The sequence below is a fragment of the Ruegeria sp. L11 genome (assembly GCF_056531755.1).
In genome coordinates this window covers 571928-628538 of the sequence record NZ_JBQFMI010000001.1, presented here as the reverse complement: position 1 = coordinate 628538, position 56611 = coordinate 571928, and the positions used below count along the sequence as shown (strand labels likewise).

Sequence of the window (56611 nt, the reverse complement as noted above, 5' to 3'; positions counted from 1 at the left end):
GGGCTTGTAAAGATATGTGGTCTTACCGGCATTTGGGGGGACGCCAATTACCTAGGGTACGCCACCGATGCAATCAAAACTATTTGGGAAGTCTCCCAACCTCGGGTGGGCGGAAACGTCAATTACCTAAACATTCGCGGATACATCGCCGTTCTTGCGTTCCAAGCTTTGAATTTAGCGCTAGTGCATTCCGGCAGATGGAAAGAGCTTCGTGCACTTCTCAATGTAAATATATGGGCAGAACGAAATGAAGACGTCACCATTCTACATTATATGATTCCTTTGCACTGGGAGGGAAACGAAAGGTCGCTTTGGCAAAAACTTCCAGACTGCGACCGTCGATATGCCCCCCTGTCTGATCACCTATATGAGTACTTTGTCGAGCATTCTAAGTCTTTCATAGGTGCCAGAAGGGACATCCTTCAAACTTACCTTTTAAGTGAGGTTCTTCCAGCGATAGCTCACCTTGATCAGCACAGCCTTCAGGAGTCGGAGGCGAAACTTGCTGAAAACAACGGTGCCGGACATGCATACTTCTGGGCACCCGTGGCGGGGATGATCGGATGGAGTTACAGCCCCATGAGGCGTCTAAGCGAGCGTTTGGAAAATGGCCCGCTAGCTAGTGAACTGGCATCAGGAGGATTTGGAAACGGCGACACTAGAGCGGTTATTGCTTCGATAAAGCACATAAGGCGGGCAATCGCGGGTCTGCATTGGCACTGACATCTCAAATCCCACGAAAACGGTCCAAATACGGTCGGGAAATACGGTCGGAAAGTGACGCGAATTCAGGTGTTTAACTCGAATAACCGTATTTGGCGCGACATTCAAAGCCGAGACGCCCCTATGGAATTGCATGTTTGATTAGGAAAGACGAATTTGTATGCAGTTCGGTATGGAAAACAAATACGGTAAAAACGGTATTCCACCTAATTCGCTGTAAATATTGAATTATTTACACCGTATTTGAACCGTTTAAGCGCCGTTTTTGAACCGTTTTAGGGGGCTGACGCCCCCCTCGCTAACAATATGCGACACCGCCAGTAACGAAAAAGGCCGCTGACGCGGCCTTCGACGAATTGGAAAGTTGGTTTCTGCTATGCCGCCTTGTCGGCCCTCGCTCGAATTTCCAAGGTTCGTTCGCGCCTTTCATCTGAGGTCAGGCTGGTCCAATCTGCGCGCTCCTGTTGGGTCATTCGCCTCCACTCAGATCGTGAAAGAGGAGGCACATTGGTTCTCTCTTCCACTGGCCGCGTCAGCGGCTTTGCGTCTTCCACCTGCGCGGGTTCATCCGCCTTCGTTGCTCCGCGCGTTTCGACTGGCTTGAGATACCAAGGATAACCACCATTGCCACGCTTGTCTGACTGCAAGAGTGCAACGTTACCGAATTCGCCCAGATCAAAAATACGCTCCAGCATTCCCGGCAGGGCCTTGCCTAGCGAGCGGGGGTTATATTCGAACTGTCCACCATCGCGAATGCGGGCTACATCCAACGGAATTTCGTACTCCTGTGCAATATCTGCAAGATCCCGGGCTTCGATCTTGCCGCCAAGCCCGGTTCCACGATCCATGGCCCATTTCTCGAAAAGCAGTGACCAGCCATCCTCTTCGCCGTCCTTCGCCACCTTTTCCAACTTGGCGCGATTGCTCTGCCAACTTGTCCAATTCGATGATGCCGCTTCGAGAATGCCGCCGATCACATGGCGGTAGCGTTCAAATCTCCCGATCACCGGCGGGTGCTTTGGTACCGGCTGGCCTCTATCCAGCCAATGCTTAACCAAAACCAACAACGCGCCAAGGATGCGCCCACGGTTGCGCTGAACGTAGGACGGAAGGTCGCCGTGCTTCCAACCTGAGCGTGTTTCCGGTGACGCAGTCTGCGGCACCAGTTCCAACAGCGTCAGCCGCTGCACCAATTCGTCGCTAAACGGGGGACGGTTGCCAATCATCACAAAGGACGCTCGAACTGGAATACTTCGTTCAATGCTGTTTCCCAATTCCCGGTCCACATAGACACCCTCAGTAAAGAGCGTCGCCAGAGTTGGTGAATCAATGGTCCGACCAGTGGGCAAGTTATCCCAAGCAATAACACTCGAACCTGACTTGAGGGCCGCCAGAATGGCCTTGCGCCTTTCATCCTCATTCCGAGCGAGCGGTCGAACTCCAGCAGAACCACGAATTACTGTCTGCATCACCATTGCCAATAAGCCACCACCGGCCCGTCTGGCAGTCTTGGAGATGAGCAACGGCATGACCGGACCATCGATCATCGGACGCACGATCTGTTCCAGCATGAAGCCAACGGCAGACAGGAAGGACGGCGGGACTGCGGTCACACCTTCACCGCTTCCCCACTTTATTTCTCCGCTCATACGCAAGACAGCATCTTCGAGTTCCGCACGGCTAACGCCGTCCATCTCAAAATCGCAAAGAATGTCCACGAGAGTTTCTCGTGCGTCCGCAAGATGTTCTTCAGATATCCGACTCGGCGGACGATCAACACTCAATCCGGCAGGAGGAGCGTAATAATACCCCGACTTGTGATAGCCAGGCGTAATTACCAACTCGTCATCTGCGGTAAACATAGGTGCGCTGATAACTGCGCGCAGTTCAGGAACCGGCTTTTCAGGATGCGCGTAAATCTGGTTCACAACATCCTTGGGCGCGCTGACGTACCGAAAGGACGTTCCGTCGCCAACACGTTTGCGCCAGAACGTCGCCATGTTCAGTCTCGCTGAGAACGTATCCCGATCAAGCTCAACAACGGTTGCCGTTTGATCTTTACCCGTTTTCAGGATTTCTACCCACTTTCCGTCGCGCTGGAATATGGTTGGTCTCCAACGGTTCTCGCTTTTTATCGTGGTCAAGGCGTAGTTACAGTGAGCCTGAAAGTCATCCTCATCTACTACATTCGTGTCATCACCCTTAGCTGCCGACCGCTTGTCAGCATCGAGGATAGTGTCTACCGCGCCCCTGATATCCCTTAGGTACCTCAAGTCCAATGCGGGCCAGTGGGCCTTCATCGTATTCATGAAGTTGCGGATCACGACTTCACCTTCACCACTCTTGATCAAGCCCGCCAGCATAGCGGCAAGGTCAACGGTCTGTGGCGTCGCCTTCCATTTCTTTTCCAACGTGGCGGAATACGTCAGTGGTTCGCATTTCTTGATCGCATCACATTGCTTTTTCGTCAGTTCACTTAGAACCTTGCGCGCGCCGTTAGACATGCGGGCGTTGCCGATAATCGTGACGTCCGTGTTCTTGGTCTTTGTCATTCGTTTGCGTTCTCCTTAGTCAGTATTTCATTTTCTTCCCCTCTGTTTGGCAGGGCGCTAACGCGCCCCGCGCCTTCCCCGGCGAGTGGGTGATACCACCGGGGGTTTCTCTTCTTCGACACCATCGGGCAGCGAACACGCTTCGAGATAGGCGTCGATCTGGTTCTCAATCAGCATTTCCCAATCATGCTCAGCCACAGCCGTCGCCGCGTTGCACATCAGTGAAAACCGCACGTCTGGGTCACTGACATGCTGAAACTCAGCATAGATTTCTCGGGATAACTGGTTGCCGGTCGTGCGCATTACGGCGTCGCTGGTCCGGGCAAATGATGACAACACATCAGCCATCACGCGGCCTCAGAACACTTTGGTACGCCGTGCTTTCGGCGCGCTTCGAATACGTGGCAGTCAACTGCCCATCGAATGCGCTGCACGATTTCGTCCGGCGTTGCAGACGGGCTGAAGTAGAAACCGCGTCCAGCAAGCCGCCTGATTACGGTAATAGGGTCCGTGTAAATGTCACTGAGAGGTACGCGCGCGCACCCGTCAGCATCGGTGTCGCCAACCAATATGTTCTGAATTGGCACGTATCGGAGAGTTACAGACGAGCTTCGTCCGGCATGATCATCCATATGCTCCAACGTTTCGACGCTGAATGCGGAACACGATCCGCGCTCAATCTTCAGGGGATGACCATCGCCATCAGGATCATAGAAAGTCAGGACACCGCCCGAGTTCACAGAGCCATCAAGCCACATTTCATCCGGCTGGCAGTTCGCACAAAGACAAATCATTACAGACGCCCCGCTTCAAAATCCTTCAGGAAAGCGGCGGTCTTCTCCAACATGATCGCTACATCTCGATACGAATGCCCCGCGTGGTTCAGTTCATCGGACAACACCAAAATCAAACTACCGATTGGCCGTGGGTCATGACCGTCCCAGTCCAGAGCCACGAGCGCGGTACGGGCAGCTTCAACTACAATGTCGTTCTCGGTGTCCATTACGCTGCCCCGCTGTCTGCCGCACCAAGCAGGCAAATGAGTTCCATACACATCGCGCTCAACTGCTCGTCACGCTCCAAAGACCGTTCCTTTTCGCTAACTTCCTTTATGTCGTGAGCCAGCTTAATAATCTGCTCGTCCATACCATTTCCTTTCCTGTTTTAGTTGTCTGCCCGCTGCACCTTGCTACGAACTAATCGCATCTAAACAGGTTCAGAAAACGAAGCAAAGCCATGAAATTGCTAGATAAAATCACACATCTTGTCAGGGAAAATGACATTTGCAAAACCACACAACTTGGAGGAAGTCGCCGGGTCGGCTAAGTGCGACACCGGGGTTCAGAAAATCGGATTCTGGCAATGTCACGCAAAATCACACAACTTGGAAAACCGCACATCTTGGCTACCGTTTCCAAATTAGGAACAGTTTGTTTTTGGATTTTTTGTCAAATTGGGCGGTGAAAATCGACGGCGCGCGTCAACGAGTCACCAAGTGATTCCATGTTGACCACCTTGGACAAGGGCCACGCGCCCTGCCGCCAACACCACTCGCCGTTTTCACCGGGCACGAACCCAGCGGAAGAGAGTACCCGTGTCGTTAGGCTAGGATCGTCGTCCAGATGCAACTTGATCCAATTGAACGATACATGAAGCCCGCCACATGAACGGTATCGCGGATACCGATTTACGACGCTGTGGAGGATCGAAGAAAGCTCATAAACTAGCTCGTTATCGCCGCGCTTTCGCTTTCCGTTCCGGTCATAAATCTTCGTTTCGGGCAAACGCCCGTTGTGGAATGTCTGCATCTTTTGTTCTCCAAGTCAGATTGATTGTTGGGTCCTCGGCGGTGACGTGGGCGTCACCGCCGAGGCATCGGGGCCGGTGTTCAAATCCTTCCACAAAAGTGAACTCCCACTGCTTCGCAGGTTGTTAAAGTTAAGCCCCGAATTCGCGTTCGATCTGTGCGAATATCGCCCGTTCGATTGAGCCGATATTTTGCCGAAAATCTTCGTAAGAAGGTGACGCCATGTAAGCGGAGTGCCACAGCGCTACACGTCGGAAATACCGCGCGCGTGCTTGCTCAATTAGGCTACGCTGCTTCATTGCGTTCCTCCAAGAAAGCTTGAATCTCCATTTCTAGCCGCGCCTGTTCTTCAGCCTGTTCTCGATCCGTCATGCGTGCGCGTAACTGCTGGGCATTGTTCCATTTGGCGTCACGCGCCAGTTTCCGTTTCTCTTGGGCGACAGTCATGGGAGGCGGCAAAGGTCCACCCGCAAAAATCGACTTCTCGGGTGGGTTAGTCATACCGACGCACCGCTGCAGGAATTGAGCTTCGACGGTTTGAGACGGTTGCGGGAAAGCCTTCAACAGCCCCAAAGCGTCGCTTAATCTCATCGTATGCGCGTGTCGTAAGCTTGTGACCCGTTGGTAGGAAGAGGAACCCCTCGCCTGAAACGTGGAACAGTGCCCACCACGCCCCGCCGTGGTCAGTTCGAATAACCGACTCGATCTGATCCAGTGTCATGCCAACCCCCACGCACGCGCCTTGGCGAGCCTCTCGGACGGGCTGAGTGTCAGCAGCCGACGAAGTAGCGTAGCCTCGTCAGCGACCGAGGACGGATCACTTACAGGCGCAGCACCAGTCAGCCCAAGTTCGCGGGCACGTGCCATACGCTGAAAGCGCGGCAAACGGTTAAGTTCGGCGTGGGCATCCTCTTCACCTTTCTCAAGCGCATCGCGTAGTTCTCGCTGTCTGACCTGTTCCTTGACCGTTTCAAGAGCCTGCATTTCGCTCAGCATCTGTTCGGGATTGTAGTCATCGGCTAGAACAGCCAACCGGACGGATGGAAGTGCAATCAAATCGTCATCGGAGTCGACCGTAACACCAAGTTGATTGGCTACTTGCTGAGCACGCTCCCGCGTGCCAAGCCAACGGTCCCGCAGCACTGGGTCAGTAGCGACCATGTCACGGAAGGTTTCGTTTTGGTCGCTCATTTACGCGGCCTCCTTTTCATAGAGATTTTCGTATCGGGCGTTGGTAATTGCGTACGGCACAGCCCAGTGCTCAAACGGCGGTAGTGCAGCGGCATCGCCAAGGACGGTCCAACGCAGAACCGGGTCAGTTAGTACAATCTTGAGCCTCAACGCCTCTAAGTGTTCAAAGAGCACGGAAGACTGAACAGACAGCGCCAGCGCATTGGTGAATGCAACTCTTGCGCCAAACAGACGTTCGACCTGCTCACCCTGTAACCATCTTTCCAAGCGGCTGGCACGGGCGACGGCATTGTCCCCTACCCAAAGCTCTTCACCGTCATTCTTGGCTGCTTCGAAAAGGTCGGGAACGGCACCCCGTTCACGCGGCTTAACCGACGGCAATACGTCCGCCAGCCGATAGAGCCGCGCACCCATTGCACCTGTGGTAAAATCCAACCCACGCGTCCGGACCGTCACAGTATTCCGCGTTAGCCCGACCGCATGGGCCAGATCGAGTTGACTTACTGTCAGCACTTGTTAACCTACTCACAAATATAGAAAGTTTTCTTTGGAACATTCGTCCTGTTGTGTGGGAATTATGTGCCCGAATACGGAACAAAGCAAGAAAACCGAAAAAACGGGTCAAGGTCAGCAATGCTGACCCATAAGATGAACGACCAAAAATGAACAAGCCTGCAATCCTGCGGGAACCTGCTCGAAAATCGAGGGATCGTGGCACGAATGTTTCAGCACGTTTTACTAGACAACAAAGGGGACAGCACCGAACTCAGAAAACGGTTCTATAGTTGCGTTTACCTTGTGGCTGACGAATGCGCTCCAGCGCTATTCTACGTGCAAAGCGATTGGAGCAAGCGCGAGTCATTACTAAAGATCGGAATTGACCCTGATAACCTGACTGAAACTCAGAGAGACCTCCTGTCAGCCGAGGAACTACTACCTGAAAGAGCCGACAGTGAAAACATGCCACGTCTGGTGTGCATGCGTGAGATAGACTGGGATGAACATACTGACGAGAGCAAGTTACCAATCCGTGTACCTACACGTGATTTCGTCCTTTCTGACAGTGAGTTAGTGAACAAAGCTTATCTTTCGGATAACGGCCTGAACGCCACCACGGTGACCCTTTCTCTTGCGGCTGTCGGCTTGGATATCATGCTACCAAATATCAACTTCGATCTTTTGGCCACTGATGAACTCGAGCGACTGAAGGAGACATTCGGCGAAGAGCGTGCTGCTTACTTGTCCGTCATTTCTGAGATTTCGACAGGGGCGTTTGACCGATTTGGCAAGGCAGACCACGCGGAACTCATTCGCTGGGCGGAGAATGAAACTATGCTAAAGCTTGCGCCGAAAGCGAGGTTACTAGAAGAAGCGGTAAGAAAAGCACCCGAGAGAACGCTTAAGTCTGCCGGAGCGTCTTTTTGGAGAGAAGGTATCCCCGCTATTGGTTCGGCGTATTTTTCTGGGGGCTTTCCATCCGCTGGCAAAGAAGTTGCCGTGCAGTCGTTCAAGGCAATCACATCAGCAATCGGCGGCGAGGTCTCACAAAGGAATGCTCCTGAATACGCCTACGCTATGAAAATTGCAGAGATTCAGCGCTAGCCTGTCCCGCTGAGAGAGTGTAGAGGAAGGCCGCTAACGCGGGTACTCACCAATATTCTACAGCCTCCATTGCTTTCAGTGGCCCCTAGTTTCGCGAACGCTTTACCTTTTCGTTAACTAAGCTTGATTGCTTCTAAGTCTCGACCCGCTAGCAAGCGATATCAGTACAGAAATCAGTACAAAGGAAAATCAAAACTTCTATTATTTATTTTAAATCAATGAGTTATGGAGAGATATGGCGCACCTGAGAGGATTCGAACCTCTGGCCTCTGCCTTCGGAGGGCAGCGCTCTATCCAGCTGAGCTACAGGTGCCTTGGCCGTTAGCTAACCTTGTTCCAATCCGGGTGCAACTGCAAATCGCGATTGCCGCACCCTTATCAAGACCAAAATCAGGCAAACAGATTATGCGCCAATTCAAGCGCTTCGATCAGCGTATCTACTTCATCGGTAGTGTTATAGAGACCAAAACTGGCGCGGCATGTTGCCGTCACCCCCAGGTGGTCCATCAGCGGCCCTGCACAGTGGTGACCGGCACGAACCGCAACACCTTTCTTGTCGAGAATGGTAGAAACGTCGTGTGCATGGCCAGCACCGTCCAGCGTAAAGCTGAAAATCGCTGCCTTGTCCGGGCGAGTGCCCTGAACCTGCAACCAGTTCAGTCCGGTCAGACGTTGCATCGCGTAATCGCGCAAGCTGGATTCATGGGCAGCGATGTTTTCCATCCCCAGGTCCATCATATACTCCAGCGCCACGCCAAGACCGATGGTCTGTACGATCCCCGGCGTGCCGGCCTCGAACTTCATTGGCGGGTCATTATAGATGACCTGATCCTTGCTGACCTCTTTGATCATGTCGCCGCCACCGATGAAGGGGCGCATCTCGGCCATGCGTTCGGATTTGATGAAAATCGCACCCGACCCTGACGGACCATAAAGCTTGTGGCCTGTGATTGCGTAGAAATCACACCCAATCTCTTCAACATTTACTGGCATGTGAACGGCACCCTGACTGCCATCAACCAGAACCGGAACGCCCTTGGCATGTGCGCCGTTAGTTATGGCTTTCACATCCACGACCGTACCCAGCACGTTCGAGCAGTGTGTCACAGCAACCAGCTTGGTTTTCGGCCCGATTGCATCGATTACCGCCTGAGGGTCAAGCCCGCCCTCTGCGTCGACATCGACCCATTTCAACACGACACCCTGTCGTTCGCGTAGGAAATGCCAGGGTACGATGTTTGCATGGTGCTCCATCACACTCAGAACGATCTCATCCCCCGCTTCTAGTCGCGGCATAGCCCAGCCATAGGCGATCAGGTTTATCCCTTCGGTGGTACCAGAGTTCAGGACGATCTCATTCTCGTTCGATGCCCCCAAAAACCGCGCGATCGTGCCACGAACGGCCTCGTATTTCTCTGTCGCAAGATTAGACAGAAAATGCAGGCCACGATGGACATTCGAATACTCCTCGGCATAGGCCCGCGTCACCGCGTCAATGACCACCTGAGGTTTCTGAGCCGAAGCACCATTGTCGAGATACGTCAAAGGCTTGCCATTCACCTGACGCGACAGGATCGGAAAGTCAGAGCGGATTTTCTGCACATCATACATAAGAGTGGTATTCCTAGACGGGCCCGGTTGGGCTTAGAAACAGAACAAAAGGGATGGCGACAAGGGCTGACAACACAATTACCGCAAAGGATTTCCAGAGCGACCCGAGCTGATGCGCTTCGTTCAGAAAATGAAGCGTGACGTAAAGGCTCAGGATTGCTGTCGCCAACAATGTCATCATCATCAGGAACGGTAGGGTCAGGCTCAAGATCAGCGTCACGACCAAGGCGGCTATTTGCAGGAATTGCAGCCAGATCGTCAGAACCATCAGATCATCGAACCTCGCCAGACCTCCAAGCATTCGCCCGACCAGCAGGAACGCGACAATGCTCAGCATCATGGCCCCGGCCGAGCGCACCAAAACCATGGGAATGCTTTCGAGCGCAGGAGAGGGTTGACCCGCCGCCATTGTTATCGACAGATCAATTCCCAATTGGACAACGCAGTTCAAAACGACCGCCAGCGCAAATGCCAACCAAAGCACTTCTCGCCCCAGCTTGAGCGCCATCAGCCGTCGCGCCGCTTCGGCCGGGTTCTTGATCGTCAAGACCGCCAGATTTCCCAGGAAACTCGAATTCATGCGACGGACCTTTGCACTTGTCTGAGACCGGATACCCAGAACCAGACAAAAACAGCAACCCAGGCGAGACCTACAAACGTCAAGGTAGGCCCTGGCCCGATGAATCCGGCGACAAGGCCGTTCAGCAGAACCAGCGGTGCAGAGGACAACAGCGCCCAGAACAGCGCCAGACGCGCACCATAAGCGCTTCCCTGCCCGCCAAACAGGCGCGCCGCCCAATGAGACACCAGTGCCAGCGTGTAAAAGACCAAGGGCAGAATGAACACTGATCCAAGCAGAGCACCACCCAGAAGCATATTCAGCTCAACGTCTTCCAGATGCGCCTTGCGCGCAAGGCCAGGCATCTGGGCGATGAATGCCACCACACAAAACGCCATGACAAAGATCAGCGCCCGGTCTTCTCGTTGACCCATATCCAGAAGCCTGCGCACCACGCGCCCCGGCCCCCGGTACGTTGCCAGGATATCCGACGACAGCGCCATCAGCTTCGGCGCGCCAGCCACCATTCCAGACGGCTTACGATTTCATCTGCCAAAGCACTGTCTTCGATTTCGTCCACCGCTTCGGCCAGGAACGCCAGCGTCAACATGTTGGTCGCGTCCTTGACCGGAACACCCCGTGACCGAAGATAGAACAGCGCTGTTTCGTCAATCGCCCCCGAGGTTGAGCCGTGGGAACACGCCACGTCATCGGCGTAGATCTCTAGCTCCGGTTTGGCGAGGAATTGGCTGTCATCATCCAAAAGCAGCGATTGGCTGATTTGGTAGCCATCAGTTTTCTGAGCCCCTTCCTTTACAAGGATCTTGCCCTGAAACACTCCGGTCGCACCGTTGCGCAGCACTTTCTTAAAGACCTGACGGCTTTCGCAATTTACCGCGTCATGGGTGATGAACACCGTGTCATCATGGTGGAAATCACCATCCCCAACACAGGCCCCGGCCACATGCGCCACCGCATTGTCCCCGGTCAGTTCAACGACCTGTTCGTTACGGGTCAGCACCCCATTCGCCGTCAAGGTGAAGGACTTGTAGACCGACTCTGCCCCCAAACGCGTGAACATATGGGTCGCGGCGCGACGTTCATGGTCCCTGCCCTGCGCCCGCACATGATGCAGCGTCCCCTTGTCGGCAATTTCAATTTCCATGCATTTGTTGAAACGCGACGCCGCCGGGCCGGATTCAAGAATTGTCACCTCGGCCCCGCTTTCCACGCGAATAACGTGATGCAGGATCGCATCGGATGTCGGCGAGGCATGACGATAAATCAGGTTGATCGGTTTAGAGGGTTTGCCTGTAACGTGAATGGCAACTCCGTCCGACGCAAAGGCCGTGTTCAATGCAGCCAACGGACGTTGAACCGGGGACTGGCCACGCGCTTCCAGAACGCCATACAGGTCTTTTGCCCAATGAATGTCTTTGCAGCAGATGTCTTCAATCCGGTCGATCTTGACACCGTCCAGCAACAGGTCATCGGATTCCTCGGCGCTGAACACCCCGTCTACAAAGACAATTTTCAAACGGTCAAGGTCGTTGAAAAGTACCGGTTCATCATTGATAAACACCGCCGCAGGCAAAGCCTCGGCAGAAATCAGACTGTCGGGCTGAGTGTATTTCCAATACTCATCCCGGCGCCCCGGCAGCCCGGATTCCAGAACACGCGCCAAAGCGTCTTCGCGTGCACCACGGGTGCAGCCCGCGTCGGGCATGGTCAGCGCAGCCAGACGCGCCTCGGTTGCGGATTGTTTCGCTTGCGGCAAAGCCATCAGTTCACCTCGGCCAGAATGTCAGCATAACCGTTGTTTTCAACTTCAAGCGCCAGTTCAGGTCCGCCCGTCTTAACGATGCGACCATTGGCCATAATATGCACAACATCCGGTTTAATATGATCCAGCAGGCGCTGATAATGCGTGATCACCAGAAACCCACGGCCTTCGTCCCGCAGGGCATTCACGCCTTCGGCCACCAGCTTCATCGCGTCCACATCAAGGCCCGAGTCGGTTTCGTCCATGATGCACATCTTGGGTTCAAGCATGGCCATCTGCAGGATTTCGTTACGCTTTTTCTCACCACCCGAAAAACCAACATTGACCGGACGCTTGAGCATTTCTGCGTCGATCTTCAGCGTCTTGGCCTTGGCACGCACCTCTTTCAAGAAGTCTGCGGCAGACAGTTCCTCTTCTCCACGGGCCTTGCGCTGCGCGTTGACTGCGGTGCGCAGGAACGTCATGTTGCCAACGCCGGGGATTTCAACCGGGTATTGGAAAGCAAGGAAAACACCCGCTGCCGCGCGTTCCTCCGGTTCCATCTCCAGCAGGTCCTGACCGTCCAGAGTGGCCGAACCTTCGGTCACTTCGTACCCGTCGCGCCCCGACAAAACATAGCTGAGGGTCGATTTGCCCGACCCGTTCGGCCCCATGATCGCGTGTACCTTGCCAGCCTCGACCGTCAGGTCCACACCTTTGAGAATCTGTTTGTCTTCTTCTTCAAGCTGTACGTGCAGGTTTTTGATTTCCAGCATTTTTTGTCCTTTTGCGTATCGCAAGGGGCGCCGTGGCCCCGCATTGTTCTAGCCCAGTAATCTGCGGATCAGTCTGGCGAGGATCCAACCCAGGATTGCCCCGCCACCTACTGCCCAAACCGGGTTGATGAATTCCATGTAATGGGTGTTGACGTAGGCCACGCCAAGCAGACCGCCCAGAACCGGCAATGCGTACCCAAGCCAGGTCAGCACATCATCCTTACGGATGCGGGTTCCGGGTGACCGCGTCATTACCCAACCGAACCTTCAAGTGAGATGGCCACCAACTGCTGTGCTTCCATCGCAAACTCCATTGGAAGCGCCTGAAGCACATCTTTGCAGAACCCGTTGACCACCAGCGCTACGGCTTCTTCTTCGTCCATGCCGCGCTGACGGCAGTAGAACAGCTGATCGTCATCCACTTTTGACGTCGTCGCCTCGTGCTCAACGCGGCTCGAGTTGTTCTTGACCTCGATATAGGGAACCGTATGTGCACCGCATTTGTCGCCGATCAGCAGACTGTCACACTGCGTGTAGTTCCGGCTGTCCTTGGCTTTCGGGTGCATCGACACAAGTCCACGATAGGTGTTCTGGGCCTTGCCCGCGCTGATGCCCTTGGACACGATGCGCGACTTGGTATTCCTGCCCAGATGAATCATCTTGGTGCCGGTGTCGGCCTGCTGATAATTGTTGGCTATCGCGATCGAATAGAACTCACCCTGGCTTTCATTGCCGCGCAGGATGCAGGACGGGTATTTCCATGTCACGGCCGATCCGGTTTCCACCTGTGTCCACATCACCTTGGACCGGTCACCCCGGCAGTCGGCGCGTTTGGTCACGAAGTTATAGATACCACCCTTGCCGTTTTCATCCCCCGGAAACCAGTTCTGAACGGTCGAGTATTTCACCTCGGCATCTTCTTCGACGATGATCTCGACCACAGCGGCATGCAGTTGCGCCGTGTCGCGCTGGGGTGCGGTACAGCCTTCCAGATATGAGACGTACGAGCCCTTATCAGCAATGATCAAAGTGCGTTCGAACTGACCGGTATTTTCGGCGTTGATCCGGAAGTAGGTGCTTAGTTCCATCGGGCAGCGAACCCCCGGCGGGATGTAGACGAACGAACCATCCGAGAACACAGCCGAGTTCAGTGTCGCATAGAAGTTGTCTGAAACCGGAACCACGGTTCCCAGGTACTTCTTGACCAATTCGGGATGCTCTTTGATCGCCTCAGAGATCGAGCAGAAGATCACGCCTGCCTTTTTCAGTTCGGCCTGAAAGGTCGTACCCACGGAAACCGAGTCAAACACTGCATCGACCGCTACCTTGCGGCCTTCGGCAGGTGCATCCTCAGCCCCTTCAACGCCAGCCAGAATCATCTGTTCTTTCAGAGGGATACCAAGCTTTTCGTAAGTGGCGAGCAGCTTTGGATCAACCTCATCCAGAGATTTGGGCTTCTCTTCCATCGATTTGGGGCGGGCATAGTAATACTGGTTTTGAAAATCGATTGGCGGATAGTGAACCATCGCCCATTTGGGTTCTTCCATTTTGGTCCAACGCTCGAACGCGGCCAGACGCCATTCGGTCATCCACTCGGGCTCATCGTTTTTCCCCGAGATCAGACGGACGATATCCGGGTTCACGCCTTTGGGCGCGTATTCCATCTCGATATCGGTATCCCAGCCATATTTGTATGTGCCGACCTCGCGAACCGCGTCTACGGTTTCCTGATCGACACCTTCTTTTACCTGGGTCTGGTCCAAAGCGGCCATGACTTACCCTCCGTCAGATCACGCAGCCCGCGCGCGATGCTTTTTCTCTTTTTCAAGCCACGTTTCGGCGAAACGCAGCACATCTTCTTCAGTCGTCTCTGGCCCCAGCGATACGCGGATTGCGCATGACGCCACCGTCTCATCAAATCCCATTGCCGTCAGAACCCGACTGGTTTTGACCCTGCCGCTAGAACAGGCGGATCCCGCACTGATGGCAAAGCCAGACAAATCCATCTGCATCACCTGCGTTTCGCCTTTCCAGCCGGGCGTCGCGAAACACAGGGTGTTCGGGAGTCGCTCCTGATCTTTCCCGACAAAAATAGTAGATATTGCACCAGCCTCAAGAGCGTTTTCTAGAATATTTCTAAGTTCTCTGACTTTTTCCCATACTCCATCCGCCAGATCGCGCTGAGCAGCCTCGGCAGCCGCGCCAAATCCGGCAATGCCCACCACATTTTCAGTACCGGATCTTCGGCCCATTTCCTGTCCGCCACCGCTGGCCAAAGGTTCGATATCGATACCTTGCCGCAGGATCAAAGCGCCAACACCTTTTGGCCCGCCAATCTTATGCGCCGACAGGATCGCCATATCAGCGCCGCTCCAGGCGAAGGAAAATGGAATGCGTCCGACAACCTGCGTAATATCCAGCAACAGCCAGTCCGCGCGCCGCGCGCCATAGGGCCACTGGTTCTCAACTTTCTGTGGCGGCTGCGTGATGACTCCGGTTTCGGAGTTCGCAAGCCCCATCGCCAATATGTGCCCAGGGCCAAAGGGATGTTCGCTACAATGGGTCAGATCGAAATGCGACCACAGCGCATCGTGGGCGGTGCTGTCGACAAAGACGTCGCAGCCTTCGGGGCGGTTTTGCAGAACCCGCGCCGCTTCGGTCGCGCCAGAGGTAAATATGACCTCTTGCGGACGGCAACCGACGGCCTCGGCAACCTGCGCCCGCGCGCGTTCGACCAGCGCTTTTGCGGCACGTCCTTCCGCATGAACAGATGACGGGTTCCCGACCACATCCATCGCCGCGATCATCGCCTCGCGCGCTTCGGGTCGCAGCGGCGTAGTCGCGTTATGATCCAGATAAACACGTTTCATGGATACATCTTTTCCTGCACAGAACTCATATGCATGTTCGACTTACCCAGCTCATTCATCGACGACGGAAAACAGGCTTGGAACTGCCGGGCAAGGCGCAAGGTCATTTCTGATCACATCCGACAGGCGCGTCTGGTGCAGGAAGACATAAACATGCGCGCTCAGGCTTTCCCACAAGCGGTTCGTCAGGGATTGCGCCCTGCTACCCGATGACGCACCGGATGCTCCGGCCCCTTTTTGCAGCGCATCAACTGTCTCATCCACGGCGGCCAGAACCTCGACCACGCGAATCTCGGACGCGGGACGTGCAAGACGATACCCCCCTCCGGGCCCACGGACAGAAGCAACCAGTTCCGCGCGACGCAGCTTGACGAAAAGCTGCTCAAGATACGGCAGAGAAATGTCCTGCCGTTCCGAAATTTCGCCCAGGGTTACCAGCCGGTCTGTTGGCTGAAGCGCAATATCCGCCAAAGCGACCATCGCGTAACGCCCTTTGGTCGAAAGCTTCATTCCCTGCCCCCTTTTATCCGGATCTGCGCGAAATCATTGACGCCGACGCTGCCAGTGCGTATCTCCGACTGACAGCGCGATTGCGCCAAGCAATGTAATTAGAACCGTTCTAAGGTGTCCGACGATTATAGTCAAGTATATCCGGATGCCCGCACGAAAATGACAGGACCAAAGCACACATGCCCGAGGTGATTTTTCCCGGACCCGAAGGCCGCCTGGAAGGCCGTTACCACCCGCAAAAGGAAAAAGACGCACCGATCGCTATCGTGCTTCACCCGCATCCTCAGTTCGGCGGGACCATGAACAACAAGGTGGTCTATAACCTGCACTATGCCTTTTACAACATGGGCTTCACAGTGCTGCGCTTTAACTTCCGCGGCGTCGGTCGCAGCCAGGGTGAATATGATCAAGGTGTTGGCGAGCTGAGCGATGCGGCATCTGCGCTGGATTACCTTCAATCCATGAACAACAACTCGAAACACTGTTGGGTTGCGGGCTTTTCGTTTGGGGCGTGGATTGGAATGCAGTTGCTGATGCGCCGCCCCGAAATCACAGGTTTCATCAGCGTGTCGCCGCCTGCAAACATGTATGACTTTTCCTTCCTTGCGCCCTGCCCGTCTTCGGGTCTGATCATCAACGGATCGGCTGACCGTGTGGCACCACCAGCGGATACCACCGCGCTGGTCAACAAGCTGCACGAGCAAAAAGGAATCACAATCACCCATAACGAGGTTGAGGGCGCGGATCATTTCTTCCAGGAACGCCACATGGACACGCTGATCACAGATGTCAGCGACTATGTGAAACGTCGGCTGACCGAGAACACCCGCTAATGTCCGACACCATCACATCGCTCGCGGCCAAACTGGCCGAAGATACGATGAAGGTCATGGACGAAACCGGCGAAGACCGGTTCTTTGTGGAAGTGGGTGAAGTTCTTGGTGCGGCGTCTCAATCTCTGGAAGAGGCTTTCCTGACAGAAATCCGCGTGCGTCTGGCTGAACGCAAGGCCAGACAATTTGTGATCAAGCGCCTCGCTTCGCATCGCGCGAAACTCAAGGCGATTGAAAAGCAATGACCGATCGCCTGGTTGCGCAGGTCGCATTTCTGAAACGGGCCGACAATCTGAAACTGGTCGAGCGGGCAAATGTCCTGCTTGACCAGTCAAGGCCCGAAAACTCCGCCGAACACAGCTGGCACTTGGCTTTGTGGGCAATGGTCATGGCGCCGCTGGCCGGGCCGGACATCTCGGTCGACCGGGTCATCCGCATGTTGCTGCTACATGATCTGGTCGAGATCGTGACAGGTGATCACCCGATTCACCTCAACACGGATTGGGATACCGTGGCCAAGGCTGAACAGGCCGCAGCACAGGAATTGTTTGGTCTGTTGCCCGACGAACAGGCACAGGAATTTCTTTCTCTCTGGCACGAGTTCGAGGCGGACCAGACCCCGGATGCCCGGTTTGCCAAGATTCTGGATCGCTGCCAGCCGCTGTTTCAGGTCCTGTGCGCCACTGACCCGCGACACGATCATGTGGACATTGCGCGGTCGAACCTGGCGGGTGGGCGCGCAGCTTACCTGGCCCATGCGTTTCCACTGGCCCATCAGCATGCCACAAACCTCTTGACCAAGTCCGACCCTCAGGATGACGCATTCACGAAAAGATTGGCGTTTCTCACAGAAGCGGATCAGTTGAAATCCGTTTTGCGCGCGTCACGCCTGATGGCCAGTGACCGGTTCGAAAACTCGGCGGAACATTCGTGGCATGTCATGCTCTACGCCTGGGTATTGTCGGAATACGCGCATTCGGATGTTCAAGTGGACCGAATCCTCCAGATGTTGCTTTTGCACGATGTTGTCGAAATCGACGCGGGCGACCACCCGATCCACGGACATGTCGACCACGCGGAACAAGAAGCCAAGGAACAGGCCGCCGCCAAACGACTGTTTGGCCTTCTGCCTGACTGTCAACACAGGTCATTTACTGAACTATGGCGCGAGTTTGAGGCGGCTGAAACCCCGGAAGCCAGATTTGCAAAGGCTGTTGACCGGTTTCAAACACCCATAGCAAATCTGGAAACAGGTGGCGGATCATGGGTCGAATACAAAGTAAAATTCGATCAGATTGTAACACGTGTCCGACCAGCTATTGCAGCGGGAGCACCTCAGCTGTGGGACTGGCTGCAACCACAACTGGTTGTGCATTTTGAACATGTCGAAACACCCGATCCTCAAACATAAAAAAAGGAGCCTGAAGGCTCCTTTTTTCTTGCTTGGTTTCTAGCGGCGTTCAAAAAACACTACTACCATCAAACTGTTGAACCACGTTGGCTGCATTCACTTCGACGGACCCCCCGTCAGCAAGCCACCCAATCGCCACTATCAGACCCGAAGCAAATATGATTGATTTCGCAAATAACGTCATCGCTCAAAACTCATTAACAAAAATAAAAAATATAGGGCGAATATTACATTCATTCGATTGAAAAAACAGTCAGGTATACCTGACCCAAGGTAACCTTGCAGACTGCATGGCGGTCGACGTATTTCACTCACGAAAATCGCCACCAAGCCACCGGACCCACCCTTTTCGAGGTACTCAAATGCCCCAAGCCTATCTGTATCTGTTACTGGCGGTGCTGGCGGAAACCATTGGCACGACGGCCTTGCAAGCCAGCCAGCAGTTTTCGCGGTTCTGGCCATCCGTGATCGTTGTCGTTGGGTACGCGTTTGCGTTTTACCTCATGGCGCTAACGCTGAAATTCATGCCTGTCGGTATTGTTTATGCTATCTGGTCCGGTCTCGGTATATTCCTGATCGCCGTGATCGGATTCATCGTGTTCGGCCAAAGGCTGGACTGGCCTGCGATCCTGGGGTTGACGTTGATATTGTCCGGAATCCTGATCATTCACCTCTTTTCAAAGACTGCCGGGCACTGAAGGCCGGTTAGGGCTGGTATATTTTGCCGCGCCGCGTTATGCGCGCGGCAACTTCCCGTTCAAAGGCTGACCTCTCATGGACCTGCGCAACATCGCAATCATCGCTCACGTGGACCACGGCAAAACGACCCTGGTGGACGAGCTGCTTAAACAATCCGGTGCATTCCGGGAAAATCAGGCCGTCGCGGAACGCGCCATGGACAGTAACGACCTGGAGCGTGAACGCGGCATCACCATCCTGGCCAAGGCCACCTCGGTTGAGTGGAAAGACACACGCATCAATATTGTCGACACCCCTGGCCACGCCGATTTCGGCGGCGAGGTCGAGCGCATCCTCAGCATGGTCGACGGTGTTGTTCTTTTGGTGGACGCCGCAGAAGGCCCAATGCCCCAGACCAAGTTTGTAACGTCCAAGGCACTGGCGCTGGGCCTACGCCCGATCGTTGTTCTGAACAAGGTCGACAAGCCGGATGCCGAACCGGATCGCGCGCTGGACGAATGCTTTGACCTGTTCGCCAACCTCGGCGCGGATGACGACCAGTTGGATTTCCCTTCAATGTACGCCTCGGGCCGTTCTGGCTGGGCGGACATGGAGCTGGACGGTCCCCGCAAGGACTTGAGCGCGCTATTCGACCTGATTGTCGATCATGTTCCTGCTCCGAAGCAGGTCGATCACAAAAATGAACCCTTCCGGATGCTGGCGACGACACTGGGCAGCGATCCCTTCATCGGCCGTATCCTGACCGGCCGTGTGGAAAGCGGTACGCTGAAGGCTGGCGACAGCCTCAAGGCGCTCAGCCGCGATGGTTCGGTCATCGAAAACTTCCGCGCCACGAAAATCCTGGCGTTTCGGGGACTGGCCCAGCAGCCCATTGATGTGGCCGAAGCAGGCGACATCGTGACCATCGCTGGCATGAGCAAAGCCACCGTAGCGGATTCACTGGTTGCCCCTCAGGTCACTGAGGCCCTGCCCGCGCAGCCCATTGATCCACCGACCATTACCGTGACCTTCGGTATCAATGATTCTCCGCTAGCAGGCCGTGACGGCAAAAAAGTTCAATCACGCGTCATTCGAGACCGCCTGATGAAGGAAGCCGAGTCGAACGTCGCCATCCGTGTCACCGACACCCCCGGCGGCGAGGCGTTCGAAGTTGCGGGCCGCGGAGAGCTGCAAATGGGAGTTCTGATCGAGAACATGCGCCGAGAAGGCTTTGAGCTTAGCATCTCGCGCCCGCAGGTTCTGTTCCGTGAGGAAGACGGGCAGCGGCTTGAGCCCATCGAAGAAGTCACCATCGACGTGGATGACGAATATTCTGGTTCCGTTATCGAAAAGATCACCGGCGCCCGCAAAGGTGAACTGGTCGAGATGCGCCCGGCTGGTACCGGCAAGACGCGGATCATCGCCCATGTCCCGTCCCGTGGTCTGATTGGTTACCACGGCGAATTTCTGACCGACACGCGCGGTACCGGTGTACTGAACCGTGTGTTCCACGATTGGGCGCCACATAAGGGGCAAATTCCGGGCCGTCGCGCAGGCGTTCTGATCTCGATGGAGAAAGGTCAGGCTGTGGCTTATGCGCTGTGGAACCTGGAAGAGCGTGGCCGTATGTTTGTTGGTCCGCAAACAGACGTATATCAGGGTATGGTGATCGGCGAACACTCGCGAGACAACGATCTGGAAGTGAACCCGCTCAAAGGCAAGAAGTTGACAAACGTGCGCGCCAGTGGATCCGACGACGCGGTCCGCCTGACGCCGCATATTCAGTTCTCACTGGAAGAGGCAATTGCCTATATCGACGATGATGAACTGGTGGAAGTCACACCAAACGCGGTGCGCCTGCGGAAGCGTTTTCTTGACCCGCACGAGCGTAAACGGATGGCCAAATCTGCCTAGAACACCCTCAGGTTGCAAACTGACCAAACGGAAACAATGGCATTAGTGTGGCATATTTGCTTCCAATACGACAAAAGACGAAATCAGAAAAACCGGGCTCACTGCCCGGTTTTTAATTGAAAACTAACATCTTTCTCCGCATGGTTGAAGATTTCTGACACAAACCTCACCAACAAGATATTGTAGGCGCCCTCGAATTATGGTCAAAACACGTCAGAAGTGTGACGTCCTTCACAAACACCGATACGGGAATGGTGCATAGAAGGACGTAGTTTAGTTATCGAGTTCCAAGGAGTTCAAAATGGGTAATAGAGCTCGCAAGTTTCCACTGTTTTTTATTGCGACAACTTTTCTGCTTTCACCTGCCGGTGAAACCTTTGCCGCTGGGACATGTACGGTTGCAACAGCACGGCAATCCGCTGCGTCCGCGCAGGTTTTGTGCGAATGCGATGCTGTGACATCCGGCATGATCCGCTACATTCAACGCCGTCATGACTTCGATCAGATTCTGGCGCGCGTCGGTGCAGAATGCGCCCCGCTGGCAGGTCTGCTAAGTGACTTCCCGACCGCATCGATCGGTGTCTCAGACCAGAGATCCGGCGACGGACCTTCCCAGGAAAATGGCACGCCCCCCGATGGTGGCGGCGGTAACCCAACCGGTGGCGAAGAACCTGGTGGTGAAGAACCCGGTGGTGAAGAGCCCGGTGGCGAAGAACCCGGTGGCGAAGAACCCGGTGGTGAAGAACCCGGTGGCGAAGAGCCCGGTGGAGAAGAACCCGGTGGCGAAGAGCCCGGTGGCGAAGAGCCCGGTGGCGAAGAGCCCGGTGGAGAAGAGCCCGGTGGCGAAGAGCCCGGTGGAGAAGAGCCCGGTGGAGAAGAGCCCGGTGGTGAAGAACCTGGTGGCGAAGAGCCCGGTGGAGAAGAACCCGGTGGGGAAGAACCCGGTGGTGAAGAGCCCGGTGGTGAAGAGCACGAAGAAGACTGATAAAGACGAAACCGAATACCAGCGAACCGGCCCTAGGAACGCGGAGCATATTCGATAGAAAAAACTCTGCTGGTCGAGGCTTCGGGGCTGGAATACGTCGATACGCAAAACGTTCGGATTAATCCGTCCAAGCGTAAGGTCAAAGACTACACTCTTGGGCGCAGACCAAATCTGCGTCCAAGGGTAAGATTTTGGGTAGGTAAATATACCGCTGAGGTCAGCTGCGCCCGTAAACGCCGACCCATTGACTGGGCCGCTTCGGATCTTGCATGCGCAGGAACAAATAGCGCGTAGCTGTCCAGGGTTTGATCCGGTTTGTGAGATTGTCCAAGATCAGGTCGCCCTGCGCCGAGCGGTAGACCAGAACCGCATGAGGCGTCCGGCGTGTGTCCAGAACGGTCGCAATCAAAAGCTTACTTGGATCAACCCCGGCATGGATCAGATCCCTTTTCTTCAACAATGCAAAGTCTTCACAATCACCGCCTCTGGGTGTTGGCAAGGCCCATCGCTCGCGCGTTTTGTACTGGGACTGATCCGTAACTTCCCGGGTCGACGCGTTTACGCGGCGATTCACTTGATTTACCACCGTCAGCTCTTGGTGGCTGGACAACGTGACCGAGCGTTTTGCAGTGCAAGCCCAGTTATATTGGTTGCATAGGTTGATTGCGCCTGAGGGCGGAGGTGAAGACGCAACGATTGGGATAAAGACGCCGTCGGATGCCTGCGCGACAGGTGCGGAGGCGATTACGCCGATACACACGGTGCAGATACCCAATGCGCGCGCCGCAGCCGATGCAAGAGCGGCAACACACCTCTTGGCTAAATTCGCGAATGAAATCATGCGAGTTCCCCGATCCGATGTTCTTCGAACGATTGCATGTCCAACTGCACCACATTCTGTTTCTTGAAACTATCTGTGATCAGGCGTTTCGCGCAATCTTTTGAGACCCTGCAAAGGAAACGGGGCGAAAATTCGTCCGAGAATCTGACAATTTCACGTAAGAATTTTGTTGGCGCGGCCACAATTCAGCCAAGAACCATTCGGCAGAGCGGGAGCGTTGAAGGGTAAGCGATTGAAATAAAACTATTAAACAAAAAAAGCCCGCTGTCGCGGGCTAATCAGTATCAACCAAACATGACATAAGCCGAATCTTGCTTATTCACCGTCAGTTTTCTCGGAATTATCAGTATCTTGGATACTAAACCCGAAGTTCACTCCGTGATTTCGACCACTACCAGTTCACGCTCGCTTGCGCCGCGCGCGTGATTCAGGGCCTGCTGGTAGTCATCCGAGTTATAGCAATCAACCGCTGCCTCCAGCGTCGGGAAGCGGGCCACCACGTTTCGTGGACGTTCCTTGCCTTCCAGTTGAACGTACCGCGCAGCACGGGCGATAAACTCGCCCCCGTGCTTGGCGATGGCCGGTCCGGCCAGTTCAGCGTATTTGCCGTACGCCTCGGTGTCCGTCACCGTGACATGCGCAATCCAAAGAGCAGCCATATTATCCTCCCAAAACCTGTTGTGCGGCCTTGATTGCCGCCTCTGCATTTGACGCATCCTTGCCGCCGCCCTGGGCCATGTCAGGGCGGCCGCCGCCTCCTTTTCCGCCCAACTCGATCACGGCCGCTTTTACAAGATCCACCGCCGAAATTCGCCCGGTCAGATCTTCCGTCACACCAGCGGCAACGGCCGCCTTGCCGCCCGTATCCGCAATCAGCAGCACCGCACCCGATCCAAGGCGGCTTTTGTGTTCGTCGATCAACGCAGGGAGGTCCTTACCTGAAACACCGCTAAGGGCTTGCGCCAGGAATTTCACACCATTTACATCCCGCGCCTCGGCACCACCGCCGTGACCGGCCCCACCAGCCATAGCCAGATCCCGGCGCAACTGAGCCACTTCGTTCTGCAAAGCCTTGCGTTCGTCCAGAAGGCTTTTCACGCGCGCCACAACGTCGTCCGGTTGCGCCTTCAGTTCTGATGCGACCTGAGCCAGACGTTGATCCTGTGCCGAAAGATAGCGGAAGGCTTCATCCCCGGTCAGCGCTTCGATCCGGCGCACACCTGCACTGCTGGCGCTGTCACCCAACACAACAAAGGTGCCGATATCTCCTGTCTGGCGCACATGTGTACCGCCACAGAGTTCTATCGACCACGTATCGCCGTCATGGCCTTTGCCTGTTGGTGCCTTGCCCATGGAGACGACACGAACCTCGTCACCATATTTCTCGCCGAACAGGGCCTGCGCGCCCAATGCGCGCGCGTCGTCGGGTGTCATGACCCGGGTTTCAACAGTCGAATTCTGGCGGATGAAATCGTTCACCTCGCGTTCGACTTTTTGGATTTCCTCCAGGCTCAGCGCTTTGGAATGACTGAAGTCGAACCGCAGACGATCCGCTGCGTTCAGCGAACCGCGTTGTGCTACGTGGTCACCTAGCGTTTCGCGCAGGGCTTCATGCAGCAGGTGCGTGGCCGAGTGATTGGCGCGAATGGCGGAACGGCGGGCGTGATCAACCTCAAGCTCTACCGCGTCGCCCTTGCAAACAACGCCGCTTTGAACCGCCACCTTATGAGCATAGACCTTGCCGTCGGCAAACTTCCTCGTGTCCTCCACGCGGCTCAGGTGATCGCGATCCTCCAGCCTACGCAACGCGCCAGTATCGCCGACCTGACCGCCGGCCTCCCCGTAGAACGGGGTCTGGTTCACGACGACCCAACCGCTGCTGCCCGCGTCGATCTTGTCGACCATTGCGCCATCAACAACCAAAGCGGCAACCTGCGCTTCGGCTTTCTCGGTATCGTAGCCGAGAAAATCCGTCGCACCGGCGGTATCCAGCACATCAAACCATACGACCTGATCCGCTGCTTCACCTGACCCGGCCCATGCGGCACGTGCCTTGGCCTTCTGTTCAGCCATCGCGGTGTCAAAACCGTCCGTGTCGACGCTCAGGCCCTTTTCACGCAGCGCATCCTGCGTAAGATCCAGTGGGAAGCCATACGTGTCGTAAAGCTTAAAGGCCGCTTCACCTGACAGGGGTGCCCCCTCAGAAAGCCCTGAAACCTCATCATCCAGCAACTTCAGACCACGGTCCAGTGTCTGCTTGAACCGGGTTTCTTCCAGCAGCAGCGTCTCTTCGATAAGCGGTTGCGCCTGTTTCAGTTCAGAATAATGCCCGCCCATCTGCTGCACCAGCGTAGGTACCAGGCGATGCATGACAGGATCCTTGGCGCCCAGCAGGTGCGCATGGCGCATGGCGCGGCGCATGATCCGGCGCAGAACATATCCCCGGCCGTCATTGCTGGGCATCACACCGTCTGCAATCAGGAACGAGGTCGACCGCAGGTGATCCGCGATCACCCTGTGATGCACGTTCTGGTCGCCATACGGGTCGACACCGGTCGCATCTGCCGAAGCCTCGATCAAGGTTTTGAACAAGTCGGTGTCGTAATTGTCATGGCTGCCCTGCAACAGCGCCCCAATCCGTTCAAGCCCCATACCTGTGTCGATGGACTGCATGTCAAGCTCGACCATCGAGCCATCTTCGAACTGCTCGTTTTGCATGAAAACGACGTTCCAGATTTCGATGAACCGGTCGCCATCTTCCTCGGGTGATCCCGGAGGGCCGCCCCAGATGTGATCGCCGTGATCATAGAAGATCTCGGTACACGGGCCGCAAGGTCCGGTCGGACCCATCTGCCAGAAATTGTCATTGGTGGCGATGCGAATGATCCGGTCCTCGGGCACACCGACCTTTTTCCAGATTTCAAAGGCTTCATCATCGGTATGATAGACAGTGGTCAACAGGCGGGTTTTGTCGATACCGAATTCTCTGGTGATCAGTTCCCAGGCAAAAGGGATCGCTTCATGTTTGAAGTAATCCCCGAATGAAAAGTTTCCCAGCATCTCAAAAAACGTATGGTGACGCGCCGTATAGCCAACATTGTCAAGATCGTTGTGCTTGCCACCCGCACGCACACATTTCTGCGCCGTGGTGGCGCGTTTGTAATCGCGGGTTTCCAGACCGGTAAACAGGTTCTTGAACTGCACCATGCCTGAGTTCACGAACATCAGTGTCGGGTCATTGCGCGGCACCAGCGGGCTGGACGCGACGATCTCATGCCCTTGTTTTTCAAAGTAGTTCAGAAAAGTCGATCGGATGTCGTTCAGGGTTGGCATAGGGCTCTCTCGGCGCACATATATCTTGGTCTCCGTTGGTTTAGCCCCGTGTCAGGTGAGTGTCCACAGCAGAGGCACACAGGAACGAAACAAGGCGACCCGATCAAGCCGCCTTGTTTCAAGTGTTACAGTCTTTGCGCAGATGTCAGGGGTTACCCACCTCAGGACATCAGGCCTCCAGAATATCGTCATCCTCGGCAACGCCTGGCGACATATCGAATTCCAGCCCATGCGCCGCGCGGATCTTGTCTTCGATGTCCAGCGCCACCCGGCTGTTTTCCCGCAGGTATTGTTTGGCGTTCTCACGCCCCTGCCCGATCCGCTCATCACCATAGCTGAACCAGGACCCGGACTTTTCGACAACACCAGCTTTAACACCCAAATCCAGCAATTCGCCCATCTTCGAGATGCCTTCGCCATACATGATATCGAACTCGACCTGCTTGAACGGCGGTGCGACCTTGTTCTTCACAACTTTGACGCGGGTCTGGTTCCCGACCACTTCATCCCGGTCCTTGATTGCGCCAATCCGGCGGATATCCAGCCGAACCGAGCTGTAGAATTTCAGCGCATTGCCACCGGTTGTGGTTTCCGGGCTGCCGAACATCACGCCGATCTTCATCCGGATCTGGTTGATGAAGATGACCATGCAGTTCGAACGGCTGATCGAGCCTGTCAGTTTGCGCATTGCCTGGCTCATCAGCCGGGCCTGAACACCCACGCTGCTGTCTCCCATGTCCCCTTCGAGTTCCGATTTCGGCGTCAGGGCAGCGACCGAGTCGACAACAACCATATTGACTGCGCCCGAGCGTACCAGAGTATCTGTGATTTCAAGCGCCTGCTCACCGGTGTCAGGCTGGGAGATCAAAAGCTCATCCAGATCAACGCCCAGCTTGCGGGCATATTGCGGGTCCAGAGCGTGTTCCGCATCTACGAACGCGCAAACTCCGCCGCGCTTTTGCTGCTCAGCAATGCAATGAAGGGTCAAAGTGGTTTTACCCGAGCTCTCAGGCCCGTAAATCTCAACGATACGCCCCATCGGCAGCCCGCCGATACCCAGCGCGATATCCAGACCCAGCGACCCGGTCGAGCTCGCCTCGATGTCCTGCCGGGCATCTTCTCCCAGCTTCATGATCGACCCCTTGCCGAACTGCCGTTCGATCTGGGCCAGCGCACTGTCGAGCGCCTTTTGCTTGTCTGCGTTTTTCTTGTCGCTCATTGTCAGAAGATCCGCCATTGTCCTGTCGCCTTCCCTTTTGTCACACCCTTAATCGGGCGGCAATCGCTGCTTTGTTCGCCTCTTGTTCCTTATGAGATCAAAAAGAGAACATTTCAACTAAAACTTACAGAAATCAGTCTTCTGCAATTGTGTTAAAGAGTCGTTTACGACAATCTGCATAAGAAACATGGCAACCTTGGGAACCGATAAATGCTTGTTTTTTATAAAGAACGACTTGCTTTTCTTTCAGTCCCCAAGACCGGAAGCACGGCTTATCACACGGCGTTGCGTGACCGGGCCGATCTCATCGTGACACATCCACCTGAGCTGAAACACGCCCCGGTGCGTCGGTATGACCGGTTTTTCCAGACCATGTTTCGAAAACTGTTTGATACCGAGATGGAAATTATGGCCGTTGTGCGCGAGCCGTTGGATTGGCTGGGCAGCTGGTACCGGTTTCGCAGTCGTGAAGACTTGATAGGTCAACCGCGCTCGACACGTGACATGAGTTTTGACGCATTCGTGCAAGCCTATTTGCTGGACACACGTCCCGAGTTCGCCAATGTCGGCAGCCAGGCGCAATTCTTTCGTACTCGCAAAGACAGTTCTAGCGCTCGTCATATCTTCAAATACGAGCATCAAGACAAGGTGTTAGACTTTCTGCAAGCACGTCTGGACATGCAGATCGACCTGAAGCGCGAAAACGTATCGCCTCCGGGAGATTTGCATCTGTCACCTGCTACCGAACAGAAGTTTCGAAATGCCTGCCCAGAAGAATTTGCGCTGCACAAAGCCGCATTGTGATCCATCAGTTGAGTTGTTGAAACACAGCCTCTGTCAATTGGTTGAGGGAAAACGGTTTGGGCAGAAAGGTTGAGTTGGCAATATCCGGACCGGTATCGCCGAAAACGCCTTCGGTATACCCGGACACGAAGATCACACGCGCGTCCGGGCGCGTCTCCCTAGCCTTGCGCACCCAAGTGGGCCCGTCCATTCCTGGCATGACAACATCTGTGACGAATACATCAACACTTAACGCGGAATCTTCAAGCAGTCGAAGCGCCTCTTCCGCCGAGTCCGCCTCGAGCACGGTGTAACCTTTCAGCCGCAGGGCGCGGGTCGCAAAGGCGCGAACAGGCGCCTCATCCTCGACCAGCAGCACCACGCCTTCGCCCTGCCTGGCGCTCTGGGCTTCGGGCTGGACTGGCGATTCAGTTTCGACCTCGGACGTCGTCGCGCAAACCGGAAGAAAGACAGTGAACTCGGTGCCCCGTCCAATTGCGCTGTCGACAAAGATAAACCCACCGGTTTGCTTTACGATCCCGTAGGCCGTTGACAACCCCAACCCGGTGCCCTCACCAGTTCGTTTCGTGGTGTAGAAGGGTTCGAAAATCTTCTGCAGCTTATCTGCTGGGATACCAACACCGCCATCCACAACCTTGACTGTCACATAGTCGCCCGGTTGTACGGTTGCCCTGTCCCGCATGAGAGGCTGCAAAAGGGTCAACACACTGGTTTCAATGCGAATTTCACCACCGTCCGGCATGGCATCTCGTGCGTTAACGACAAGGTTCATCAGCACCTGCTCAAGTTGACGCTTGTCCGCCCGCACGGGTTTGAGCACCGGATCGTGGCTCAGCGTCAATTGCACCTTCTCGCCAACCAAACGGTTCAGCAGGTGAATAAGGTCCGAGATCGTGTCACGCAGATCCAACACTTCCGGCCTGAGGGTCTGTTTTCGCGAAAACGCCAAAAGCTGACTGACCAGCGCGGCGGCCCGGTTGGCATTCTGATTGATCTGCACCAAATCCCCGTAGTCCGGGTCATTCTGGTCATGGCGCAACAGCAGCAGATCGCAGTGACCGGAAATGGCCGTCAGCAGGTTGTTGAAATCATGTGCAACACCTCCGGCCAATTGCCCTACGGCCTGCATCTTCTGGCCCTGAACGAATTGAGCTTCCAGAGTCTTCAGTTCAGTCGCATCGTTCAGAACCGCGATCAGGCATATCTTTCCATCGACAAACATACGGCTCAGGGTGACTTGAACAAAGATTTCCTTGTCGTCCCTAATGAACTGCAAAAACTCTGATCGCTGCGTTTCTTCATGCGCCTCGGTTCGTTTCAACCAATCCAGCACAGGGCCCCCTACGCCCCGCATGATGTCGCTGATGTTACTGCCTTCAAGCTGCTTCTTTCCCAACAGTTTCGCCGCCAGCCGATTACTGTCCAGAATGATGCCGTCCTCGGAAAGTCTGAGGATTGGAACCGGGAGGTCAGAGAAGGACATGACCGCATCCTGTGCGGGCATCTGCGTAATCGGTAACAAACAAAGGCTTCGTTCCGACCCGGATTGAGAAAATTCGGACACGGCTGCCAGAATATGACAATCGCGGGTCCTGACTGCGTTGACAGCCCCGGTCCGCGGTTCGGCTTCGCTGAAAATATCCTGCGCCCTGGCAGGGTGCGCACCAAACAAACGCTCGGCCGTGGCATTGACGCGCAATACGTCACCTGCGCGTCCAAGGGTTACGACCGGCAAGCCAAGGGTTTGCCAGCTATCCTGTTGAACACAGCTAAAGTTCCAGTAGAACAGTCCCGGCCGCAATCGGTGCACGGAAACCGAAATAGTCCGATCGCCACCGGGAAACTCGCTCTGGGCGCTTCCTGTGGATTGCGCCCGCGATTGTAGGCTCAACAAGATCGCCGAAGGGTTAGCAAACCTGGAGCGCAAACAGCGGGCTAGGTTTTCGCCTCGTATGGCCCCCAGCTTTTTGTCCGCCAGGACGTTCGCGGCCAATATGTCACCATACCCGTTTGAGATCACGACCGGAGCATCCTCGCGCTCTGCGAAAGCGGCCAAAAGGGCTGATATCTGTTGCAAATGCCTGTTCGTAATCGCCCCCTTGATCCCAAACAAGAGCGCCACAACCAAAAGGGAAATGCCTGTTGCCAGCAAACCTTTTGTCCAATCCGACGGCAGAAACCCAACCGCAGGTGCCAGGCTGATCAACAGCGCCACAAACACCAACGACCCGATCCGAAACACCGATGGAGTATCGGCGGTTGAAGGGACTGGAACAAATTCAGTGATGTCAGGCATAAACGGCTCGGGCACAGGTTTTGCGGTAATAACAGGTAGAATTGGTTAACACTCGCCTAACGGCGCTAAAAAACAAATCAGCTACCCAGGGTTGTATTTACCGAAAGATCAGCGCGTCAAGTGTGACGTAAAGAACCCGTCGGACCCGCGCGTTACCTGCCACGCCTGCCGGAAGGTTTCACGCCAGCCCGCATGTTTTGTCAGAAACCTGTCGACAACCGCATCGTTCTCGTCGGCAAGAACCGAACACGTTGCATAAGCCAGCACTCCACCTGCTTGGACCAATGGCGTGATATCTGCGAGAATGTCAGCCTGAATGACCGTGAGTTCTTGCAACCGTTCTTCAGTCAACGCCCATTTGCCTGCCGGTGCGCGCCGCCACGAACCGCTGCCAGAACACGGGGCGTCGGCCAAAACGACGTCAAAAGGCCCGTGACCAGCAAGTTCCGCGCTGTTCAGGATGGTTATTCTGGCCCCTGCCCGTTCTGCCCGCGCTGGAATATCCTTCATTCGGCGTGCGTTTACATCATGAGCGTATACTTCGACGCCTTTGTTTGCAGCAATCGCAAGCGACTTGCCGCCGCCCCCGGCGCAATAGTCCAAAACGCGCATTCCAGGGCGCAGATCCAAGGCAGCAACAACCGCCTGACTTGCCGCATCCTGAAGCTCGACCAAGCCCTGAGCGTATGCCTGGCTTTGCGCGATCCGACGCGTGCCCTCTGTCACCTCTAGGCCAGTCTCGCATATCGGTGTTGGACAGGCAGAAATACCGTCGGTCGCCAATGCATTAATCGCCCGGGTTGCATCCGTTTTCAACAGATTGAGCCGCAGAAAAACCGGGGCGCGCTCTTGCAATGCCAATGCGCAAGGCACGGCGGCATCGTTCAAGGATGCAACGAACCTTGGCCACAGCCAGTCGGGAAGATCATATCTCTCGGCGTCGGATGCAAAATCCCTTGATACTTCGTCATTTTGAAGGGCTTCTGGCGCGTGGCGGTCACCGGTAAACAACTCAACCGGATCTTCACCCGATGCGCGAATTGCGCCGATCATCAGGCCGCGGCCAGTTCCGGAACCACCCAAAGCAGCAAATGAGCGTTTGCACCGCACAGCGTCAAACACATGATCGCGAATAGCTGCCCGATCCTTGGAGCCCGCAAACCTGCTGCGCCGCGCCCAGCCGGTCAGCGCTTTTTCAACCGGGGCCCCGGCCAGAATTTGATCCAATATTTCAATCGAGGCCTGAACGCGGGCAGCAGGTGTCATCACGGATTACCTTGACTGAAACAGGCCGTGACAGGCCAATACAAAATAGCTACGGCACCCCGAGCATGGGTGCCGTATGTCACGCGCAACGGCTTACATCACCCGGTAGTTCGGGCTTTCACGTGTGATCTGAACATCGTGCACGTGGCTCTCTTTCAGACCTGCGCCCGTGATCTTTACGAATTGGCAGTTTCTGCGCATCTCTTCGACAGTCGCGCAGCCGGTGTATCCCATCGCGGCGCGCAAACCACCAACTAGCTGGTGGATCACTGCACTGGCTGATCCTTTGTAAGGAACCTGCCCTTCAATCCCTTCGGGTACCAGCTTGTCATTTGCTGCGTCCTTCTGGAAATACCGATCCGCCGATCCGCGCGCCATCGCACCAAGACTGCCCATACCGCGATAGGATTTGAACGACCGGCCCTGATACAAAATGACCTCACCCGGGCTTTCGTCTGTGCCCGCGATCATCGAACCGACCATGGCGCAGGACGCGCCAGCCGCGATTGCCTTGGCAAAATCGCCCGAGAACTTGATGCCACCATCCGCAATGACCGGAACATCTCCCGCCGCAGCCGCACAATCACTGATCGCGGTCAGCTGAGGGACACCAACGCCCGCCACCATGCGTGTTGTACAGATCGAGCCGGGGCCAATGCCCACCTTGATGGCGTCAGCACCCGCGTCGATCAGTGCCTTGGTCGCCTCGCCTGTGGCCACGTTTCCCGCAATGATCTGAACCTCGTTCGACAGGGTTTTGACCCGTCTGACCGCATCCAGCACACCCTGAGAATGACCATGCGCCGTATCGACGACAATGATATCCACGCCCGAAGCCACCAGTTGCTCGGACCGCTCAAATCCCGCGTCTCCAACCGATGTCGCGGCAGCCACTCGCAGGCGGCCAAGCCGGTCTTTGCAGGCAGTTGGGTTCAGAACGGCCTGTTCGGTGTCTTTCAACGTTAGCAGACCTGTAAGTTTTCCCGTGCCATCGACCACAAGCAATTTTTCGATACGACGGGCCCGCATCAGGCTTTTAGCCTCTTCCAGATCGGCGGGTTCTTTCAGCATTGCCAGGTTTTCCGAGGTCATCATCGCCTTGATCGGTGTGTTGTCGGAATTGGCAAAGCGCATATCCCTGTTGGTCACGATACCAACAACGCGGCCATCCGCGTCAACTACCGGGAAACCGGTAAAATTATAGCGCTCGACCAGAGCCTTCGCATCGGCCAGGGTTTGATCCGCGCGCAAGGTAACGGGGTTGTAGACGATACCCGACTCGAACCGTTTGACGCGGCGAACTTCGCGAGACTGCTCTTCTACGGAAAGGTTCTTGTGGATGACCCCGATACCGCCCGCCTGTGCCATGGCAATGGCCATGCGCGCCTCGGTCACAGTGTCCATGGCCGAGCTCAGCAGCGGGATGTTCATGGTAATCTCACGCGTGACACGCGTGGTGGTGTTCGCTGTTGCCGGCAGCACTGAAGATGCGGCCGGAACCAGAAGAACGTCGTCAAAGGTGAGTGCCTCACGAATCTGCATCTGAATACCCCATGCAAAAGCCCGTTTGGCGGTGACCCTATTGCATGGATTGAACCAAAGGAAAAGCCCTTGGGGGCAACTCTGTGGCTCCAGTTGCCTATACAGCCGAAGAAAACGACGCATGCCGCGCAAATCGTGCCGCTGATAGCCCTTTCCCTTTGCGCTCAAACCCATATCTTGCCGGGAAAACACGCGAACACAAAAAGGCATGTCACTCATGACCACCGACCCACTTGTCGTCTTTACCCCGTCCGGCAAACGCGGGCATTTTCCTGTCGGAACGCCCATTCTGACCGCAGCCCGCCAATTGGGAGTGGATCTGGATTCGGTTTGCGGGGGCCGTGGTATCTGTTCAAAGTGTCAGATCACCCCAAGCTATGGCGAGTTTCCCAAGCACGGCGTCACGGTGGCCAAGGATGCGCTGAGCGAATGGAACGCTGTCGAGCAACGATACGACGACAAGCGCGGTCTGAAACCCGGTCGTCGACTGGGCTGTCAGGCTTCGGTTCAGGGCGATGTCGTGATCGACGTACCGCCAGAAAGCCAGGTACATCGTCAGGTCGTTCGCAAGGCCGCCACGGCACGCGCCATCACCATGGATTCAGCAACGCGTCTGTATTTCGTGGTGGTCGAAGAACCCGACATGCATTCGCCAACCGGCGATCTGGAGCGCCTTGAACGTGCGCTGCGCGAGCAATGGAAAATTGACGCGGCCACGGCGGACCTATCGCTTCTGTCCAAGCTGCAACCGGTTCTGCGCAAAGGCAAATGGGAAGTCACTGTGGCCGTTCACAAAGGTCACAAGGACAGCGTCGCACGCGTCGTCGAAATCTGGCCCGGCCTGCACGAAGGCGGGCTGTATGGGCTGGCCATCGACCTCGGCTCAACTACGATTGCGGCTCATCTGACCGACTTGGAAACCGGCGAAGTCAAGGCGTCGTCGGGTCTGATGAACCCGCAAATCCGCTTTGGCGAAGACCTGATGAGCCGTGTTTCATATTCCATGATGAACCCCGGCGGGGATCAGGAAATGACAAAAGCCGTGCGCGAGGCGATCAATGATCTGACCACCTCAATCGCTGAAGAAGCTGGGATTGACACCGTGCTGATCGTTGAAACGGTGTTTGTCTGCAACCCGGTCATGCACCATCTGCTGCTGGGTCTGGACCCGGTCGAGCTGGGTCAGGCGCCCTTTGCCCTGGCCACGTCCGAGTCGATGTCCCTGCCCGCACGCGAGATGGAACTGACCACCATGAACCCCCGCGCGCAGGTCTATATCCTGCCTTGCATCGCGGGGCACGTAGGCGCGGATTGCGCGGCGGTAGCTCTGTCCGAAGAACCCGGCAAGTCCGAGGATTTGGTTCTGATCGTCGATGTGGGCACCAATGCCGAAATCCTGCTGGGCAACACCAGCCGCGTTCTGGCCTGTTCCTCGCCCACAGGGCCTGCGTTTGAAGGCGCACAGATCAGTTCTGGCCAGCGCGCGGCACCCGGCGCGATCGAGCGGATCGAAATCGATCCCCTTACCAAGGAACCCCGCTTTCGCATCATCGGGTCCGAGAAATGGTCGGACGAAGACGGCTTTGACCTTGATGTCGCCACCACTGGTATCACCGGTATCTGCGGCTCGGGCATTATCGAAGCTGTGGCCGAGATGCGTATGGCTGGCCTTCTGGATGAAAGTGGCCTGATCGGATCGGCCGAACAGACAGGAACGGCCCGCTGCATTCCTGAAGGCCGCACACACGCTTACCTGATTCACGATGCCAGCGCCGAAGGTGGCCCCCGCATCACCGTCACGCAGGGCGACATCCGCGCCATCCAGCTGGCAAAATCCGCGCTATATGCCGGTGCGCGTCTGCTGATGGACGAGATGGAAGTTGACAAGGTGGATCGTGTGGTTCTGGCCGGTGCCTTTGGAGCTCATATTTCGACCAAACACGCCATGGTTCTGGGCATGATCCCTGATGCACCGCTGGACAAGGTCACCAGCGCGGGTAATGCCGCTGGTACAGGCGCGCGGATTGCGCTGTGCAATATCGGATCACGCGCTGAAATCGAACGCGTCGTGCGCGAGATCACCAAGATCGAAACCGCAATTGAGCCGAAGTTCCAGGATCATTTCGTGGCCGCCAACGCGATCCCGCACAAAACCGATCCGTTCCCGGAACTGACGCAGGTTGTCACGCTGCCCAATCCAAGCTTCAACACGGGCGGAGAAAGCGAAACAGGCGGTGGACGCCGTCGCAGACGTCGCGGTTAAACCAGCAAAGGAACGACTCGCAGGTACGCCTTGGGTCGTTCCCCAAACTGGTTTCAGGTTGCGCGTCGCACCTCGCCCAGCGACGAAACGCCCATCTGCGCCATGGCAATACTCATTTCATCACTCAGCACAGACCACAGCTGCTCAAGCCCTTCTTCCCCTTCTGCCGCGATTGCAAATTGCAGGATGCGGCCGAAGAAGGCAAAATCTGCCCCGTTTGCCAACGCTTTCAAAACATCCTCGCCCGAGCGCAAACCGCTGTCGTAAAACAGCGGATAATCCGGACCGACGGCGTTCCGAATTTCTGGCAATACGGCAATCGGCGCTGGCGCACTGTCCAACTGGCGCCCACCGTGGCTTGAGACCTGAATGGCATCGACACCTGCCGACCTGAGGCTCAGCGCGTCCTCTGCATCCAGAACGCCCTTGACCACCAGTTTCCCGGCCCACTGGTCGCGCAGACGGGCCAAAGTCTCCCAAGTCGCCCTGGCCCGGCTTTCCCGGCGATCAAAATCATATCCGTCCATCAGGAAATTCGCCATTTCGGGCTTGCCCCGCAGCAGCGTCGACAGCGACCACCGCGGATGAAGCGCAAAATCAAGCACCTGTTTCGGACCCATTTTGAACGGCATCCTGAACCCATGGCGCAATTCGCGCGGGCGACGTCCCACTTCGGGCACGTCGACCGTCAGTACCAGCGTTTCGTACCCCGCAGCCTTTGCACGCTCGACCAGCTTGAACGTGCCACTGCCATCGCCGCTGAAATACAGTTGAAACCAGGCATGTCCTTCTGCCTCGACAATCAGGTCTTCCAACGGGGTCGATGCGACGGTTGACACCCCAAGCGGCACCTCGTACCGCGCCGCAAGACGTGCCAGCATCAGATCTGCACCGGGGGCCGACAGGTTGCACATACCCATCGGTGCGATGCCAAACGGGCGCTGGGTCGACCTGCCAAAGACGGAACAAGCCAGCGACCTTTCACTTACATCTTTCAGAATCCGAGGGCGAAGGATCAGCTTATCCAGTGCAGCCCTGTTTCGGGCTGCGCCAACCTCGGCCCCGGCAGACCCATCGATATAGTCAAACACCATCCACGGCAGACGCCGCCGCGCCAGGCGGCGGGCGTCTTCGGAACTGTGGATAGCGCTGGATAACATCAGGCCTGTACGGCCTTCATGAACCGGTCGCGGATCACCACCGGATCCATAGTAATAACAGGCATCTTGGCGTTTCCGCTTTCGCACTTGGCCACGATGATGGTCATCTGTTTCGAATCCAGCGCTTCTTGCAGCACGCGGCCGGTGTCTTCGGCCTGACATTCGATTACGCGCTCGCATCCCGCGGCTTCCGCCATTTTCGCCAGAGAGGTCTTCTGCCCGGCATAAGTCGGCTGATCCCCAGTGGACCCGTAAGAGCCATTGTCGACGATCAACAGGATATAGTTGTCCGCCACGTTATTGGCGATGGTCGGCAAGGTACCCAGATTGGTCAGGACCGACCCATCCCCATCGATAACGGTAACCGGCTTGGGCTGCGACAAGGCTAACCCCAAGCCAATAGATGAGGCCAGCCCCATCGTGCCCAGCATGTAGAAATTGGTGGGCTGGTCGTCGATGGCGTGCAACTCCTGGCTTGGAATGCCAATGTTACAAACAACGAGCTGATCGCGCAGGATCGGAGCGATTTCTTTCAGAATTTCAGAACGGATCATTGGTCGCCATAGCCTCCCCAGAAACTGGCATCGGTCAGAATGGCGACCGGTTTGTTGCACATAAAGGTGTATTTGAGGATCGCGTCGAGTTCCTCAACATCTGACTGATGGTGGAAGTGATAAGTCGGGATATTCAGCTGAGCCAGCAGCGCTTTGGTATGCACAGCCATTTCAACCTGGCAGGCAACCGGTTCGCGCAGCTCTCCGCGATAGGAAATCAGCATCGGCAATGGCATGCGATAAAACTGGATCAGTGTCGCCAGTGTGTTGATCGTCACACCGATTGCGGTGTTTTGCATGATGATCGCGGGACGTTTGCCGCCCATCCATGCCCCGGCGCACAGGCCCATCCCCTCGTCTTCCTTGTTGGACGGGATGTGATGGATGTCCTCTCGCTGGTCGATTTCAGCGATGACACCCGCCAGTTGCTTGCACGGGACGGTGGTGACGAACGAGATATCGTTGGCCACCAGATCGTCGGTTATCTTCTTGTCTATGTTCATGGTCGGGCTGTTGGTCCTGTTGGGGCGCTTGGCGCGATTAAGGAAATCAGGTTCTGCGGTGCACATGTACAGCGCAGGGGGCATGACGAACAACGCGTGACGCTGTCGATCCCAGAAAGTAGTCGCTCAGGTCCGGTTTGTGCGAACCAATAACAATGCAGTCCACATTGTTGCTGGTCGCGTAGTCAATGATGGTGCGGGCGGTGTGTCCTTTGATAATTTCGGCTTTCACACCATCCAGCCCGTCAACTTTTTGCAACAATGCCCGCCTCGCGCGTTCGAACCCTTCGGCCACTGCGGATTTGTCGAGATAGGCGCTGACTGATCCCTGTGGCATTTCGTAGACATGCAAGCCGATAATCTCGGCCCCGTTTTCGGACAAGGCACGCGCGACCTCCAGCGTATGTTGTGATATGCCGTGATCCAAAGCCATCGGGACCAGAATATTCTTGTACATGGTGGCCTCCAGTTCTGTCAGGTTTATCCCCAGGGTCTCAGGATAATCTTCGGTGCGGCTACAGAGCCAGAGCGGATATCGCGAAACGCCTGCGCGCCATCAGCCAGTGCTCGCTCATCAACCCAATTCAGTGCGCCAAGACGGCCGTCAAAGATCGCCTGGGCCGTGTCGCGGAAATCCTGCGCGGTGTAGGTGTAGGTTCCGATAAAGGTGATCTCCTGCAAGGTCATGCGACGCACGTCCAGACCTCCGGCATCTTCACCCAATCCGACATGCGCGATCACGCCACCCGGCGCGGCCAGGGCCGAAGCGACCGACCGTGTCGCGGCATATCCAACAGCATCAATGACCAACGGGAAAGACCCATTGGGCGCATCCACAAGTGCAAAACTTTCGATTTCCGCCAGATAAGTCCGGCGCAACGCGTTTGGTTCCGCGATTGTAACGTCTTCAATACCCTGCGCCCGCAGGGCCAAGGCCGCCGCAAGGCCAATAGCCCCTCCGCCAATCACCAAGGCGCGGCGGTCCATCGCTGAATGCAGAGCCTCGATCCCCAGTCTGACTGCGTGCCAGCTTACCGCCAGAGGTTCGGCCAGCGCAGCCTTGGCGAAAGGGACATCATCGGGCACGTCGACAAGATTTCTGCCTGGCATCGAGACATATTGCGCGAACGCCCCTTCGCGCGGTGGCATCGAGATGATCTGGCGGTCCGGGCACAGATTCTCGCGACCCGCCCGACATGCCGCGCATTGGCCACAGGTTACCAGCGGGTTGATCGTCACCCGGTCACCGGCGCGGATACCATCAGCTATGACACCGGCTGCCTCGTGCCCGAGGATCAGGGGCGCTGGGCGACGTGCATCATGGCCCAGATAGGCGTGCATGTCCGATCCGCAGATGCCAACCGCCTCGACCCGGATCAGGTGTTCCGATGCGCCCGGTTCGGCATTCGGCACATCGTCAAAAACCATGTGTTCAACACCTTTGTAAACCAGAGCCTTCATTTGGCAGTAAACCCTCCGTCAACCATCAGAACCTGTCCCGTGACATAGTCAGATGCCCGAGAGCATAAGAACAGGATCGGCCCGTCGATATCCTGCATCCGCCCATTGCGTCCGATACAGGTTTGCGCGGCGTTCCGTTCCGCGCGCTTGGGGTCGTCGAACACAGCCTGCGTCAGTTCGGTGGGAAAGAACCCCGGTCCAATGGCGTTGGCGTTTATGCCAAAGGGCGACCACGCCTCGGCCATGGCGCGTGTCAACTGCCCGATCCCCGCCTTGGACGCGCCATAGGCGATACCACCTGGAAAAGCGCGCGTTGTTTGCAGCGAGGCGAAATTGACAATTCGCCCCCACCCCTTTTCCTTCATCGCCGGAACCATCGCCTGGCTGAGGAAGAACGGTGCGCTGAGGTTCAGGGCAAGCGTGGCGTCCCACCCCTCAGGAGTAACATCATCGGCGGCCTCACGCGTATTCACCCCAGCCGCATGGACCAGAATGTCGGGGGGGCCAAACTTGGAAGTGACGGCCTGTGTCAACGCATCTACCCCAGCGCGATCTGCAACGTCTGCAACAACCGCTGCAGCGCGCGTGCCAATCTCGGCCTGCATCTCCGCCAACGCGTCACTGCGCCGGGCCACGCCGATAACACGGGCACCTGCTGCGGCAAGGGTTCGTGCCACTTGCCGCCCAAGTCCCGAGCTGGCACCGGTGATACACGCCACCCGGCCTGTCAGGTCAAATAAAGTGCGCGGGTCATCCATCGGCAGTCAAGTCGAACTGCTCGTCCGGGAAATACTTCGCAAGACGCACATCTGCTGCACGGGCGTGACCCTCCATTCCTTCTAACCGCGATATCCGCGCGGTCGCTTCGGCAATAGGCTTCGACCCTTCGCGCGTAGCCCGCTGCCACGTCACGATCTTCATGTATTTGTGGACACTCAGCCCGCCAGTATAGCTGGCCGCGCCCGAGGTTGGCAGAACATGGTTCGTACCGGTCGCCTTATCTCCGTATGACACGGTTGTTTCCTCGCCCAGAAACAGCGATCCATAACAGGTCAGTCGTTCCAGCCACCAATCCAGATCCTCAGCCTGAACCGTCAGATGTTCGGGTGCATATTCGTCGGAACAGGCGGCCATCTCTTCGCGGTTGGAACAGACGATAACCTCAGCATAATCGCGCCATGCGGCCGAGGCGTTTTCGCGGTTCAGTTCCGGCAGATCGGCGATGAGCGCAGGTACCAGTTCCATCACCTTTTGCGCAAGGTCGCGATCATCAGTGACCAGCCAGACCGGCGAGTTGTATCCGTGCTCGGCCTGACTGACCAAATCGGTGGCGACGACATGCGCATCGGCAGACTGATCGGCAAGGATCAAACTGTCGGTCGGACCTGCGATCATGTCGATACCAACCTTGCCGTAAAGGATGCGCTTGGCTTCGGCCACGAACTGGTTGCCGGGGCCCACAAGGATGTTGGCGCGCGGCAAACCGAACAGACCGTAAGTCATGGCGGCAACACCCTGCACGCCCCCCATGGCCAGAATGCTGTCGGCCCCGCAGATATGCGCCGCATAAACGATGGCAGGCGCAACCCCTTCGCCAGGGCGCGGAGGCGAGCACGCCGTGATGTGGCGACATCCCGCAACTTTCGCTGTGGTCACTGTCATAATCGCACTGGCGATGTGGCTGTATCGCCCCCCTGGCACGTAACACCCTGCAGCATCCACTGGAATTGCCTTCTGCCCGGCAACGAAGCCCGGAACGATCTCGGTCTGAACGTCAGATACGGTCGCTTTCTGCGTCTCGGCAAAGCGCCGCACATTGTCGTGGGCGAAACGGATGTCGGCCTTCAGCTTTTCGGAAACTTTTGCACAGGCGGCCTCAATCTCAGCCGGGGTCAGCAAGACATTCCCTTCGTACTTGTCGAACTTGGCGGCGTATTCTCTTGCCTTTGCATCACCGCCCGCCTCGATATCGGTAAGAATGGTCTTAACCGTATCATGCACCTCTGAGGCGTGTGATTGAGCCGTTAAAGTTGCCTTTTTCAGATATTCACGAGGCATGTTCAGCAGGTCCTATTGGTAGATTTCAGGTAGCAATGTTGTCGACACGGCTGGCACGTAGGCGATCAGGATCACCACGATCAGCATGGTCAATACGAAAGGCACGGCTCGGGCGGCAATCTTCAGAATGGATTCACCGGTAATGCCAGATACGACGAACAGGTTCAGCCCCAGCGGCGGGGTGATAAAACCCACTCCCAGCGCGGTGATCATCATGATGCAGAACTGGATCTCGTTCATGCCGATATTGTCAGCCAGTGGTTTCAGGATAGGTGCCAGGATGACGATATTCGGCGTCGTCTCCATGACGCAGCCCGCTGCGATCAGGATGCCGATCATCAACAGGATCAGCAGATATGGGTCGTCTGTCAGCGAGGTCACCGAAGTGACAAACCCCTGAGGAACACCCATGATCGCCAGCGCCTCGGCCAGCGGAGCCGAAAAGGCGATGATCGGCAGGATCACCCCGTTCACCTTTGCAGAGCTGACCAGCATCGACGGAAAATCCGCCAATGTCAGCGTACGCAGGATGAAGCCCATGATGATGGTGACGACAACAGCCGTGGCACCAGCCTCAGTCGGCGTAAGTCGGCCCGAAAAGATGCCGTAAAAGATAATCCCCGGCACGATAAAGGCATACCAGCCAGACCTGAGCGCCTTGCCCAGATTGGCCAACCACTCCCCCATGGTCATCATGCCGCCACCTTCGTAAGCGTAAAGGCGGTTCATGATGATGTTGGTGATCAGGATCGACACCAGGATAGCCAGACCCGGGATCAGAGCGGCCAGAAAAAGCGTTGATGCGGAGATGCCCAGCACAAGGCCGATGATGATATAGGCGATTGAGGGCGGTATCAGGATGCCCGTGCAGGCACCGGCCGCGACCAGAGCACAGGCGTAGGGGCGCGGATACCCGCTTTCCACCAACCGGTTGATGGTCATCCGACCCACCGCAGCAGCCCCCGCAGCATCCGATCCCGAAATTGCCGCAAACATTCCGCAGACCAGCACCGTGGCCGATCCAAAGCCCCCCTTGGCGAAGCATGTCAAAGCCTCGGCAACATCCAGAAACTTGCGTGACAACCCTGTCCGAACCAAAACATCCCCGGTCAGGATAAACAAGGGCACAGCAGTCAGGGCAAAAGCGTCGATGCCAGTAAACAGGCTCTCTCCGACAAGGCTGAGAGGAAGGTCACCGGACATGATCAGCATTACAATCGCTGCTGTCCCAATGGCGGCCCAAACGGGCACGGCCAAGGCAATCAGGCCTACGAACAGGATCACCGGCAGGTAAAAATCCCAGCCCAGTTCAACGGTTTGATTGAGGGAATTCCAAAGCATCCGGTCTCTCCTCAGTCAAACAGCTTGTCGCCTTCGAAGACGGGCGTGCCGTCGCGAAGGCATTTCAGATCGCGTAACAGGGATTGGATCAGCCGCCAGATCATCAGGGCAAACCCGGTCGGCACAGCCATCAGGAACCAAACCTTGGAAATCCGCAAACCGTCCGTAACGGAACCAAACTTGGCCGAAACGTGAACCGCTTCATACGACCAGTAGAGTGCGATGATAGCCACCAGGAACATCACCAGATCGCCGAAGATATACAGCAGTGCCTTGGGGCGCGGCCCGACATAGTGCATGATCACATCGATCCGGATATGGGCGCGCTCTTTCACCGCGGCAGCAGCACCGATCCAGGCAAGGTAGATAAAGGAATACCGTACGATTTCCTCGCCCCAGATCGAGGAATAGGCGAATATCTCGCGCCGCAGCACCTCGATGGCCATGGTGATCACCAGCATCACGTAGAACACCAGCAGCAACCAGCGTTCGGCGTTTCGGTCAATGTTCTGAAGAACGGTCATCTGATCCTCCGGCGATGGAACAGCCAAGTCCGCACCTGCCTTGACGGGCCACTGTCGGCCGCGCAGTACAAGATCGTGGACGCCCGCAGGCGCCCACAGGTTTCACCTTAGGCGTCGTGGACGTAGTATTTGCCCTGCGTACCAGCCGCTTCGACCAGCTTCTCAAAGTTGTCCATCGAACCGGCCAGTTCCGTCTTGAACGGATCCCATTCCGAACGCTGATACCCACCGGCATCCTGCCATTCCGCCAGCTGATCATCGCTGAGCGAATGGAATTCAACACCAGCTTTGTTCAACTCGGCCATGGCATAGGCGCGGGCCGACGGAACTTTGGACAGGTTCTGATGACCGGTCATCTCGGCACCCCACATGATGCCTTCCTGCACGTCAGCTGGCATCGAGTTGAACCACTCCAGATTACAGGAATACACCTGACTGTCCGGAACGGCCTGCGTAAAGGTCACATGGCTGAGGATGTCCTTGAAACCGAAAACATAAAGCGCCCCGACCGACGGATCGAGCGCGTCGGCAACACCCTGCTTGATCGCCGAAGGTGTTTCACCCCATGCCACAGGCGTCGGGTTGGCACCAACCATGCGATAGTATTGTTGCAGCATCTTCGAACCGGGAACGCGGAACTTGATCCCGCCCATGTCCCCCGGTGTTATGACCGCATTGCCACCCTGCCGGACTGCGACAACACGCGGATCGATATTCACGTAGAACAGGGCCTTGAAGCCTGCCGCCTCGACCTTGGGGTGGACTTCGCTTTTCCACGTGTCCGAATGGACAAGGTTGGTGAAGCGCTGGTTCGACCCGCACAGATACGGCATGTTGATCAGGTCGACCGTGGACGCAAAAGGCGCAAAATTCGACAGCGAGTGCTGCGCGGCCTGAATGGTTCCACCTTGTACTTTCTGCACCAGCGCACCGCCCGCGCCTAGCTGGCCACCGGGGGCCAATTTGACATAGACCTTGCCGTTGGTAGCATTCTGGATGTTTTCCTTCAGATCCAGCTGCATGATCGGATAGCTGCGCGACGCACCCAGCACATAGGCTGTCGCCACCGTCATAATGTGGTCTGCGGCCTTTTCGCGCTCACTCTCTTCTTTTGCGGTTTGCGCGGCAGCCTCGGAAGACCACAAAACACCCCCTGCCCCGGCAACCAATGCGGCCGTGAACGCGCCACTCGCGCTCAGCTTCAGAAAGTTGCGACGTTCTGTTGACGCCAGTTCAATCTCGTCGTTGTTCATGAATTGCCCTCCCAAGCAAAAGTTCAGCTGCCGTCTGTTGCGTTTCGGTCAGCTTCCTTTTTCAGAATCGCGACAACGAACAAAATCGACGCCGCGAACAGAACCAACATCTCTCCTACGTCACCAAGAAACGCGCGGCCTGCAAAAGCACCCAAAGCAACGTTGGCGAAATAGATCGCGAAAACGACGACAGATGCAGCAAGGACCATTTCCGGGACTCCCGTTCAGAATCGGTTCAACACCTTTGTAAGCGCTTACATCAATATTGCAAGCGCTTACATTGGTGCTTTCATCATTTGAAAAATGCGATTAACTTAAGCCAACTGGAATTGAGAGTTCGAGAATGTCAAAACATCGGTCTGCTCCGACACTGGATGACGTTGCCAAGGCCGCGGGTGTTTCGACCGCGACAGTGTCCCGGTGTCTGAACAACCCGCAACAAGTTGTTGAAGCAACGCGCAAGCGTGTCCTGTCGACGGTCGAGGAATTGGGGTACACACCAAATTTCGCGGCCCGCGTGATGGCGGCCAAGCGGTCATTTACCATTGGCGCCATCATCCCCACCATGGAAAACGCGATATTCGCAAGGGGGTTGCAGGCGTTTCAGGAAGAGATACATCAGCGTGGTTACACGCTGCTGGTCTCCAGTTCAGCCTATGAGCCCGAAGCGGAAAAGGATCAGATCCGAACATTGGTCGCACGGGGTGCGGATGGGCTGTTATTGATCGGTCATGACAGGGACGCAGATATTTACGATTATCTGGACAGACGGAAAGTGCCCGCGCTGGTTGCCTGGTCCTTTCTGCCGGATAAACCTGTGCCGTCAGTTGGGTTCGACAACCGCAAGGCCATGAAAGCGCTGGCAGACCAGATCATCAGACAGGGACATACGCGTCTTGCGACGATATCGGGTATCAGTTCGGGTAATGACCGGGCGCGGCTCAGGATCGCTGGGATAAAAAGCGCCATGGCTGAACACGGCCTGCAGCCGGATGACCTAATGGTGATCGAAACCACATATGAGTTCGAGAATGGCGCGACGGCATTCAGGGATCTCATGGCGACTGACATGCCGCCGACCGCAGTTTTGTGCGGAAACGATGTTCTGGCAGTCGGCGCATTGAGGCAGGCGCAGAAAATGGGGCTCCGAGTGCCCGAAGACGTGTCGATTACAGGCTTTGACGACATCGAAATCGCGCGCATTGTCAGCCCTGCCCTGACAACGGTTCACGTGCCCCACCGTGAAATGGGTCAAAAGGCTGCGCAGGAGTTGATACGAATGATCGAAACGAACTCTGCGGGCCAGTCTTTGGAGCTTTCGACCCATTTGGTCACCCGAGACTCCTTGCTTGACCGCATTCCTTAAGGCTCAGAAAGTTCGGCGGTTCATTGCGTGTAAAAGGCGCACCGGTCTACGATTCAGTGTGACGATCCGCTTTCATTGACCTGAATCAAAGCACGCAAAGTGACCACATAGTGAAGTACGAATATATCAACGGGCCCGACGCTCACCTGCCTGACCCCAAGCAAATTTACCGGTGATCAGCACTTCAACGGCGCGAAGGTTTCACTCCACGGGCGCGGCAAATGCGAGGCGCGCTCTTCTGCCGACTACCCTCAGGCTCCTCGGAACCTAACGCACGCCAGTCACTGCATATGATCGAGGCAACTAGCCAAGTACAGAAACGTCGAAGCCAACTTAAGACACGCGGAGCGAAGCAATTGGCGGATAGATGATGTCCATCGTTGAACAAAAGACACCAAAGCTGCGGCGGGCGCTGACGACCCCGCTGCTCACGCTCTATGGGCTTGGAGTTACCGTTGGAGCCGGAATTTACGTGCTTGTTGGTGCGACGGCCGGGATTGCGGGCCCATTTGCCGCTGTTTCGTTCCTGATTGCTGCACTTGTTGTTGCGCTGACTGCCCTGTCTTACGCAGAATTGGCAACCCGATATCCTGTGAGTGCGGGTGAAGCCGCTTATGTCGAAGCAGGGTTTCAGAAAAGCTGGATGGCCGTTCTGGTTGGCCTCGCGGTGGCCGCCTCGGGCATCATCTCGGCCTCGGCCGTGGCTATCGGGGCCGCGTCGTACCTTCAAACGCTTACAGGTTTAGGCATTTCAAGTCTGACAATCGGTGTTGTTCTGGTCATGGGGCTGACCGCACTATGGGGGATCACGCAGTCGGTAATGGTGGCGGCAGTCATTACCATCATAGAAATCAGCGGGCTACTTGTCGTTATTAGTTGGGGCCTGTCCCTTCCAGACCCTCAGGGCTATGCCCTCACCCAGATGGTTCCCGGGCTGGACCCAAACGCTTGGAGAGGGATTTTTGCCGCTTCGCTTCTGGCGTTTTTCGCCTTTGTCGGTTTCGAGGACATGGCGAATGTCGCTGAAGAAGTTAAAGACCCCGCCGGAACAATCCCGAAAGCGATCCTGTTGACGCTTATTCTGGCCACGGTCTTGTATCTTGGCACGTCCATGACTGTTCTGTATGTGGTGCCGATCAATGTCCTTTCGACGTCCGCCGCTCCGCTGGCCCTGATTTTTACGGACGCGCCCGAGGTTATCCAGCAGGGGTTTTCGGCCATTGCCATCGTAGCCACGATCAATGGTGTTCTGATCCAGATGATCATGGCATCCCGCGTGATTTACGGGCTCGCGGATCGGGATCATTTGCCTAAGTTTCTGGCTACGGTATCTCAGGTCACTCAGACGCCAACGGTGGCGACAGTCATGGTCACGGCGATAATCCTGTTGCTGACCCAAACGCTTCCAATCGCCATTCTGGCCGAGCGCACGTCGCAAATTGTTCTGGGGGTCTTTGTGCTGGTCAATCTTTCACTGATCCTTTTGAAGACCCGGGCTGAAACCGATGAACCGCAGTTCCGCGTGCCTCTTGTTGTTCCCCTCTTTGGGGTGGTGACCAGTTTGTTGCTTTTTGCGTCCGCGTTTCTGTAAGCCTGTATCATTGGGTCAAGGAAATCCTGCGATGCGATTTACGTGAACATGACCACTGACCAACCTTCTACAGGAGCGCCGTTTTCTGCATGGTGGCATAGAACCTTTGTTGATCTGGCGCGACAGATGCGATGGTCCTACCTGCCACCGCTCATGGTCTACTTTGCCGCCGGGGTTTCTGGCCTGACATCGGTCGTCGGCGCCTTTTTTCTTAAGGACTATCTTAACCTATCCGCTTCCTTTGTTGCCGGGCTGGCGTTTTGGGCCGGGCTTCCCTGGATCTTGAAAATGCCACTGGGTCATATTGTTGATCTGTTTTGGCGGTGGAAGTCATTGCTGATCCTATTGGGGGCAACCCTGATCACCTTGTCCCTGCTCACCATGTACGGGCTTGTGGCCTTTCCCGGACATATGGTTGATGTCATACCGCTGGAACACTGGTATATCATTGCCCTGCTCTTGGCGCCTTCCGGCTATGCCATTCAGGATGTCGTCGCCGACGCGATGACGGTCGAGGCCGTTCCAAAGATCAATCCCGACGGGCAGCCGTTTTCGCCCGAGGAAACCCGTGCGCAGCATACAACAATGCAAACACTGGGCAGGATCGCCATTTTCTCGGGATTTGCAGCCGTAGCCGCGGTCAATATCTGGGTGTTCTCGGGAACCGAGGGCATGCAGAAATCAGACCGTCTTGCATTGTATGGCAACGTCTATCTGATCGCGCTTGTCATTCCCCTGTTGTCCGTCAGCGGTGTGGTTTTGCACGGTTTGATACAGCGTCAACATCTTCGCCTAGGTCATCCCCCGCATAACCCTGACGAAACCACCGAGGTCAAATGGCCAATCCTGTTGGGCGGTCTCGCCTTTGTTGTACTGAGTATCGTGTTGGGAACATCGAATTTCCAACTCGCCCAGGAAACTATTTTTGTAGTCTCACTGAGTGTGATCTTGTACCTGATGTCGCGCTTGGTGAAGGAACTGAACCCAAATCAGGCAAAGGCTCTGATTGGTACGGCGATAATCATTTTCGTGTTTCGTGCGGTTCCCCTGCCCGGGCCGGGGCTGACCTGGTTCGAAATCGACGAGTTGGGGTTTGACGAGCAGTTCCTGGCAATCCTGGCGCTTCTGACGTCCCTGCTTGCACTGGTCGGGCTCATCGTCCTGAGACCGTTTATGGCCAACCGCTCGATTGCGCAGGTCGTCATCATTCTGACCATAGCGTCGGGGGTCCTCGCCCTGCCCAACCTTGCGCTGTATTACGGCGTGCATGAATGGACATCTGCGCATACCGGCGGGATCGTAGACGCAAGGTTCATTGCAATCCTCGACACCGCAGTTGAATCTCCGCTGGGTCAAATCGCGATGGTTCCGATGCTGGCCTGGATCGCACGTAATGCTCCTGTGCATCTGAAGGCAACTTTCTTTGCCGTCATGGCGTCATTCACCAACATGGCCTTGTCGGCCAGCAGTTTGGCAACGAAATACATGAACCAGATTTTCGTGGTGTCGCGCGCGGTAACCGACCCGGAAACCGGTGTCGTCACATCGATTGCCGATTACAGCCAACTTGGACACCTGTTGATCGCCGTAGCCGTGACTTCCGTGATCGTTCCGTTGACGGTCGTATTCTTTGTTCAAAAATCGCCGTTCCAGACCAGTGATTGATTACTGGCTGACAGTTTCATTCAGCAAGGTTTTCAGGTGCAAAACCGGAACCCCGATGTTTGAACCCCCGAACTCTGGCAGGATCGCGGCGTTAATCGCGACCACCTCTCCCTTGCGGTTCAGGGCCGGCCCTCCGCTTCCTCCTGACGTTGTTTCTGCGTCGTAAACGACTGCACCCGGGCTTGTCTGCGCCACGATTCCTCGGCTGGCGAGAGGTTGAACCTGGTTTTGCGCAGATAACCGTGCGGCGATCGTCCAGAAATTGACGGACCCGTCTTTCTCGAGCGTTTTCAGAAATTCCGGCCCCGCCTGCGCAATTAACGCTTTCAGGCCAGTAGGATACCCCAGAAGAAAGACTTCGTCACCGCTGCGAGGAAGGTCATCGGCCAGACGTAATCCCAGCCCCTCGATACGGTTTGGATCAACCGACAAAAGCGCCAGATCAGCGGTCTCACTGAACCGGTCCAAAGTGGCCTCGATCGGGTCGACCTGACCTGGCAGATAGGCCAGCAACCGCAGCATCTCGGCCTCAAGACCTGCGTTTTTCAGCGCCTGAGCCTTGTCGCCGGATGTCCAGGGCAAGGCAACGTGGCGGTTGGTGGCCAACAGCGGCGTACCCTCCAGCAGAAACCCGGTGCCGGTGAACTGGAACTCCGCGGGCTCACCTGTTGCCTCCGGTTCGATCCAGGGTTGACCGAAGGGTGTTTGCAACTTCTCTCCGTTTGGCCCCAACACATGGCGCAGCAGTTTACCGCTTTCGATATGACGTAATCCGTAGGCGCCCTGAATGAAAGCCACGGATTGAGTAGAGGCGGTGATAACCCGGGTGGACGCCCCCGCGCGCTGTTCAAGGGTACCCAACCGCTGCTCGGTTGATATCAGTTGGTTCTGAAAGGCATCCCTCAACGCCACAAGGTCTTCTGGGGTCAGCACATCTTCCCGCGTCTGGCTAAGCATGGCCGCCACGGCTTCGATCTTGCGGGCTTCCTGTTGCAGGCTGTCGGCCAGTCTCCGGTCGTTTTGATAAAGCAGGAACAGCAGACCTGCGATCAGCGCAATCGCGGCAACCACCGTAATCCTGAAGAACATAGTGGTTTGAGAAACAAGCCGTCGCCCACTCTCACGCAGCGCACCCGACATTCTTTGGGCAAAGGGCCGGCGACTTGACCGCGCATAGGCATAGGCGTCACTCAGGATATCTTCGACCGTATGACGAATGGGAAACCTCTGAGTACAAATACGGTACCGGGAAATCGGGCCCAATTCGCCAAACTCGATCATGTCGCCATGTTTCAACGTTGCCGAAACGATCTTGTGGCCATTGACCCAGATGTCTTGCCCTGCCAGCGCGTTAAGCACATAGCCCCTTTCGGACCACTGAAGCGTTGCGATGTCTTCGTCATGGGGTGGTGTGTTGTCTTTCAGGCGCAGGCCTAGCGCACGGGCTTCGCCAACAGAAACAGTCAATGCGCTGTCGACAAGCCAGGAAATAGTTCCTCGGGACGGGCCGGTCAGGCTCTCCAGAAAGGCATGAACATCACCTGCGCAAGGCTCTTGGTGCGTTTTCGCGCCGATCTGATCCATTTCCCGCATAGTTGGGCTCTGCTCAACAGTGATGGGGTCACTCTATCATAAGACGCCCGGAATCCTACCAATCGCGAGAGGGATGCCCAAAACCGGAAATATCTACAGGCACAAGTCAATTTGGTGGAACGTCCCGATACGACCCCCATGCCTGCCGGAGCAGGCCTTCACCGGAAATCGCCGTCTGACCTGAAAGTTCTGGAGCGGGTAGCGGGAATCGAACCCGCGCGTTCAGCTTGGGAAGCTGACAGGCTACCATTACATCATACCCGCCGCACCCCTGAGATATAACCAGAGTTCCCTGACACGCAAGCCGGATCGTTTCAGGTTGCCCGGAAAAAGTCACTCGGTCCGCGCACGAAGACTGTCGATCAGCGAGTCATCTACATCCAAAGCCTGGATGGCCGCCTCAAGCGTGCGGCTGTCCAGATGTTGCGGGTTCAGATCGACCCCGGCTGAAAAGGCTTTGACAATGGCCTTCATGGCGCTGATGCGCGCGTATCTTTTGTTATTGGCCGGTATCACGTGCCACGGTGCCAGATCGGTCGACGTCCGGGCCAGCATTTCATCCACGGCGATCTCGGTATCATCCCATTTCTCGCGATTCCTGAAATCCTCGTATGTCAATTTCCAGCGCTTCAACGGGTTTCTTAGCCGTTCAGTAAACCGCTGCATCTGTTCATCTTCAGAGATGTGGAAGAACAGCTTGACGATCCGGGCACCATCGTCGACCAGCATGCGTTCGAAATCGTTGATTTCCTGATAAGCAGCGCGCCAGCGTGTTTCCGGTGTCAGGTTCTCGATCCGCTCGACCAACACGCGCCCGTACCAGCTGCGGTCGAATGCGGATATCGCTCCGGACGGTGGCAAACGTTCCCAAAACCGCAGCAGGTAATGCCGGTTGAGGTAGTAGTTCCGGGGCGCCCCAATTGGCCAGACCTTAAAGCTGCGCGGGTCCAAAGCCTGGCTGATCCTACGAATGGTTCCCCCCTTGCCAGCCGCATCCCAACCCTCGAACACCAGCACACCCTTGAGCCCGTGAAACAGATACGCTTGTTGAATCCTGGCCAGCTTGGCCTGAAGATCAATCAGTTGCTCGAAATACTCCTTTTTGCCCAACCGCTTGGTCAGTTCCGCTTCTGAGAGGTTCGGGGGGTGATGTTTGCGCATGGTGCCACCTGATCGTTGCGTCCCGGATCAGGATATCCTGAACCCTTGCGTAAAATCGACATTGATCAGGGGCAAACGAAAAAGGCCGGGCACAGTGCCCGGCCTTAGCTGTCTTTGTTGATGTAATCAGGCGCGGCGACGACGGCCACCGCCGCGACGACCACCGGCTGCGCCACCGGCCTCGTCAGGTGATTTGTTGAACCTGATCCACTCCCCACCATGCGGGTCGTTGTTGGTCAGCAGGTTGGCGGCGCGGATGGCCTCCATCTCCTTACCGGCGCGCGGCTTGGTGGAGCCCAGGCCAAACATCTGAACGAACGTCTCGTCATCCATGCCTTCGGGCAGGATGATGCCAGCTGCGGCAACGGCTTCTTTTTTCTCGGCGATTTTTGCCTGCGTCACCGGCAGAGCCACCGGGTTCATGATCGCCGAGGTCATGCCGGCACCCATTGCCATCGGCAGGAAGGCATTGTTGATGCCGTGGCGGTTCGGCAGACCGAACGAGATGTTGGACGCGCCACAGGTGGTGTTAACGCCCAGCTCCTCGCGCAGGCGACGGACCAGAGCAAACACCTGCTGACCGGCAGTTGCCATCGCACCGATCGGCATGACCAGCGGATCAACAACGATGTCGTGCGCAGGGATGCCGAAATCAGCGGCACGTTCAACGATCTTTTTGGCCACTTCGAAACGGACATCGGGGTCTTCCGAGATGCCTGTGTCGTCGTTCGAGATTGCCACAACAGGAACATTGTATTTTTTGACCAGCGGCAGAACCAGTTCCAGGCGCTCTTCCTCACCTGTGACCGAGTTCAGCAGCGGGCGACCTTCCGCCGCCTCAAGACCCGCTTCCAGAGCACCGGGAACCGACGAGTCGATACACAGCGGAACTTCGACCAGACCCTGTACCAGCTCGACAATCTTGCGCATCAGCGGCGGTTCGGTCTCGTTCGGGTTGGGATTCGAGTTGTAGACGACGCCCGCATTGATATCCAGAACGGTCGCGCCAGCCGCTACCTGAGCCAAAGCATCTTTTTCAACGGTCGAAAAGTCGCCCGCCTCCAACTCGGCCGCCAGCTTTTTCCGACCGGTCGGGTTGATCCGCTCGCCGATCACACAGAACGGTTCGTCAAAGCCCAGAACGGCGGTTTTTGTTTTTGATTCTACGACTGTACGGGTCATGTCCGTTCCTTAGGAGTTTGCAGGCTGCGCCGAGGCGCCGCCATTATTGATCGCCCAGTTGGCGTTGGTTTTGATCCCGCCCAGCGGGAAGAAGTGCACGTTGGTGATGTTGAAATCCGGGTTGGCCGCCTTGTGGTTGGCCAATTCAGTCACAACATCATTCGGCTCATAGGGCAGCAGAAGCTTCGACACATCCATGGCGCGCTTTTGCAGAACTTTCAGCGACGGGCCGACGCCGCAGGCAATTGCGAACTTGATCAGGGTCTGCAGTTTGGCCGGACCGGCGATACCGATGTGGATGGGCAGGTCGATACCCGCCTCTTTCAGACTATCTGCCCAGGCGATGATCGGTTTGGCATCGAAGGCAAACTGGGTTGCCAGCGCCATCTCGGCATCCGTGGTCTCGTTGAATTTCTGTTTCCAGCGCAGGGCGTCATCGACATTCTTGGTGGACCCATCGGGATCGATATCCTTGTTCCCCTCGGGGTGACCGGCAACATGAAGACGTTTGAACCCTGCCTTGTCGAACAGACCGGTTTCCATCAGCTGCATGGAACTGTCGAAATCGCCATGCGGCTTTGTCACGCCACCGGCCAGCAACAGCGCCTGTTCGACGCCCGCCTCGCCCTGGTACATCGAGATCCAGTTTTCCAACGTCGCCGCATCCTTGATGATCCGCGCCGGGAAGTGGGGCATGACAGGATAGCCTTCGGCTGCAATCCGCTTGGCTGTCTTGACCATATCTTCAATCGGGGTGCCTTCGATATGGGCAATGTAGACGCGTGTGCCTTCGGGCAGCAGCGCGCGGAAATCCTCGACCTTTTCGGCGGTCCGCGGCATGACCTCGATCGAATAGCCTTGCAGGAAGGCTTCGACGGTCGGGTTCACAGGGCTGTTTTCGACCACATCACGTTTCTTGAAGTTCAGCAAAGCCATTGAGGCCTCCCATTAAGATCCGGGCTTATGCCCAACCGTCATTTGCGATCAGCGCTTTGATGCGGTCCTGATCGTATTCCTTTTCCAGACGCAGGGCCTCGGCCTCGGCTACTTCTGCCGGGTCGCCATCAACCGCAAAAGGCTCGGCCTTGCGCCATTCGGCCAGATAGGCATCACTGTCCTTGGCGTTTACCTTCATGGCGGCGCGGTCGATGGCTTGCTCGAACCGTTCTTCCAATTGCCGCTTCGCGCCGCGACGGCCTTTGCCGACGATGACCTGAGCGGGAATGTCGCGCCAGTACACGATGGTGACGTCAGGCATTACTGTGATTCCTCCTAACCCGATGGGCCGGTTCTAAACTTCAATGTGGGGATGGGTCGGTCGATTTTCGACACCCGGCGCTTTTCAAGCGACGTTTTCGCCCACGGTGGCGTGGCGGGGTTTTAACCCGTCTCGCGGCGAAAACGCATACCAAAATTCTCATTGTCACTATGAGAGCGCTGCATAATGAACAAAAGCCCCGGACAGCATGACCCGCCCGAGGCTTGTTTCAACACGTCTTGCCGGGGTTAACCGACCAGCCCGCCGTCTTCACGAGAAACCGCAATGATGGCAGAACGAGGAACCGAGTTTCCACCGTCGGGCCAGTGGCTATTGCCGTCTTCACCGGGGTGCTGAATACCAACAAACATGGTGCGGCGATCCGGCGACCAGCTGAGGCCAGTGATCTCACACTCGTTCGGGCCAACCAGAAAACGACGGATTTCACCGGTAACGGGGTCGCCTGCCAGCATCTGGTTGTTCCCCTGCCCTTCGAAGTCGCCCTCGTTGCTGTATTTGCCGTCGGTCTGGATCCACAGCAGACCGTTGCTGTCAAACTTCAAACCGTCAGGCGAGTTGAACATATTGTCGGCGTTGACATTGTCCGAGCCGCCATAAGCATCCTGATGCACGGTCGGGTTTCCGGCCAGTACATATAGGTCCCATTCGAAACCCGATGCGCCATGGTCTCCGCCTTCAGGACGCCAGCGCACGATCTGACCGTATTTGTTCGCCTCGCGCGGATTCGGCCCGTTGACCGAAGTGTCGTCGCCACCGGCATTCGGTTTGACACCGCGGTTCTTGTTGTTGGTCAGGCAGCAATAGACCTCGGGCGCGTTCGGATTGGCCGCAACCCATTCCGGGCGATCCATAGTGGTCGCGCCCACGGCCGACGCAGCTTGCCGCGTATGGATGCAGATTTCGGCCTGCGACGTCATACCAGTTGTTTCGGGGGTCAGGTCCAGCCACTCACCAGTCCCGTCGTCGTTGAACTTTGCAACCGACAACGTACCGTTCTCAAGCAGCGCATTCGTATCCACACCAGCGGCATAAACACCTTCCGAGACGAAGCGATACAGGAACTCACCCCGTTCATCATCGCCCATGTAGACAACGACACGACCGTCATTGTTCACAATGGCCTCGGCGTTTTCATGCTTGAACCGACCGAGCGCGGTCAGCTTGCGAGGGATCGAGGCCGGATCGGTTGGATCGATTTCGACTACATAGCCTGCGCGGTTCGGCTCGTTAGGGTTTTTCGAGACATCGAAACGCTCGTCAATTCCGGCCCATCCGTATCCCCAATCCTTAGACGAAACGCCGTAGCGCTGAAGTTCGGCGCTGACTTCATGGTTTTCGTCCTCAGCCGAGAAGTAACCGTTAAAATTCTCTTCACAGGCCAAATACGTCCCCCATGGGGTCATGCCGTTGCCACAGTTGTTCCAGGTGCCCTTAGAGGTGGTGCCTGTCGGATCAGCGGCAGTTTTCAACAGATCATGGCCCGCGGCAGGGCCGGTCAGCGACATGTCTGTCTGCGGCGTGACGCGGCGGTTATACGGGCTATCCTTGACGATGCCCCATTTGCCGTCGGTAGCAGCAATCTCGACCACCGTCACACCATGCGCCATCATGCCTTTGGCAACATCGTCATCCGAGGCGGCCTTGGCGTCCGGATTGTTGCCCCAAAGGATGTCACGATTGGTGTATTCGTTGTTCACAACCAGCAGAACGTGACCCTCGTGCAGAAACACATCCTGACCGTCGGTGTTATCACCGAATGCACGTTCCTGACTGGCGGCAGTTCCACGGGTGGCCGGATCGAATTCGGGCGCATCAGACCAAAGCGGATCACCCCAGCGCACCATCACCTCGGCCTGGTAGCCCGGCGGCACGATGACGTCATCGGCAGTTGACGCCGGAATCGCCTCGAACGCAAAGCGATCTGCGGCTGCACGTACACCAGTCGGAAGCAGCGCCCCACCCAACGCCGTGAAACTTCCCATCGCCAATACGCCGCCCAGAAACCCACGACGTGATAAGGCACGCTCAACGACGCGGTCAAACTCACATACCTCTGGGCGCGGATTCACCACTTCATCGAATTCGTCAAAGGTCAGGACACGTTCATCTTTCATGGCAGGCTCCGTCTGCGGCTAATTGCGATCAAGAATCCCTCAACCGGGATCAAAGTTCAAATCGCACCTCAGTATGAACGGCGTGTGACATCCAGACTAAATTCGAAATGGAAATCGCTTGCACGTCGGCGATGCGCCGCCTAGGGTCAAATCAACTCGAAAATCGGAGGGCGTTACGATGGCGCCCAAGCGTCCCAAAGGTGCGGGCGCGTTCCCGCAAGCGGTCGAAAGCCCCGCGCCGGCAAGACCCGATCCGGATGCCCTGTATGCGGCTCTGGATTTGGGAACAAATAGTTGCCGCATGTTGATAGCCCAGCCCAAGGGCAGCGGGTTTCATGTGGTTGACAGCTTCTCCAAGTCCGTGCAGCTGGGCGCGGGTCTGGAACGCACCGGACGTCTGTCGCGGGCGTCGATGGCACGCACCGTTCAAGCGCTGCGAATCTGTCAGCAAAAGCTGA

General features: G+C 56.3%; 56 protein-coding genes and 2 tRNA genes (2 of these 58 cut by a window edge). 14 read left to right on the top strand and 44 right to left on the bottom strand.

Annotated elements, in window-relative coordinates:
- Positions 1–723, top strand: the 3' end of a protein-coding gene (locus ACR0CE_RS03090; protein ID WP_480830880.1) for an SIR2 family protein. 1068 nt of this gene lie to the left of the window's left edge; the window shows 723 of its 1791 coding nt (coding positions 1069–1791); the start codon falls outside the window, past its left edge; the stop codon is at positions 721–723.
- A gap of 374 nt (positions 724–1097) precedes the next feature.
- On the opposite strand, the gene ACR0CE_RS03085 is transcribed toward ACR0CE_RS03090, so the two are convergent.
- The 9 genes from ACR0CE_RS03085 to ACR0CE_RS03045 all read right to left on the bottom strand — a co-directional run bounded on the left by ACR0CE_RS03085 (position 1098) and on the right by ACR0CE_RS03045 (position 6786).
- Positions 1098–3275, bottom strand: coding sequence for a hypothetical protein (locus ACR0CE_RS03085; protein WP_480830878.1), 2178 nt, complete (start codon positions 3273–3275; stop codon positions 1098–1100).
- A gap of 57 nt (positions 3276–3332) precedes the next feature.
- Positions 3333–3623 (bottom strand): hypothetical protein, encoded by a 291-nt coding sequence (locus ACR0CE_RS03080; protein WP_480830876.1) that lies wholly within the window; start codon positions 3621–3623, stop codon positions 3333–3335.
- Positions 3623–4069: a hypothetical protein gene (locus ACR0CE_RS03075; protein ID WP_480830875.1), complete on the bottom strand. Its 447-nt coding sequence runs from the start codon at positions 4067–4069 to the stop codon at positions 3623–3625. The genes ACR0CE_RS03080 and ACR0CE_RS03075 overlap by 1 nt, the downstream gene beginning before the upstream one ends.
- On the bottom strand, positions 4069–4278 hold the full coding sequence (locus ACR0CE_RS03070; protein WP_480830873.1) for a hypothetical protein: 210 nt from the start codon (positions 4276–4278) through the stop codon (positions 4069–4071). Before ACR0CE_RS03070 ends, ACR0CE_RS03075 begins: the two co-directional genes overlap by 1 nt.
- Entirely contained in the window at positions 4278–4421 is a 144-nt protein-coding gene (locus tag ACR0CE_RS03065; protein ID WP_480830872.1) for a hypothetical protein, read from the bottom strand. The genes ACR0CE_RS03070 and ACR0CE_RS03065 overlap by 1 nt, the downstream gene beginning before the upstream one ends.
- Positions 4422–5213: 792 nt before the next feature.
- Entirely contained in the window at positions 5214–5381 is a 168-nt protein-coding gene (locus ACR0CE_RS03060) for a hypothetical protein (RefSeq protein ID WP_480830870.1), read from the bottom strand.
- On the bottom strand, positions 5368–5529 hold the full coding sequence (locus ACR0CE_RS03055; RefSeq protein WP_480830868.1) for a hypothetical protein: 162 nt from the start codon (positions 5527–5529) through the stop codon (positions 5368–5370). Before ACR0CE_RS03055 ends, ACR0CE_RS03060 begins: the two co-directional genes overlap by 14 nt.
- A gap of 270 nt (positions 5530–5799) precedes the next feature.
- The gene (locus ACR0CE_RS03050; RefSeq protein ID WP_480830866.1) at positions 5800–6273 is read right to left on the bottom strand and encodes a hypothetical protein; all 474 of its coding nucleotides are present in this window, start codon (positions 6271–6273) and stop codon (positions 5800–5802) included.
- The gene (locus tag ACR0CE_RS03045; protein WP_480830864.1) at positions 6274–6786 is read right to left on the bottom strand and encodes a hypothetical protein; all 513 of its coding nucleotides are present in this window, start codon (positions 6784–6786) and stop codon (positions 6274–6276) included.
- A gap of 207 nt (positions 6787–6993) precedes the next feature.
- Here ACR0CE_RS03045 and ACR0CE_RS03040 point away from each other — a divergent pair, with 207 nt between their 5' ends.
- Positions 6994–7875, top strand: coding sequence for a hypothetical protein (locus ACR0CE_RS03040; RefSeq protein WP_480830863.1), 882 nt, complete (start codon positions 6994–6996; stop codon positions 7873–7875).
- A 236-nt stretch (positions 7876–8111) separates the two neighbouring features.
- On the opposite strand, the gene ACR0CE_RS03035 is transcribed toward ACR0CE_RS03040, so the two are convergent.
- From ACR0CE_RS03035 to iscR, 10 genes are all read right to left on the bottom strand, one after another.
- A tRNA-Arg gene (locus tag ACR0CE_RS03035) sits at positions 8112–8188 on the bottom strand.
- Between the two features lie 77 nt (positions 8189–8265).
- Complete coding sequence (locus ACR0CE_RS03030; RefSeq protein WP_480830861.1) at positions 8266–9486, bottom strand: cysteine desulfurase; 1221 nt, start codon at positions 9484–9486, stop codon at positions 8266–8268.
- Between the two features lie 13 nt (positions 9487–9499).
- Positions 9500–10066, bottom strand: a complete 567-nt coding sequence (locus tag ACR0CE_RS03025) for a YIP1 family protein (RefSeq protein ID WP_480480889.1) — start codon at positions 10064–10066, stop codon at positions 9500–9502.
- Positions 10063–10548 carry a YIP1 family protein gene (locus tag ACR0CE_RS03020; RefSeq protein WP_480485616.1) on the bottom strand — a complete coding sequence of 162 codons (486 nt, stop codon included), beginning with the start codon at positions 10546–10548 and terminating at the stop codon, positions 10063–10065. The genes ACR0CE_RS03025 and ACR0CE_RS03020 overlap by 4 nt, the downstream gene beginning before the upstream one ends.
- A complete protein-coding gene (gene sufD, locus ACR0CE_RS03015; protein WP_480830860.1) occupies positions 10548–11828 on the bottom strand; it encodes a Fe-S cluster assembly protein SufD in 1281 nt (426 codons plus the stop codon). The genes ACR0CE_RS03020 and sufD overlap by 1 nt, the downstream gene beginning before the upstream one ends.
- Positions 11828–12583 (bottom strand): Fe-S cluster assembly ATPase SufC, encoded by a 756-nt coding sequence (gene sufC / locus ACR0CE_RS03010; protein WP_267365769.1) that lies wholly within the window; start codon positions 12581–12583, stop codon positions 11828–11830. Before sufC ends, sufD begins: the two co-directional genes overlap by 1 nt.
- 48 nt (positions 12584–12631) lie before the next feature.
- A complete protein-coding gene (locus ACR0CE_RS03005) occupies positions 12632–12835 on the bottom strand; it encodes a hypothetical protein (protein WP_267365771.1) in 204 nt (67 codons plus the stop codon).
- The gene (sufB, locus tag ACR0CE_RS03000; protein WP_267365773.1) at positions 12835–14355 is read right to left on the bottom strand and encodes a Fe-S cluster assembly protein SufB; all 1521 of its coding nucleotides are present in this window, start codon (positions 14353–14355) and stop codon (positions 12835–12837) included. Before sufB ends, ACR0CE_RS03005 begins: the two co-directional genes overlap by 1 nt.
- 18 nt (positions 14356–14373) lie before the next feature.
- Positions 14374–15453 carry a cysteine desulfurase family protein gene (locus tag ACR0CE_RS02995; protein WP_480830858.1) on the bottom strand — a complete coding sequence of 360 codons (1080 nt, stop codon included), beginning with the start codon at positions 15451–15453 and terminating at the stop codon, positions 14374–14376.
- Positions 15454–15504: 51 nt separating this feature from the next.
- Complete coding sequence (iscR, locus tag ACR0CE_RS02990; protein ID WP_209596301.1) at positions 15505–15963, bottom strand: Fe-S cluster assembly transcriptional regulator IscR; 459 nt, start codon at positions 15961–15963, stop codon at positions 15505–15507.
- Positions 15964–16142: 179 nt separating this feature from the next.
- Here iscR and ACR0CE_RS02985 point away from each other — a divergent pair, with 179 nt between their 5' ends.
- The 6 genes from ACR0CE_RS02985 (at position 16143) to ACR0CE_RS02960 (ending at position 21842) form a co-directional block, all read left to right on the top strand.
- A complete protein-coding gene (locus ACR0CE_RS02985) occupies positions 16143–16796 on the top strand; it encodes an alpha/beta hydrolase (RefSeq protein WP_209503893.1) in 654 nt (217 codons plus the stop codon).
- Positions 16796–17041, top strand: a complete 246-nt coding sequence (locus tag ACR0CE_RS02980) for a hypothetical protein (protein ID WP_267366187.1) — start codon at positions 16796–16798, stop codon at positions 17039–17041. The genes ACR0CE_RS02985 and ACR0CE_RS02980 overlap by 1 nt, the downstream gene beginning before the upstream one ends.
- Entirely contained in the window at positions 17038–18207 is a 1170-nt protein-coding gene (locus ACR0CE_RS02975; protein ID WP_480830855.1) for an HD domain-containing protein, read from the top strand. Before ACR0CE_RS02980 ends, ACR0CE_RS02975 begins: the two co-directional genes overlap by 4 nt.
- A 362-nt stretch (positions 18208–18569) precedes the next feature.
- Positions 18570–18905, top strand: a complete 336-nt coding sequence (locus ACR0CE_RS02970; protein ID WP_267366185.1) for an SMR family transporter — start codon at positions 18570–18572, stop codon at positions 18903–18905.
- A 76-nt stretch (positions 18906–18981) separates the two neighbouring features.
- The gene (gene typA / locus ACR0CE_RS02965) at positions 18982–20799 is read left to right on the top strand and encodes a translational GTPase TypA (RefSeq protein ID WP_267366184.1); all 1818 of its coding nucleotides are present in this window, start codon (positions 18982–18984) and stop codon (positions 20797–20799) included.
- Between the two features lie 620 nt (positions 20800–21419).
- A complete protein-coding gene (locus ACR0CE_RS02960; protein WP_480830853.1) occupies positions 21420–21842 on the top strand; it encodes a histone H1-like repetitive region-containing protein in 423 nt (140 codons plus the stop codon).
- A gap of 159 nt (positions 21843–22001) precedes the next feature.
- Here ACR0CE_RS02960 and ACR0CE_RS02955 read toward each other — a convergent pair whose 3' ends face one another.
- The 4 genes from ACR0CE_RS02955 to recA all read right to left on the bottom strand — a co-directional run bounded on the left by ACR0CE_RS02955 (position 22002) and on the right by recA (position 27195).
- Positions 22002–22625, bottom strand: coding sequence for a transglutaminase-like cysteine peptidase (locus tag ACR0CE_RS02955; RefSeq protein WP_480480872.1), 624 nt, complete (start codon positions 22623–22625; stop codon positions 22002–22004).
- Positions 22626–22996: 371 nt separating this feature from the next.
- Positions 22997–23284 carry a DUF1330 domain-containing protein gene (locus ACR0CE_RS02950; protein WP_480485606.1) on the bottom strand — a complete coding sequence of 96 codons (288 nt, stop codon included), beginning with the start codon at positions 23282–23284 and terminating at the stop codon, positions 22997–22999.
- Position 23285: 1 nt separating this feature from the next.
- A complete protein-coding gene (gene alaS / locus ACR0CE_RS02945; RefSeq protein WP_480830851.1) occupies positions 23286–25958 on the bottom strand; it encodes an alanine--tRNA ligase in 2673 nt (890 codons plus the stop codon).
- Positions 25959–26127: 169 nt separating this feature from the next.
- Positions 26128–27195 carry a recombinase RecA gene (recA, locus tag ACR0CE_RS02940; RefSeq protein ID WP_267366220.1) on the bottom strand — a complete coding sequence of 356 codons (1068 nt, stop codon included), beginning with the start codon at positions 27193–27195 and terminating at the stop codon, positions 26128–26130.
- A 192-nt stretch (positions 27196–27387) separates the two neighbouring features.
- Here recA and ACR0CE_RS02935 point away from each other — a divergent pair, with 192 nt between their 5' ends.
- Complete coding sequence (locus tag ACR0CE_RS02935; protein WP_480830849.1) at positions 27388–27981, top strand: sulfotransferase family protein; 594 nt, start codon at positions 27388–27390, stop codon at positions 27979–27981.
- A gap of 4 nt (positions 27982–27985) precedes the next feature.
- Here ACR0CE_RS02935 and ACR0CE_RS02930 read toward each other — a convergent pair whose 3' ends face one another.
- From ACR0CE_RS02930 to guaB, 3 genes are all read right to left on the bottom strand, one after another.
- Positions 27986–30277 carry an ATP-binding protein gene (locus ACR0CE_RS02930; protein ID WP_480830847.1) on the bottom strand — a complete coding sequence of 764 codons (2292 nt, stop codon included), beginning with the start codon at positions 30275–30277 and terminating at the stop codon, positions 27986–27988.
- Between the two features lie 108 nt (positions 30278–30385).
- The gene (locus ACR0CE_RS02925) at positions 30386–31543 is read right to left on the bottom strand and encodes an RsmB/NOP family class I SAM-dependent RNA methyltransferase (RefSeq protein ID WP_480830845.1); all 1158 of its coding nucleotides are present in this window, start codon (positions 31541–31543) and stop codon (positions 30386–30388) included.
- Positions 31544–31636: 93 nt separating this feature from the next.
- Positions 31637–33085: an IMP dehydrogenase gene (gene guaB / locus ACR0CE_RS02920; protein ID WP_480505132.1), complete on the bottom strand. Its 1449-nt coding sequence runs from the start codon at positions 33083–33085 to the stop codon at positions 31637–31639.
- Between the two features lie 217 nt (positions 33086–33302).
- On the opposite strand from guaB, the gene ACR0CE_RS02915 reads away from it, so the two are divergent.
- Entirely contained in the window at positions 33303–35348 is a 2046-nt protein-coding gene (locus ACR0CE_RS02915) for an ASKHA domain-containing protein (protein WP_480830844.1), read from the top strand.
- A 53-nt stretch (positions 35349–35401) separates the two neighbouring features.
- Here ACR0CE_RS02915 and ACR0CE_RS02910 read toward each other — a convergent pair whose 3' ends face one another.
- The 11 genes from ACR0CE_RS02910 to ACR0CE_RS02860 form a co-directional block, all read right to left on the bottom strand.
- Positions 35402–36508, bottom strand: a complete 1107-nt coding sequence (locus tag ACR0CE_RS02910) for an alpha-hydroxy acid oxidase (protein ID WP_480830842.1) — start codon at positions 36506–36508, stop codon at positions 35402–35404.
- Positions 36508–37062, bottom strand: coding sequence for a sulfopyruvate decarboxylase subunit beta (gene comE, locus ACR0CE_RS02905; protein WP_480830840.1), 555 nt, complete (start codon positions 37060–37062; stop codon positions 36508–36510). Before comE ends, ACR0CE_RS02910 begins: the two co-directional genes overlap by 1 nt.
- A complete protein-coding gene (gene comD / locus ACR0CE_RS02900) occupies positions 37059–37565 on the bottom strand; it encodes a sulfopyruvate decarboxylase subunit alpha (RefSeq protein ID WP_480831217.1) in 507 nt (168 codons plus the stop codon). The genes comE and comD overlap by 4 nt, the downstream gene beginning before the upstream one ends.
- A gap of 46 nt (positions 37566–37611) precedes the next feature.
- Complete coding sequence (locus ACR0CE_RS02895) at positions 37612–38022, bottom strand: universal stress protein (RefSeq protein WP_480830838.1); 411 nt, start codon at positions 38020–38022, stop codon at positions 37612–37614.
- Between the two features lie 23 nt (positions 38023–38045).
- The gene (locus tag ACR0CE_RS02890; RefSeq protein WP_480830837.1) at positions 38046–39026 is read right to left on the bottom strand and encodes an alcohol dehydrogenase catalytic domain-containing protein; all 981 of its coding nucleotides are present in this window, start codon (positions 39024–39026) and stop codon (positions 38046–38048) included.
- Positions 39023–39784, bottom strand: a complete 762-nt coding sequence (locus ACR0CE_RS02885) for an SDR family NAD(P)-dependent oxidoreductase (protein WP_480830836.1) — start codon at positions 39782–39784, stop codon at positions 39023–39025. Before ACR0CE_RS02885 ends, ACR0CE_RS02890 begins: the two co-directional genes overlap by 4 nt.
- Positions 39777–41084, bottom strand: coding sequence for a histidinol dehydrogenase (hisD, locus tag ACR0CE_RS02880; RefSeq protein WP_209503872.1), 1308 nt, complete (start codon positions 41082–41084; stop codon positions 39777–39779). Before hisD ends, ACR0CE_RS02885 begins: the two co-directional genes overlap by 8 nt.
- A 12-nt stretch (positions 41085–41096) precedes the next feature.
- Positions 41097–42425, bottom strand: a complete 1329-nt coding sequence (locus ACR0CE_RS02875; protein ID WP_209503871.1) for a TRAP transporter large permease — start codon at positions 42423–42425, stop codon at positions 41097–41099.
- A gap of 11 nt (positions 42426–42436) precedes the next feature.
- A complete protein-coding gene (locus ACR0CE_RS02870; protein WP_209503870.1) occupies positions 42437–42949 on the bottom strand; it encodes a TRAP transporter small permease in 513 nt (170 codons plus the stop codon).
- A gap of 107 nt (positions 42950–43056) precedes the next feature.
- Positions 43057–44202, bottom strand: coding sequence for a TRAP transporter substrate-binding protein (locus ACR0CE_RS02865; RefSeq protein ID WP_480830834.1), 1146 nt, complete (start codon positions 44200–44202; stop codon positions 43057–43059).
- Positions 44203–44225: 23 nt separating this feature from the next.
- The gene (locus ACR0CE_RS02860) at positions 44226–44411 is read right to left on the bottom strand and encodes a hypothetical protein (RefSeq protein WP_267366030.1); all 186 of its coding nucleotides are present in this window, start codon (positions 44409–44411) and stop codon (positions 44226–44228) included.
- Between the two features lie 134 nt (positions 44412–44545).
- Between ACR0CE_RS02860 and ACR0CE_RS02855 the strand changes: the two genes are divergently transcribed.
- From ACR0CE_RS02855 to ACR0CE_RS02845, 3 genes are all read left to right on the top strand, one after another.
- Entirely contained in the window at positions 44546–45568 is a 1023-nt protein-coding gene (locus tag ACR0CE_RS02855) for a LacI family DNA-binding transcriptional regulator (protein WP_480485585.1), read from the top strand.
- Positions 45569–45938: 370 nt separating this feature from the next.
- Complete coding sequence (locus ACR0CE_RS02850) at positions 45939–47159, top strand: APC family permease (RefSeq protein ID WP_480830833.1); 1221 nt, start codon at positions 45939–45941, stop codon at positions 47157–47159.
- A 48-nt stretch (positions 47160–47207) separates the two neighbouring features.
- Positions 47208–48824 (top strand): MFS transporter, encoded by a 1617-nt coding sequence (locus ACR0CE_RS02845; protein ID WP_480830831.1) that lies wholly within the window; start codon positions 47208–47210, stop codon positions 48822–48824.
- Here the strand turns inward: ACR0CE_RS02845 and ACR0CE_RS02840 are convergent, their stop codons facing one another.
- The 7 genes from ACR0CE_RS02840 to ACR0CE_RS02810 form a co-directional block, all read right to left on the bottom strand.
- On the bottom strand, positions 48825–50417 hold the full coding sequence (locus tag ACR0CE_RS02840) for a trypsin-like peptidase domain-containing protein (RefSeq protein ID WP_480830829.1): 1593 nt from the start codon (positions 50415–50417) through the stop codon (positions 48825–48827).
- Positions 50418–50607: 190 nt separating this feature from the next.
- Positions 50608–50681: transfer RNA gene (locus ACR0CE_RS02835), tRNA-Gly, on the bottom strand.
- A 69-nt stretch (positions 50682–50750) separates the two neighbouring features.
- Positions 50751–51578: a polyphosphate kinase 2 family protein gene (locus ACR0CE_RS02830; protein WP_480830828.1), complete on the bottom strand. Its 828-nt coding sequence runs from the start codon at positions 51576–51578 to the stop codon at positions 50751–50753.
- Between the two features lie 126 nt (positions 51579–51704).
- Positions 51705–52760, bottom strand: coding sequence for a methyltetrahydrofolate cobalamin methyltransferase (locus ACR0CE_RS02825; protein ID WP_480830826.1), 1056 nt, complete (start codon positions 52758–52760; stop codon positions 51705–51707).
- A 9-nt stretch (positions 52761–52769) separates the two neighbouring features.
- Positions 52770–53696, bottom strand: coding sequence for a methylenetetrahydrofolate reductase (locus ACR0CE_RS02820; RefSeq protein WP_267365938.1), 927 nt, complete (start codon positions 53694–53696; stop codon positions 52770–52772).
- Between the two features lie 25 nt (positions 53697–53721).
- Positions 53722–54018 (bottom strand): virulence factor, encoded by a 297-nt coding sequence (locus ACR0CE_RS02815; RefSeq protein ID WP_209503861.1) that lies wholly within the window; start codon positions 54016–54018, stop codon positions 53722–53724.
- A gap of 248 nt (positions 54019–54266) precedes the next feature.
- Positions 54267–56153 (bottom strand): PhoX family protein, encoded by a 1887-nt coding sequence (locus ACR0CE_RS02810; protein WP_480830825.1) that lies wholly within the window; start codon positions 56151–56153, stop codon positions 54267–54269.
- 178 nt (positions 56154–56331) lie between these two features.
- Here ACR0CE_RS02810 and ACR0CE_RS02805 point away from each other — a divergent pair, with 178 nt between their 5' ends.
- A protein-coding gene (locus ACR0CE_RS02805; protein WP_267365936.1) for a Ppx/GppA phosphatase family protein crosses the window boundary here: on the top strand, positions 56332–56611 show its beginning. The gene runs 833 nt beyond the window's last position; only the first 280 of its 1113 coding nucleotides appear in the window; it begins with the start codon at positions 56332–56334; its stop codon lies off the right edge, out of view.

Excerpts from the sequence above, each read along its gene's own strand:
- ACR0CE_RS03085 (WP_480830878.1), bottom strand. The coding sequence starts at position 3,275 with ATGACAAAGACCAAGAACACGGACGTCACGATTATCGGCAACGCCCGC.
- ACR0CE_RS03080 (WP_480830876.1), bottom strand. The coding sequence starts at position 3,623 with ATGGCTGATGTGTTGTCATCATTTGCCCGGACCAGCGACGCCGTAATG.
- ACR0CE_RS03075 (WP_480830875.1), bottom strand. The coding sequence starts at position 4,069 with ATGATTTGTCTTTGTGCGAACTGCCAGCCGGATGAAATGTGGCTTGAT.
- ACR0CE_RS03070 (WP_480830873.1), bottom strand. The coding sequence starts at position 4,278 with ATGGACACCGAGAACGACATTGTAGTTGAAGCTGCCCGTACCGCGCTC.
- ACR0CE_RS03065 (WP_480830872.1), bottom strand. The coding sequence starts at position 4,421 with ATGGACGAGCAGATTATTAAGCTGGCTCACGACATAAAGGAAGTTAGC.
- ACR0CE_RS03060 (WP_480830870.1), bottom strand. The coding sequence starts at position 5,381 with ATGAAGCAGCGTAGCCTAATTGAGCAAGCACGCGCGCGGTATTTCCGA.
- ACR0CE_RS03055 (WP_480830868.1), bottom strand. The coding sequence starts at position 5,529 with ATGACTGTCGCCCAAGAGAAACGGAAACTGGCGCGTGACGCCAAATGG.
- ACR0CE_RS03050 (WP_480830866.1), bottom strand. The coding sequence starts at position 6,273 with ATGAGCGACCAAAACGAAACCTTCCGTGACATGGTCGCTACTGACCCA.
- ACR0CE_RS03040 (WP_480830863.1), top strand. The coding sequence starts at position 6,994 with ATGTTTCAGCACGTTTTACTAGACAACAAAGGGGACAGCACCGAACTC.
- ACR0CE_RS03030 (WP_480830861.1), bottom strand. The coding sequence starts at position 9,486 with ATGTATGATGTGCAGAAAATCCGCTCTGACTTTCCGATCCTGTCGCGT.
- ACR0CE_RS03025 (WP_480480889.1), bottom strand. The coding sequence starts at position 10,066 with ATGAATTCGAGTTTCCTGGGAAATCTGGCGGTCTTGACGATCAAGAAC.
- ACR0CE_RS03020 (WP_480485616.1), bottom strand. The coding sequence starts at position 10,548 with ATGGCGCTGTCGTCGGATATCCTGGCAACGTACCGGGGGCCGGGGCGC.
- sufD (WP_480830860.1), bottom strand. The coding sequence starts at position 11,828 with ATGGCTTTGCCGCAAGCGAAACAATCCGCAACCGAGGCGCGTCTGGCT.
- sufC (WP_267365769.1), bottom strand. The coding sequence starts at position 12,583 with ATGCTGGAAATCAAAAACCTGCACGTACAGCTTGAAGAAGAAGACAAA.
- ACR0CE_RS03005 (WP_267365771.1), bottom strand. The coding sequence starts at position 12,835 with ATGACGCGGTCACCCGGAACCCGCATCCGTAAGGATGATGTGCTGACC.
- sufB (WP_267365773.1), bottom strand. The coding sequence starts at position 14,355 with ATGGCCGCTTTGGACCAGACCCAGGTAAAAGAAGGTGTCGATCAGGAA.
- ACR0CE_RS02995 (WP_480830858.1), bottom strand. The coding sequence starts at position 15,453 with ATGAAACGTGTTTATCTGGATCATAACGCGACTACGCCGCTGCGACCC.
- iscR (WP_209596301.1), bottom strand. The coding sequence starts at position 15,963 with ATGAAGCTTTCGACCAAAGGGCGTTACGCGATGGTCGCTTTGGCGGAT.
- ACR0CE_RS02985 (WP_209503893.1), top strand. The coding sequence starts at position 16,143 with ATGCCCGAGGTGATTTTTCCCGGACCCGAAGGCCGCCTGGAAGGCCGT.
- ACR0CE_RS02980 (WP_267366187.1), top strand. The coding sequence starts at position 16,796 with ATGTCCGACACCATCACATCGCTCGCGGCCAAACTGGCCGAAGATACG.
- ACR0CE_RS02975 (WP_480830855.1), top strand. The coding sequence starts at position 17,038 with ATGACCGATCGCCTGGTTGCGCAGGTCGCATTTCTGAAACGGGCCGAC.
- ACR0CE_RS02970 (WP_267366185.1), top strand. The coding sequence starts at position 18,570 with ATGCCCCAAGCCTATCTGTATCTGTTACTGGCGGTGCTGGCGGAAACC.
- typA (WP_267366184.1), top strand. The coding sequence starts at position 18,982 with ATGGACCTGCGCAACATCGCAATCATCGCTCACGTGGACCACGGCAAA.
- ACR0CE_RS02960 (WP_480830853.1), top strand. The coding sequence starts at position 21,420 with ATGGCACGCCCCCCGATGGTGGCGGCGGTAACCCAACCGGTGGCGAAG.
- ACR0CE_RS02955 (WP_480480872.1), bottom strand. The coding sequence starts at position 22,625 with ATGATTTCATTCGCGAATTTAGCCAAGAGGTGTGTTGCCGCTCTTGCA.
- ACR0CE_RS02950 (WP_480485606.1), bottom strand. The coding sequence starts at position 23,284 with ATGGCTGCTCTTTGGATTGCGCATGTCACGGTGACGGACACCGAGGCG.
- alaS (WP_480830851.1), bottom strand. The coding sequence starts at position 25,958 with ATGCCAACCCTGAACGACATCCGATCGACTTTTCTGAACTACTTTGAA.
- recA (WP_267366220.1), bottom strand. The coding sequence starts at position 27,195 with ATGGCGGATCTTCTGACAATGAGCGACAAGAAAAACGCAGACAAGCAA.
- ACR0CE_RS02935 (WP_480830849.1), top strand. The coding sequence starts at position 27,388 with ATGCTTGTTTTTTATAAAGAACGACTTGCTTTTCTTTCAGTCCCCAAG.
- ACR0CE_RS02930 (WP_480830847.1), bottom strand. The coding sequence starts at position 30,277 with ATGCCTGACATCACTGAATTTGTTCCAGTCCCTTCAACCGCCGATACT.
- ACR0CE_RS02925 (WP_480830845.1), bottom strand. The coding sequence starts at position 31,543 with ATGACACCTGCTGCCCGCGTTCAGGCCTCGATTGAAATATTGGATCAA.
- guaB (WP_480505132.1), bottom strand. The coding sequence starts at position 33,085 with ATGCAGATTCGTGAGGCACTCACCTTTGACGACGTTCTTCTGGTTCCG.
- ACR0CE_RS02915 (WP_480830844.1), top strand. The coding sequence starts at position 33,303 with ATGACCACCGACCCACTTGTCGTCTTTACCCCGTCCGGCAAACGCGGG.
- ACR0CE_RS02910 (WP_480830842.1), bottom strand. The coding sequence starts at position 36,508 with ATGTTATCCAGCGCTATCCACAGTTCCGAAGACGCCCGCCGCCTGGCG.
- comE (WP_480830840.1), bottom strand. The coding sequence starts at position 37,062 with ATGATCCGTTCTGAAATTCTGAAAGAAATCGCTCCGATCCTGCGCGAT.
- comD (WP_480831217.1), bottom strand. The coding sequence starts at position 37,565 with ATGAACATAGACAAGAAGATAACCGACGATCTGGTGGCCAACGATATC.
- ACR0CE_RS02895 (WP_480830838.1), bottom strand. The coding sequence starts at position 38,022 with ATGTACAAGAATATTCTGGTCCCGATGGCTTTGGATCACGGCATATCA.
- ACR0CE_RS02890 (WP_480830837.1), bottom strand. The coding sequence starts at position 39,026 with ATGAAGGCTCTGGTTTACAAAGGTGTTGAACACATGGTTTTTGACGAT.
- ACR0CE_RS02885 (WP_480830836.1), bottom strand. The coding sequence starts at position 39,784 with ATGGATGACCCGCGCACTTTATTTGACCTGACAGGCCGGGTGGCGTGT.
- hisD (WP_209503872.1), bottom strand. The coding sequence starts at position 41,084 with ATGCCTCGTGAATATCTGAAAAAGGCAACTTTAACGGCTCAATCACAC.
- ACR0CE_RS02875 (WP_209503871.1), bottom strand. The coding sequence starts at position 42,425 with ATGCTTTGGAATTCCCTCAATCAAACCGTTGAACTGGGCTGGGATTTT.
- ACR0CE_RS02870 (WP_209503870.1), bottom strand. The coding sequence starts at position 42,949 with ATGACCGTTCTTCAGAACATTGACCGAAACGCCGAACGCTGGTTGCTG.
- ACR0CE_RS02865 (WP_480830834.1), bottom strand. The coding sequence starts at position 44,202 with ATGAACAACGACGAGATTGAACTGGCGTCAACAGAACGTCGCAACTTT.
- ACR0CE_RS02860 (WP_267366030.1), bottom strand. The coding sequence starts at position 44,411 with ATGGTCCTTGCTGCATCTGTCGTCGTTTTCGCGATCTATTTCGCCAAC.
- ACR0CE_RS02855 (WP_480485585.1), top strand. The coding sequence starts at position 44,546 with ATGTCAAAACATCGGTCTGCTCCGACACTGGATGACGTTGCCAAGGCC.
- ACR0CE_RS02850 (WP_480830833.1), top strand. The coding sequence starts at position 45,939 with ATGTCCATCGTTGAACAAAAGACACCAAAGCTGCGGCGGGCGCTGACG.
- ACR0CE_RS02845 (WP_480830831.1), top strand. The coding sequence starts at position 47,208 with ATGACCACTGACCAACCTTCTACAGGAGCGCCGTTTTCTGCATGGTGG.
- ACR0CE_RS02840 (WP_480830829.1), bottom strand. The coding sequence starts at position 50,417 with ATGCGGGAAATGGATCAGATCGGCGCGAAAACGCACCAAGAGCCTTGC.
- ACR0CE_RS02830 (WP_480830828.1), bottom strand. The coding sequence starts at position 51,578 with ATGCGCAAACATCACCCCCCGAACCTCTCAGAAGCGGAACTGACCAAG.
- ACR0CE_RS02825 (WP_480830826.1), bottom strand. The coding sequence starts at position 52,760 with ATGACCCGTACAGTCGTAGAATCAAAAACAAAAACCGCCGTTCTGGGC.
- ACR0CE_RS02820 (WP_267365938.1), bottom strand. The coding sequence starts at position 53,696 with ATGGCTTTGCTGAACTTCAAGAAACGTGATGTGGTCGAAAACAGCCCT.
- ACR0CE_RS02815 (WP_209503861.1), bottom strand. The coding sequence starts at position 54,018 with ATGCCTGACGTCACCATCGTGTACTGGCGCGACATTCCCGCTCAGGTC.
- ACR0CE_RS02810 (WP_480830825.1), bottom strand. The coding sequence starts at position 56,153 with ATGAAAGATGAACGTGTCCTGACCTTTGACGAATTCGATGAAGTGGTG.